This is a genomic window from Marinobacter shunpengi (assembly GCF_045449715.1).
Taxonomy (GTDB): domain Bacteria; phylum Pseudomonadota; class Gammaproteobacteria; order Pseudomonadales; family Oleiphilaceae; genus Marinobacter.
This window is the reverse complement of sequence record NZ_JBJJLA010000015.1, coordinates 171656-228288: the sequence shown is the minus strand read 5'-3', so window position 1 is coordinate 228288 and position 56633 is coordinate 171656. Positions and strand designations below refer to the sequence as shown.

57 protein-coding genes (2 of these 57 running past the window's edge) are annotated in these 56633 nt (G+C 62.6%); 33 read left to right on the top strand and 24 right to left on the bottom strand.

Annotation, left to right across the window (positions count from 1 at the left end):
- From ACJO3T_RS09075 to ACJO3T_RS09060, 4 genes are all read right to left on the bottom strand, one after another.
- Positions 1-370 carry the 5' portion of a sodium:solute symporter family protein gene (locus tag ACJO3T_RS09075; RefSeq protein WP_406964524.1) on the bottom strand. Its footprint begins 1400 nt before the window's first position, so only the first 370 of its 1770 coding nucleotides appear in the window; the start codon lies at positions 368-370; its stop codon lies off the left edge, out of view.
- Between the two features lie 4 nt (positions 371-374).
- Positions 375-641, bottom strand: coding sequence for a DUF4212 domain-containing protein (locus tag ACJO3T_RS09070; protein ID WP_406964525.1), 267 nt, complete (start codon positions 639-641; stop codon positions 375-377).
- A 320-nt stretch (positions 642-961) separates the two neighbouring features.
- Positions 962-1669: a 3'-5' exonuclease gene (locus ACJO3T_RS09065; protein ID WP_406978345.1), complete on the bottom strand. Its 708-nt coding sequence runs from the start codon at positions 1667-1669 to the stop codon at positions 962-964.
- 13 nt (positions 1670-1682) lie between these two features.
- Positions 1683-3596: a putative nucleotidyltransferase substrate binding domain-containing protein gene (locus ACJO3T_RS09060; protein WP_406978344.1), complete on the bottom strand. Its 1914-nt coding sequence runs from the start codon at positions 3594-3596 to the stop codon at positions 1683-1685.
- Positions 3597-3806: 210 nt separating this feature from the next.
- On the opposite strand from ACJO3T_RS09060, the gene smrA reads away from it, so the two are divergent.
- The 6 genes from smrA to ACJO3T_RS09030 are packed head-to-tail and all read left to right on the top strand — an operon-like array spanning position 3807 to position 7589.
- The gene (gene smrA / locus ACJO3T_RS09055; protein ID WP_406978343.1) at positions 3807-4388 is read left to right on the top strand and encodes a DNA endonuclease SmrA; all 582 of its coding nucleotides are present in this window, start codon (positions 3807-3809) and stop codon (positions 4386-4388) included.
- 26 nt (positions 4389-4414) lie between these two features.
- Positions 4415-4654, top strand: coding sequence for a lipoprotein (locus tag ACJO3T_RS09050; protein WP_406978342.1), 240 nt, complete (start codon positions 4415-4417; stop codon positions 4652-4654).
- Positions 4651-5286: a methylthioribulose 1-phosphate dehydratase gene (locus ACJO3T_RS09045; RefSeq protein WP_406978341.1), complete on the top strand. Its 636-nt coding sequence runs from the start codon at positions 4651-4653 to the stop codon at positions 5284-5286. Before ACJO3T_RS09050 ends, ACJO3T_RS09045 begins: the two co-directional genes overlap by 4 nt.
- A complete protein-coding gene (locus ACJO3T_RS09040) occupies positions 5283-5840 on the top strand; it encodes a 1,2-dihydroxy-3-keto-5-methylthiopentene dioxygenase (RefSeq protein ID WP_406964535.1) in 558 nt (185 codons plus the stop codon). The genes ACJO3T_RS09045 and ACJO3T_RS09040 overlap by 4 nt, the downstream gene beginning before the upstream one ends.
- Entirely contained in the window at positions 5840-6538 is a 699-nt protein-coding gene (gene mtnC / locus ACJO3T_RS09035) for an acireductone synthase (protein ID WP_406978438.1), read from the top strand. Before ACJO3T_RS09040 ends, mtnC begins: the two co-directional genes overlap by 1 nt.
- On the top strand, positions 6513-7589 hold the full coding sequence (locus ACJO3T_RS09030; protein ID WP_406978340.1) for a DUF3080 domain-containing protein: 1077 nt from the start codon (positions 6513-6515) through the stop codon (positions 7587-7589). The genes mtnC and ACJO3T_RS09030 overlap by 26 nt, the downstream gene beginning before the upstream one ends.
- A gap of 28 nt (positions 7590-7617) precedes the next feature.
- Here ACJO3T_RS09030 and tfpB read toward each other — a convergent pair whose 3' ends face one another.
- From tfpB to arsC, 4 genes are read right to left on the bottom strand one after another with little or no spacing between them, the layout of a single operon-like run.
- Positions 7618-9402 (bottom strand): type IV pilus assembly ATPase TfpB, encoded by a 1785-nt coding sequence (tfpB, locus tag ACJO3T_RS09025; protein WP_406978339.1) that lies wholly within the window; start codon positions 9400-9402, stop codon positions 7618-7620.
- A gap of 20 nt (positions 9403-9422) precedes the next feature.
- Positions 9423-9773: a DUF2069 domain-containing protein gene (locus tag ACJO3T_RS09020; RefSeq protein ID WP_406978338.1), complete on the bottom strand. Its 351-nt coding sequence runs from the start codon at positions 9771-9773 to the stop codon at positions 9423-9425.
- Between the two features lie 41 nt (positions 9774-9814).
- On the bottom strand, positions 9815-10429 hold the full coding sequence (gene wrbA / locus ACJO3T_RS09015; protein WP_406978337.1) for an NAD(P)H:quinone oxidoreductase: 615 nt from the start codon (positions 10427-10429) through the stop codon (positions 9815-9817).
- Positions 10430-10470: 41 nt separating this feature from the next.
- Positions 10471-10839: an arsenate reductase (glutaredoxin) gene (arsC, locus tag ACJO3T_RS09010; protein WP_406978336.1), complete on the bottom strand. Its 369-nt coding sequence runs from the start codon at positions 10837-10839 to the stop codon at positions 10471-10473.
- Positions 10840-10914: 75 nt separating this feature from the next.
- Between arsC and ACJO3T_RS09005 the strand changes: the two genes are divergently transcribed.
- The 17 genes from ACJO3T_RS09005 to ACJO3T_RS08925 all read left to right on the top strand — a co-directional run bounded on the left by ACJO3T_RS09005 (position 10915) and on the right by ACJO3T_RS08925 (position 29820).
- Positions 10915-11394: a TlpA disulfide reductase family protein gene (locus ACJO3T_RS09005; RefSeq protein WP_406964542.1), complete on the top strand. Its 480-nt coding sequence runs from the start codon at positions 10915-10917 to the stop codon at positions 11392-11394.
- 58 nt (positions 11395-11452) lie between these two features.
- The gene (gene dnaE, locus ACJO3T_RS09000) at positions 11453-14935 is read left to right on the top strand and encodes a DNA polymerase III subunit alpha (RefSeq protein ID WP_406964544.1); all 3483 of its coding nucleotides are present in this window, start codon (positions 11453-11455) and stop codon (positions 14933-14935) included.
- A 137-nt stretch (positions 14936-15072) separates the two neighbouring features.
- On the top strand, positions 15073-16026 hold the full coding sequence (gene accA / locus ACJO3T_RS08995) for an acetyl-CoA carboxylase carboxyl transferase subunit alpha (RefSeq protein WP_406964546.1): 954 nt from the start codon (positions 15073-15075) through the stop codon (positions 16024-16026).
- Positions 16010-17320 carry a tRNA lysidine(34) synthetase TilS gene (gene tilS / locus ACJO3T_RS08990; protein ID WP_406978335.1) on the top strand — a complete coding sequence of 437 codons (1311 nt, stop codon included), beginning with the start codon at positions 16010-16012 and terminating at the stop codon, positions 17318-17320. The genes accA and tilS overlap by 17 nt, the downstream gene beginning before the upstream one ends.
- Positions 17321-17457: 137 nt before the next feature.
- Complete coding sequence (pyrG, locus tag ACJO3T_RS08985; protein WP_406964550.1) at positions 17458-19083, top strand: CTP synthase; 1626 nt, start codon at positions 17458-17460, stop codon at positions 19081-19083.
- Between the two features lie 30 nt (positions 19084-19113).
- A complete protein-coding gene (gene kdsA / locus ACJO3T_RS08980) occupies positions 19114-19959 on the top strand; it encodes a 3-deoxy-8-phosphooctulonate synthase (RefSeq protein WP_406978334.1) in 846 nt (281 codons plus the stop codon).
- Positions 19960-20032: 73 nt separating this feature from the next.
- Positions 20033-21328, top strand: a complete 1296-nt coding sequence (eno, locus tag ACJO3T_RS08975) for a phosphopyruvate hydratase (protein WP_406978333.1) — start codon at positions 20033-20035, stop codon at positions 21326-21328.
- A gap of 217 nt (positions 21329-21545) precedes the next feature.
- Positions 21546-21818 carry a cell division protein FtsB gene (gene ftsB, locus ACJO3T_RS08970; RefSeq protein WP_406964554.1) on the top strand — a complete coding sequence of 91 codons (273 nt, stop codon included), beginning with the start codon at positions 21546-21548 and terminating at the stop codon, positions 21816-21818.
- 21 nt (positions 21819-21839) lie between these two features.
- Positions 21840-22550, top strand: coding sequence for a 2-C-methyl-D-erythritol 4-phosphate cytidylyltransferase (ispD, locus tag ACJO3T_RS08965; protein ID WP_406978332.1), 711 nt, complete (start codon positions 21840-21842; stop codon positions 22548-22550).
- A 27-nt stretch (positions 22551-22577) separates the two neighbouring features.
- Positions 22578-23057 carry a 2-C-methyl-D-erythritol 2,4-cyclodiphosphate synthase gene (ispF, locus tag ACJO3T_RS08960; protein WP_406978331.1) on the top strand — a complete coding sequence of 160 codons (480 nt, stop codon included), beginning with the start codon at positions 22578-22580 and terminating at the stop codon, positions 23055-23057.
- A complete protein-coding gene (truD, locus tag ACJO3T_RS08955) occupies positions 23054-24112 on the top strand; it encodes a tRNA pseudouridine(13) synthase TruD (protein ID WP_406964558.1) in 1059 nt (352 codons plus the stop codon). Before ispF ends, truD begins: the two co-directional genes overlap by 4 nt.
- Positions 24113-24241: 129 nt before the next feature.
- Entirely contained in the window at positions 24242-24991 is a 750-nt protein-coding gene (gene surE / locus ACJO3T_RS08950) for a 5'/3'-nucleotidase SurE (RefSeq protein WP_406964559.1), read from the top strand.
- The gene (locus ACJO3T_RS08945) at positions 24988-25644 is read left to right on the top strand and encodes a protein-L-isoaspartate(D-aspartate) O-methyltransferase (protein WP_406964784.1); all 657 of its coding nucleotides are present in this window, start codon (positions 24988-24990) and stop codon (positions 25642-25644) included. The genes surE and ACJO3T_RS08945 overlap by 4 nt, the downstream gene beginning before the upstream one ends.
- 5 nt (positions 25645-25649) lie before the next feature.
- The gene (locus ACJO3T_RS08940; RefSeq protein ID WP_406964785.1) at positions 25650-26588 is read left to right on the top strand and encodes a DUF368 domain-containing protein; all 939 of its coding nucleotides are present in this window, start codon (positions 25650-25652) and stop codon (positions 26586-26588) included.
- 333 nt (positions 26589-26921) lie between these two features.
- Positions 26922-27692: a peptidoglycan DD-metalloendopeptidase family protein gene (locus tag ACJO3T_RS08935; protein ID WP_406978330.1), complete on the top strand. Its 771-nt coding sequence runs from the start codon at positions 26922-26924 to the stop codon at positions 27690-27692.
- 304 nt (positions 27693-27996) lie between these two features.
- Positions 27997-29004 carry an RNA polymerase sigma factor RpoS gene (rpoS, locus tag ACJO3T_RS08930; protein ID WP_406964562.1) on the top strand — a complete coding sequence of 336 codons (1008 nt, stop codon included), beginning with the start codon at positions 27997-27999 and terminating at the stop codon, positions 29002-29004.
- Between the two features lie 243 nt (positions 29005-29247).
- Complete coding sequence (locus tag ACJO3T_RS08925; protein WP_406964564.1) at positions 29248-29820, top strand: chalcone isomerase family protein; 573 nt, start codon at positions 29248-29250, stop codon at positions 29818-29820.
- Between the two features lie 345 nt (positions 29821-30165).
- On the opposite strand, the gene nth is transcribed toward ACJO3T_RS08925, so the two are convergent.
- From nth to metG, 8 genes are read right to left on the bottom strand one after another with little or no spacing between them, the layout of a single operon-like run.
- Positions 30166-30807, bottom strand: a complete 642-nt coding sequence (nth, locus tag ACJO3T_RS08920) for an endonuclease III (protein ID WP_406964565.1) — start codon at positions 30805-30807, stop codon at positions 30166-30168.
- Positions 30808-30831: 24 nt separating this feature from the next.
- Positions 30832-31548, bottom strand: a complete 717-nt coding sequence (locus ACJO3T_RS08915; protein ID WP_406964566.1) for an electron transport complex subunit E — start codon at positions 31546-31548, stop codon at positions 30832-30834.
- 1 nt (position 31549) lies between these two features.
- The gene (rsxG, locus tag ACJO3T_RS08910) at positions 31550-32224 is read right to left on the bottom strand and encodes an electron transport complex subunit RsxG (RefSeq protein WP_406964567.1); all 675 of its coding nucleotides are present in this window, start codon (positions 32222-32224) and stop codon (positions 31550-31552) included.
- Between the two features lie 4 nt (positions 32225-32228).
- Positions 32229-33275 (bottom strand): electron transport complex subunit RsxD, encoded by a 1047-nt coding sequence (gene rsxD, locus ACJO3T_RS08905; RefSeq protein WP_406964569.1) that lies wholly within the window; start codon positions 33273-33275, stop codon positions 32229-32231.
- A complete protein-coding gene (rsxC, locus tag ACJO3T_RS08900) occupies positions 33272-35086 on the bottom strand; it encodes an electron transport complex subunit RsxC (RefSeq protein WP_406964571.1) in 1815 nt (604 codons plus the stop codon). The genes rsxD and rsxC overlap by 4 nt, the downstream gene beginning before the upstream one ends.
- Positions 35086-35664, bottom strand: coding sequence for an electron transport complex subunit RsxB (rsxB, locus tag ACJO3T_RS08895; protein WP_406964573.1), 579 nt, complete (start codon positions 35662-35664; stop codon positions 35086-35088). Before rsxB ends, rsxC begins: the two co-directional genes overlap by 1 nt.
- 13 nt (positions 35665-35677) lie before the next feature.
- Positions 35678-36259: an electron transport complex subunit RsxA gene (gene rsxA / locus ACJO3T_RS08890; RefSeq protein WP_406964574.1), complete on the bottom strand. Its 582-nt coding sequence runs from the start codon at positions 36257-36259 to the stop codon at positions 35678-35680.
- A 19-nt stretch (positions 36260-36278) separates the two neighbouring features.
- Positions 36279-38318, bottom strand: a complete 2040-nt coding sequence (metG, locus tag ACJO3T_RS08885) for a methionine--tRNA ligase (protein WP_406964576.1) — start codon at positions 38316-38318, stop codon at positions 36279-36281.
- A 179-nt stretch (positions 38319-38497) separates the two neighbouring features.
- On the opposite strand from metG, the gene apbC reads away from it, so the two are divergent.
- From apbC to ACJO3T_RS08865, 4 genes are all read left to right on the top strand, one after another.
- Positions 38498-39598 (top strand): iron-sulfur cluster carrier protein ApbC, encoded by a 1101-nt coding sequence (gene apbC, locus ACJO3T_RS08880; RefSeq protein WP_406964578.1) that lies wholly within the window; start codon positions 38498-38500, stop codon positions 39596-39598.
- A 106-nt stretch (positions 39599-39704) separates the two neighbouring features.
- Positions 39705-40271, top strand: a complete 567-nt coding sequence (gene dcd, locus ACJO3T_RS08875) for a dCTP deaminase (protein ID WP_328185485.1) — start codon at positions 39705-39707, stop codon at positions 40269-40271.
- A 119-nt stretch (positions 40272-40390) separates the two neighbouring features.
- Positions 40391-41005 (top strand): YjaG family protein, encoded by a 615-nt coding sequence (locus ACJO3T_RS08870; protein WP_406964580.1) that lies wholly within the window; start codon positions 40391-40393, stop codon positions 41003-41005.
- Positions 41006-41057: 52 nt separating this feature from the next.
- Positions 41058-42323 (top strand): valine--pyruvate transaminase, encoded by a 1266-nt coding sequence (locus ACJO3T_RS08865; RefSeq protein ID WP_406964582.1) that lies wholly within the window; start codon positions 41058-41060, stop codon positions 42321-42323.
- A gap of 19 nt (positions 42324-42342) precedes the next feature.
- Here the strand turns inward: ACJO3T_RS08865 and ACJO3T_RS08860 are convergent, their stop codons facing one another.
- The 3 genes from ACJO3T_RS08860 to purM form a co-directional block, all read right to left on the bottom strand.
- A complete protein-coding gene (locus ACJO3T_RS08860) occupies positions 42343-43110 on the bottom strand; it encodes a DUF3108 domain-containing protein (RefSeq protein ID WP_406964584.1) in 768 nt (255 codons plus the stop codon).
- A 90-nt stretch (positions 43111-43200) separates the two neighbouring features.
- The gene (gene purN / locus ACJO3T_RS08855) at positions 43201-43866 is read right to left on the bottom strand and encodes a phosphoribosylglycinamide formyltransferase (RefSeq protein WP_406964585.1); all 666 of its coding nucleotides are present in this window, start codon (positions 43864-43866) and stop codon (positions 43201-43203) included.
- Positions 43867-43871: 5 nt separating this feature from the next.
- Positions 43872-44936 (bottom strand): phosphoribosylformylglycinamidine cyclo-ligase, encoded by a 1065-nt coding sequence (gene purM, locus ACJO3T_RS08850; protein ID WP_406964587.1) that lies wholly within the window; start codon positions 44934-44936, stop codon positions 43872-43874.
- A 185-nt stretch (positions 44937-45121) separates the two neighbouring features.
- Here purM and ACJO3T_RS08845 point away from each other — a divergent pair, with 185 nt between their 5' ends.
- The 4 genes from ACJO3T_RS08845 to ACJO3T_RS08830 are packed head-to-tail and all read left to right on the top strand — an operon-like array spanning position 45122 to position 47965.
- Entirely contained in the window at positions 45122-46276 is a 1155-nt protein-coding gene (locus ACJO3T_RS08845) for a DUF8605 domain-containing protein (RefSeq protein WP_406978329.1), read from the top strand.
- A gap of 40 nt (positions 46277-46316) precedes the next feature.
- Complete coding sequence (locus tag ACJO3T_RS08840; protein ID WP_406978328.1) at positions 46317-46874, top strand: CDP-alcohol phosphatidyltransferase family protein; 558 nt, start codon at positions 46317-46319, stop codon at positions 46872-46874.
- Entirely contained in the window at positions 46871-47566 is a 696-nt protein-coding gene (hda, locus tag ACJO3T_RS08835) for a DnaA regulatory inactivator Hda (RefSeq protein WP_406978327.1), read from the top strand. Before ACJO3T_RS08840 ends, hda begins: the two co-directional genes overlap by 4 nt.
- Before the next feature lie 30 nt (positions 47567-47596).
- The gene (locus ACJO3T_RS08830) at positions 47597-47965 is read left to right on the top strand and encodes a YqcC family protein (protein WP_406978326.1); all 369 of its coding nucleotides are present in this window, start codon (positions 47597-47599) and stop codon (positions 47963-47965) included.
- A 30-nt stretch (positions 47966-47995) separates the two neighbouring features.
- Here ACJO3T_RS08830 and ACJO3T_RS08825 read toward each other — a convergent pair whose 3' ends face one another.
- Both ACJO3T_RS08825 and nadC read right to left on the bottom strand, forming a co-directional pair.
- Positions 47996-50059: a putative bifunctional diguanylate cyclase/phosphodiesterase gene (locus ACJO3T_RS08825; RefSeq protein ID WP_406964593.1), complete on the bottom strand. Its 2064-nt coding sequence runs from the start codon at positions 50057-50059 to the stop codon at positions 47996-47998.
- A 75-nt stretch (positions 50060-50134) separates the two neighbouring features.
- The gene (gene nadC, locus ACJO3T_RS08820) at positions 50135-51004 is read right to left on the bottom strand and encodes a carboxylating nicotinate-nucleotide diphosphorylase (protein ID WP_406964595.1); all 870 of its coding nucleotides are present in this window, start codon (positions 51002-51004) and stop codon (positions 50135-50137) included.
- A 295-nt stretch (positions 51005-51299) separates the two neighbouring features.
- Between nadC and ACJO3T_RS08815 the strand changes: the two genes are divergently transcribed.
- Both ACJO3T_RS08815 and ampD read left to right on the top strand, forming a co-directional pair.
- Entirely contained in the window at positions 51300-53723 is a 2424-nt protein-coding gene (locus tag ACJO3T_RS08815; RefSeq protein WP_406978325.1) for a DUF1631 domain-containing protein, read from the top strand.
- Positions 53724-53833: 110 nt separating this feature from the next.
- Positions 53834-54412 carry a 1,6-anhydro-N-acetylmuramyl-L-alanine amidase AmpD gene (gene ampD / locus ACJO3T_RS08810; RefSeq protein ID WP_406964597.1) on the top strand — a complete coding sequence of 193 codons (579 nt, stop codon included), beginning with the start codon at positions 53834-53836 and terminating at the stop codon, positions 54410-54412.
- On the opposite strand, the gene ACJO3T_RS08805 is transcribed toward ampD, so the two are convergent.
- The 3 genes in view from ACJO3T_RS08805 to ACJO3T_RS08795 are tightly spaced (at most 40 nt apart) and all read right to left on the bottom strand, a layout consistent with a single transcriptional unit that may run on beyond the window.
- Positions 54413-54970 (bottom strand): cob(I)yrinic acid a,c-diamide adenosyltransferase, encoded by a 558-nt coding sequence (locus ACJO3T_RS08805; RefSeq protein WP_406964598.1) that lies wholly within the window; start codon positions 54968-54970, stop codon positions 54413-54415. It abuts the gene before it with no gap.
- 40 nt (positions 54971-55010) lie between these two features.
- Positions 55011-55958, bottom strand: a complete 948-nt coding sequence (locus ACJO3T_RS08800) for a ketopantoate reductase family protein (RefSeq protein WP_406964599.1) — start codon at positions 55956-55958, stop codon at positions 55011-55013.
- On the bottom strand, positions 55959-56633 hold the end of the coding sequence (locus ACJO3T_RS08795) for a valine--tRNA ligase (protein WP_406964600.1). It continues 2178 nt past the right edge of the window; 675 of the gene's 2853 nt are visible here — the last part of the coding sequence; its start codon lies beyond the right edge, outside the window; the stop codon is at positions 55959-55961.

Sequence of the window (56633 nt, the reverse complement as noted above, 5' to 3'; positions counted from 1 at the left end):
GGCATACCACCGCCACCAGGCGGGCGTTACGGCTGTAGAACCGGTCGCCGATAAACTCCGGCACCGTGAACTTGCCGAACTTCCGCAGGTACGGAGCCAGCAGCATGGCCAGCAGCACGTAACCGCCGGTCCACCCCATGAGGAAGGTGGAGTTGGCGTAACCACCGGCGGCAATCAGGCCCGCCATGGAGATAAAGGATGCCGCTGACATCCAGTCCGCACCGATCGCGGCGCCGTTGGTGATCGGGTGAACACCGCCACCGGCCACGTAGAAATCGCTGGTGCTGCCAGCCTTGGCCCACACTGCGATGAGGATATACAGGAGGAACGAGCCCCCGACGAAAATGAGGTTAATCGCAAATTGACTCATCGGGTTAGTCCTCCTCGGCCAGACCGAATTGCTGATCCAGCTTGTTCATACGCCAGGCGTAGAAGAAGATCAGGGCAATAAAGGTCAGGATGGAGCCCTGCTGGGCAAACCAGAACCCGAGGTCGGTGCCGCCAACCGGAATGCCGGCGAGCACGGGGCGTAGCAGGATGGCGAAGCCGTAGGATACGAGGGCCCACACGATCAGGCATCCCAGTATCAGACGCAGGTTCGCCTTCCAGTACTGAACAGCATTGCTGCTTGCGTCAGACATAACAGGTCTCCTGTTTTGTTTTTGTAGGATTTAGACGCTTGTAGATTGGAGAAGAGAAAAAGCCAGTACGGCCAACGTCCCACCCTTTGCCGGCGGGGCCCTGACCGGACCTTTCCTTGTGATGCAACCAAGAGAGATTGTTGTTCACGGGTTATTCTCCTGCTGGTTACCATCACTGACTTTACCTGTCGGGAAGTTAATGGATATTGGCAAAAGGTCTAAGTAGGTCGCTATCGCACACAAGTCGTTGGTTGAAGGGGATTTACGGGGCTTCGGAAGAGACCGCCGGGGGCGGTTTTCAGGCGTCTGTGAGAGGCGTGTCACATCCTGTGCAGGGTCTTCAGGCGCTGGTAGTAACGCAGTCTCTGGTGGAGATCGTCCAGGGTGACCACGCCCTGGCGGCGTGCCTCGCGGAAAGCGATCAGTGACAGCTCGGCGGTGGCCAGGGCATCGGCGGCGGCGTGGTGCCGGGCGGCGATATCCAGGTTGAAGTGCTCGACCCAGTGATCCAGTCGCTTGCAGCTCTCCCGGGCCTCGGGGAAGAAGGCGGGCATGAGTTCGGCCACGTCCACCCAGGTGTGTTGCTGGGTGTACCCCAGTTGTCGGCGCAGGGCCTTTTCCAGGAACTTGCGGTCGAAAGCCGAATGGAAGGCCAGGATCGGGTTGCCATTCATCCATTCCAGCAGGTGCAGCAATGCGTCCCGGGTTTCGTGACCTTTGGTCAGTGCCTCCGGACCGATGCCATGGATCAGCACCGTCTCGCGGATATCCAGTTCCGGGCGCCGGAGGATCAGGTCAAACTGGTCGGCAAGGGGGATGGCCAACCGGTCGATGGTCACGGCACCAACAGCGATCACCCTGTCCTTCGCCGGGTTCAGGCCGGTCGTCTCCAGGTCCAGCACGATAAGCCGGAGATTCTCAAGGCGCTGGTCTCCGGCGGCCCGGGGCGCCGGCAGATGGCCCAGGTCGTGGTATTCCGCCGGCCCGGTGAGTTTGTCGTTGAGCCAGGTTTTCAGCTTGTCCAGCATGGTGACGGCGATCCTACAACTGATAGGTGACTTCCAGCTTCTGCTGGAGCCGCTGGGCCTGGCGGAAGGATTCCCGCAGGATACGCCGATCCAGGGGGTTAAGGTTGTCCGGATTGATGTAGTTGGACAGCTCCTCCCCGTTCTTCAGCTGTTCCTGGTGGGCCCGCATGCGGATGGCCTGGATCAGGCTGTAGGCCTCCTGCCAGGCGTTGGCGTCCTTGTCGTCGAAGATCCCCTTTTTCACCAGTTCCGCCATGCGCTCCAGGGTGTTGGCGGTGGCCACACCATGGGCCAGGGCAAATACCCGCACCGCTTCCACGAACGGGGCCAGGCCCTGGCGTTTCAGGTCCAGGCTGCGGCGGTCGCCATCCGGAGCATAACGGAAGCCCCGGAAGATGTTCAGTGGCGGCTTCCGTTGCAGGGCGTTACCCGCCAGCATTTTCTGGAACAGGGCGTTCTTGCGGATGCGGGTAAGCACCAGGTCCAGCAGGTCGTTCAGGGGCTCCATGGGGCCGAACACCGCCCGCATGTCCAGGAAAATGGAGGAATACACCAGGTTCTGGGGCGTGGAGGCGTCGATAAACCTCAGAAACCAGTCATCCCACTCCTCGATACTCAGGCACAGCCTGGGATTACTGGCCATGATATTGCCCTTGCACCAGGTGAATCCGCATTGTGCCAGTTCCCTGTTGACGGTCTCGGCAAAGGGCAGCAGTTTCTCCCGCACCTGGTCCGGGGTCATGCCTTCCGGTGTGGTGAAGAGAATGCCGTTGTCCTGGTCGGTCAGCAGGGTCTGTTCCTGGCGGCCCTCGCTGCCGAAGGTCAGCCAGGTGAAGGGAATGCCCGGGTCACGGGTTTTCAGGTTCAGCTCCAGTACCCGGCGCACGGTGATGTCGTTAAGGGTGGTGATGATCTTCACCACCTGCCCGGAATCGGCGCCATGGGCCAGCATGGCATCCACCAGCCTGGAGACATCGTTCCTCAGGGTTATCAGGGTCTGGAGATGGGTGGCCGTGCCGATGGCCCGGGCCAGGTGGACCGGGTCGACCCGCTGCAGGGCGAACAGGTCCCGCTCCGACACCACGCCAATCAGGCAATCCTCGTCGTCCACCACGCAGATGTGGGCAAAGTGATGCTCCGCCATGAGCATGGCCGCCTCAAAGGCATCGGCACTGGCCGGCAGCCGGTGGGGGTTGGTGGTCATCATCTGGCCGATGGGGGTGTCCAGGGTGCAGCGTTCCTCCGCCACTACCGAACGCAGATCCCTGAGCGTGAAAATGCCCTTGGGGTGGCGCTGATCGTCGGTAATGATGATGCTGCCCACGCTGTTGTCATGCATCTTCGCCACGGCCTTGCGTATAGGCAGGTCCGGCGAGCAGACAATCGGGTTGCGCAGTGCATAGCGCTCCAGGGGCGTGTCCAGGGAGTTGGAGGAGCCCAGCGATGCCATGGCGCCGGACTGGATGCGCTGGTTGACCTGGTCAAGCAGGCTGCTGACGCCCCGCAGGCAGAAGTCCCGGAAGCTCTCGCTCTCGGAGAACAGGGTGACAAAGTGCTGGTGATCCAGGGACAGGCAGAAGGTATCGCCGGAGGCACGGTGCAGGGTCTGGGTGGGGCGCTCCCCGATCAGCGCCGCCAGTGGGAAGCATTCACCCCGGCTGATCTCGAAGGTGGTTTCCGGTTCGCCGGTCTTGGTGTTGATCCGCTCGCCCCGGATACGCCCCTGCTTGACCACGTTGAAGGTCCTGACCGGTCCGTCCTCCGGCGACAGGACCGTATCGCCATCGGCAAAGAACTGAAGGCTGGCGTGTTCGGCGAACAGGGCCAGGTGACCGTCGTCCATGCCGGAGAAAGGGGCGTGTTCCCGGAGGAAGGCCATGATTGACCGGGTGTTCTGGGGTAATGTGGCTTCCTGGTCCTGGGTCATGAACTCTGCACTCTTGTTATTGTCTATAGGAACTGGTCCAGTGGCGGCTTTGGGCAGTGTAACCCAATATGTGACGTTTCAGCGTCGGCCTTTGGTCGTATTATAACCAGCCAGGGTGCTGAACCGCTTATCATCGTCCGTTGTCGCTTTATGCCCCGGAGGGCCGGTGGTAAAGTGCCGGTTGAATCGAGCTCACCCTGAACCAGTACCATGACGTCAAAAGATGAGCGACTGCTGTTCCTGGAACAGATGAAAGATGTCCGCCGTATCCGGCGGCCGAACCGGGCGGAGGTGTCCACCCCGAAGGAACTGACGCCGGGTCACCTGGAACGTCAGCGGGCCGCCGTTGATGCCCAGGTCCGGGATGCCAATCCGCTGACGGCCTCGGATGTGGACCCCCTGACCGCCCACGACATCCTGAGCTGGCAACGGCCCGGTATCCAGCATGGTGTGTTTCGCAAGCTCAGGCTGGGGCAGTACCCCATCGAGGCCCGCCTGGACCTGCACCGGATGACGGTGGAGGAGGCCCGGCGGGAGGTGTTCGGTTTCGTGAAGGATTGCGTGCGCTATGGGTTGCGTTCGGTGATCATCCTGCACGGCAAGGGCGAGCGTAATCCCGACGGCATCGCCCAGCTCAAGAGTTACCTGGCCCGATGGCTGCCGGAGCTGGACGAGGTCCTGGCCTTTCATTCGGCCCAGAAGCATCATGGTGGCACCGGTGCGGTCTACGTCATGGTGCGCAAGAGTGATCAGCAGAAACAGCGCAACCGGGAAATACACGGGGCGCGATAGTCATTGACCAATGAGGTGAGAGTGGCATGAGAAAGCTGTTTGTAGTGGTTTTGGCGGCGATTGCACTGGCCGGCTGTCAGGGCCGTGCCATCTGGAATGACAACGGCAAGGTCGAGGAGGCCACGTCCGACCGCGAGGTGTGGGATGATAACGGCGAACTGGAGGATGCCACCACCAATCGCGAGGTCTGGGACTCCAACGGCAGGATGGATACCGATGGCCGCAAGATCTGGAACGATTCCGAAGGCAATCCGGTAGTCCAGTGACCAGCGCCTTTGACCTTGCCCGCTACAGTCGGGCAGCCCGGGAAATCTGCGAGGCGGGTGCTTTCCTGTACCAGCAGGGATGGTCCCCGGCCACCAGCAGCAATTATTCCAGTCGTATCGGCGATGGCCATGTGGCCATTACGGTGTCCGGTCGCCACAAGGGCCAGTTGACCGAGGCCGATGTCATGGTGGTGGACCTGGCCGGTGCACCGGTCCAGAGCGACAGCCGGCCATCGGCGGAAACCCTGCTGCATACCGTGATCTATCGGGACCGGCCGGACATCGGCGCAGTACTGCATACTCATTCGGTGAAGGCCACGGTGCTGAGCCGGCTGGTCAGTGAGGGCGATGCCCTTATACTGAAAGACTACGAGTTGCAGAAGGCCTTCGCTGGCGTCGATACCCACGAGGGCCAGGTGGTGGTGCCGGTGTTTGCCAATACCCAGGACATTCCGGCCCTGGCGGCAGAGGCCGGGCAGTGGCTGTCGGAGAATCCCGGCCAGCCGGGTTACCTGATCCGGGGCCATGGCCTCTATACCTGGGGCCGGGACATGAACGAATGCCTGCGCCATGTGGAGGCGTTTGAATTCCTGTTTGAATGTGAACTTGAAACCATGAGGGTCCGCGGATGACGACGCTGAGCATCTTTCACCAGAACCAGCCGGACACCCCCGAGCAGGTGGTGGAGAATCCCGCTGAGATTGCCCGGCTGCTGGGCGAGCAGGGCATACGCTTCGAGCGCTGGCCGACCCGGGCATTGCCCGCCGATGCCAGCCAGGACGATATCCTCGAGGCCTATACCGACGAGGTGGAACACCTTAAGCGGGAAGGTGGGTTTGCCACCGCCGATGTGGTCAGCCTGACGGCGGACAACCCCCAGAAGGAAGCCTTCCGCCAGAAGTTCCTGGATGAACACACCCACAGCGAGGACGAGGTGCGTTTCTTCGTGCGGGGGCAGGGGCTTTTCTACCTTCACCTGGGCGACCGGGTCTATGCCGTGCTTTGCCGCAGGAACGACCTGATCAGCGTGCCCCATGGCACCCGCCACTGGTTTGATATGGGCCCCGAACCGGAATTCACCTGCATCCGGCTGTTTACCAACCCGGAAGGATGGGTGGCGGAATTTACCGGGGAAGACATTGCCAATCGTCTGCCCCGTTATGAGCGTCTTGCCGGAGCCGCATGATGATTCGCGTGATCCTGACCGACATCGAGGGCACCACCAGCTCCATTGCCTTTGTGCATGAGGTGCTGTTTCCCTACGCCCGTGAACATATGGGTGAGTTCGTCCGCGACTGGCAGCACGAGGATCCAGCCGTGGGGGAGCAGCTTGACGAGGTGGCCCGGGTGTCCGGTTGCGAGCGTGATGATATCGACGGCCTGGTCCGCACCCTGGAGCAGTGGATTGACGGGGATCGCAAGGAAACCAGCCTGAAGACCCTGCAGGGCATGCTGTGGGAGCAGGGCTACCAGCATGGCGATTTTGATGGCCATGTCTATCCGGATGCCGCCGAATACCTCCGCTTCTGGCATGACCGGGGCCTCCGCCTGTATGTGTATTCGTCCGGGTCGGTCAAGGCGCAGAAGCTGATTTTCGGGTTTTCCAACGAGGGTGACCTGACCCCCTTCTTCAGCGGCTACTTCGATACCAACGTTGGTGGCAAGAAGGAAGCGACCTCCTACCACAACATTGTTGACCAGCTGGGCGTTGAGCCGGCAACTGTGCTGTTCCTGTCTGATGTGGAGGCGGAGCTGGAAGCCGCCGAGGCCGCCGGGCTTCAGACCTGCTGGCTGGTCCGGGACGGGGACCTGCCGGAGACAGTGGCGCGCCCCGTGGCCCGGGATTTCTGTGAGGTTGATGGATTGCTGCTACCCCATCACTAGGAACCAGCAACGGTTTATCCGGAGTCTGGTTCTGCTCCTGGCCCTCCTGACACTGGCGGGCTGCAACCCGTTCGGTGCCCCGGAATCCATGATGGACGAGTACGTGGAGAGGACCGCCCGCGTACTGGACCAATCTTACGAACTCTCCCCCATTCCCGCTACCGACCCATTGCCCAGGCGCCGTGACCGGGTCCTGGACATGCCTGGGGTAGAGCTGGGCATGCTGGATTTCCTGTCCCTGTTCGGCTGTGAGCTGCAGGTGGTGGCCGGGGAGCGGGCCTCAGTGCTGGGGCGGGTCATGCAGCCCGCCAACCGCCTGCGCTATGAGGTCCGGTTCATCGAAACCGCCGGCGACTGCCTGCCGGAGATTGCCGACGACACCCTGCGGGACGAGGTGGCGCAGGCGGTGGAGAGCAAGCGGGGGTCACTGCCCATCGCGGTATGGAACGCCACCTGGGGCGTGGAGGAGGTGGAGGGCCTGTTCACCCGCACCGAAGGGCCTTATCCCCTGGCACCGGAAACCGGGATCACCAACCTGGCGACGGACCTGAAAACCCTGAACACCATGCTGATGCCCCTGCTGCAAGGTAATACCGACGTTGACCTGGAGCCGTTGGGGGCCATCCACCAGCAATGGCAGGCCCACCAGGCCGCCGGCCAGTTGATCCTCAGCGCCCGCCTGCTGACCACCCGCCTGGACGACGCCAGCGACGTCATCGAGTCCCGTCTTCAGGGGCGCCCCCTGTGCCTGGACGGCAAGCCCAACAACCAGTCGGACATTGTCCAGGGGATGTTCTTCAGCGTGTTTGTCGAGCGGGTGCAGCCCTATCTCGCGCAGGTGCGCCGGGGCCGCGATGACATCATTCGCCCATTGGCGCGCTTGGCGGAACGGCAGCAGTCGGTCATGCCGGACAGCTTCCGGCCATGGTATGAGCGCTACCTGAGGCTGGACGGTGATTCGCTATGGGCCGAGCTGGACGCCAGCCAGCAGCGGCATATTGAACTCTGGCAGCGGCAGCTGGAGCAGTGTGGGTTGCGGCCCGGGGCCTGAACGCTCGGAGGTCATTCCCGCCTGGCGATTACCGCTGACTCTCGGGCGTCACCCGCAGCACCTCCTCGATGGTGGTCTGCCCGGCGGCCACCTTCTGGGCGCCACTCAGTCGCAGTGACTTCATGCCATCCTTGTAGGCGTCCAGGCGCAGTTGCTCCAGCTCGCAGCGGTCATTGATCTGCCCGGCGATGGTACGGGACAGGCCCAGGATCTCGTAGACGCCGGCGCGGCCCAGGTAGCCGGTGTCCCGGCATTCCAGGCAACCGACGGGCTGGTAGACCTGCTTTGGCATGGGGGCCTTCCACGGGCGGGTCAGGGTGGTCCAGGCTTCGTCTTCCAGCGGTGCCGGCTTCTTGCAGTGGGGGCACAGCAGCCGGACCAGGCGCTGGGCCATGGCGCCGATGACCGTGGCGCGGATCAGGTAGGGCGGTATGCCCAGTTCCAGCAGGCGCGTAAAGGCGCTGGGAGCGTCGTTGGTGTGCAGGGTGGAAAGCACCAGGTGGCCGGTAAGGGCCGCCTGCACCGCCATTTCGGCGGTTTCCAGGTCGCGGATCTCACCGATCATGATGATGTCCGGGTCCTGGCGCAGCAGGGCCCGGACGCCGGAGGCGAAGGTCAGTTCGATATTGTGCTGTACCTGCATCTGGTTGAAGGCCGGCTCCACCATCTCGATGGGGTCCTCGATAGTGCAGATGTTCTGGTCCGGGGACGCCAGTGTCTTCAGGGTGGAGTAGAGCGTGGTGGTCTTGCCGGAGCCGGTGGGGCCGGTCACCAGTACGATGCCGTGGGGGCGGCTGGTCATCTCGTGCCAGCGTTCCCGGTCTTCGCCGGAGAAGCCCAGTTGTTCGAAGGTCTTGAGCAGCACTTCCGGGTCGAAGATCCGCAGCACCATCTTCTCGCCAAAGGCGGTGGGCATGGTGGCCAGGCGCAGTTCCACCTCGCTGTTGTCGGGCTTGCGGGTCTTGATGCGACCGTCCTGGGGCCGGCGTTTCTCTGCCACGTTCAGGCGCCCCAGGATCTTCAGGCGGCTGGTGACCGCCACGCCCACCTGTTCCGGAAACTCGTAGACATTATGCAGCACCCCGTCAATGCGGAAGCGCACCCGGGTCAGGTCCCGCCGGGGTTCGATGTGAATGTCGCTGGCCCGCTGGTCGAAGGCGTATTGCAGCAACCAGTCGACGATCTTCACCACGTGCTGGTCATTGGCGTCGTGACTGGTTCCCTGGCCAATGTCCAGCAGTTGCTCGAAGTTGTGCAGGTTGCCGGCGGCGCTACCCTGCTGGCCACCGGCCTTGCTGACGGAATTGGCCAGTTGGTAGAACTCCACCGTGTAGCGGCGGATGGATTCCGGGTTGGCCACTACCCGCTTCAGGGGGCGCTGCAAGACATGGCGGAGGTTGGCTTCCCAGTCGCTCTTGAAGGGTTCGGCGCTGGCAATGACCGCTTCCTGATCGGTGACTTCCACCGCCAGGATATGGTGGCGCTGGGCAAAGGCATAAGACATCGCCCGGGCAATGGCCGGGGTGTCAATCTTCAGGGGATCGATATGGTAGTAAGGCTGTTGTGACCACTCCGCCAGCCAGCGGGTAAGGCGTTCCAGGTCCAGGGCCCGATGATCCTTCTGGCTGGTGAGCCGGGCAATGGCGATGACCTCCAGCGGATGCCGGGCCTCGGCACTCGCGCCCAGGTTGGCTGCCAGCACCCGTTCGGCATCCTCGCGGCTGACTTCACCGGTGTCCGCCAGGGCGTTGCACAGTTCCCTCAGGGTGAGGGTGTGCTCCGGGCGGGTCTCGCGGGCCAGGGTCTCGGACATTGACTACCTCGTGTGTGCGATCAGGGCCGATTCACCTTAAGGTGAACCATGGCAACAGTAAACAGCGAAACACTGAGCACCGCCATCAGAACCGGCATTGGCTTCCCCTCGCTCAGCCAGGCGGTGACCACGGCCTGGGTGAAGTAGAAGATCAGCACGAAGCTCATCCAGATATAGCCCCGGTTGTGCCCCCGAAACACCACCAGCGCAAAAGGTAGCAATGGCAGGAGTTTGACCGACAGCATCAGTACCACCGATACGTCCTCCACCTGGTCAGGCCAGAAGGTGGTGACCACCAGCAGGGCGAGGAACAGGGTATACAGTGTGGCGGCGATGCCACGGGTTTTCTTCGCGTTTTCAGAATACAGCATGGTGTTTCCTGACAGGGTAGCAGGTGGTTGGTTCCAGCGGCTTAATCCGCGAGTTTCAGGGCCAGTCGGGCCAGTCGCTCGCCGAAGGTCTGGCAGATGGTCTTCTCATGGTCACTGACCGCATGCCGGGTGTCGGTGCCCGCCCAGTGTGACGGGCCGTAGGGCGTGCCGCCGGAGGTGGTGGCCGACAGGGCCTGTTCGCTGTAGGGCACCCCGCACAGCACCATGCCGTGGTGCAGCAGGGGCATCATCATGGTCAGCAGGGTGGACTCCTGGCCGCCGTGAAGACTGCCGGTAGACGTGAAGGCCCCGGCGGGCCGGCCGGCGAGGGTGCCACTCACCCACAGGTCACCGGTGCCATCCAGGAAATACTTGAGCGGCGCCGCCATATTGCCAAAGCGGGTGGGGCTGCCGATGGCCAGGCCCGCACAGTTGGCCAGGTCGTCGCGGGTGGCCCAGGGGGCGCCCTCGTCCGGCACTGCCGGCTGGGAGGCCTCGGTATCCGGGGACACCGGTGGCACCGCACGGATCCTTGCCTCGATACCCCCGACCCGTGCAATGCCCCGGGCGATCTGTTGGGCCAGGGTCGCGGTCTGGCCGGTGCGGCTGTAGTAGAGGACCAGCACGTAGGGCTGCTCCGGTTGTGCATTGGACATGGGAGGCTCCGGTTCCTGGCCGTCTGGTAACTGGGAAAAGGTCAGATCAGTGCCAACACGTTCTCGGGCGGCCGCCCCATGGTGGCCCTGCCATCATGGGTCACAATAGGACGCTCGATCAGTCTGGGGTTGGCGCTCAGGGCCGCCAGCAACTGGTCGTCGGAGAGGTCGGGGTTATCCAGGCCCAGTTCCTTGTATTCCTTTTCCTTTACCCGGATGATGTCCCGCACCGAGCAGCCCAGGGCCTTCACCAGGGCGGCCAGTTCCTCAGGCGAGGGCGGCGTATCCAGGTATTTCACCACCTCCGGTGCGAGGCCGTTTCCCTCCATCAGAGCCAGGGTCTGCCGGGACTTGGAGCAACGGGGGTTGTGATAGATGCGGGTATGGTCAAGTAATGTGTTATCAGCCATATCGGGTTCTGGTTCTCTGCCAATGATTACCTGGGAAGTGTACGATCAGGGCTGCCAAGTCTATCAGGAGGTGTGATGGGGAAGTACCCTGTTCTCTGTATCCTTTTGTCCGCCATGGTCCTGCTGACTGCCTGCAGTGACCCATCGACATCCGCAGACGCCGGAGATGCCAGTCCAACCCTGGCGATGGCAAGCGGGGAGTCCCTGGGCTGGGCGTCGCTGCGGGGCGACTGGGTATTGGTCAACTACTGGGCGGAGTGGTGTAAGCCCTGCCTGGAGGAAATTCCCGAACTTAACGCCGTGGACGCCCGTGAAGGCGTGACCGTGCTGGCGGTGAACTTTGATGGTGTCACCGGGGCGGAGTTGCTGGAGCTGGGCCAGCGCATGGGGATCGACTTCACCATGCTGGCCGACAACCCGGCCCCCGCCCTGGGCTGGGACATGCCCCAGGGGCTGCCTGCCACCTTCCTGGTGGACCCTGACGGTGAGCTGCGTGACACCCTGCTCGGGGCACAGACTGAGGACGGGCTGCTGGCCCGTATCGGGCGGGACTGATACCTCCCTTTGCGTTAGAATCCGATAACCAGATTGCACACCGGGAACACGAGATCTTATGAGTCAGAATTTTGTCCACCTCCGCGTCCACTCCGAGTATTCCATGGTGGACGGCCTGATCCGGGTCAAGCCACTGATCAACCGGGTGAAGGAGCTGGGCATGCCCGCGGTGGGGCTCACCGAGCAGTCCAATATGTGCTCCTTGGTGCGTTTCTACAAGGCGGCCATGGGGGCGGGGGTCAAGCCCCTTCCGGGAGCCGATCTGTGGCTGGAAAACCCGGATGAACCGGATAACCCGTTCCGTATTACGTTGCTGGCCCGTAACCAGGACGGTTACCTGAACCTGACGGAAATCATCTCCCTCGGCTACACCGAAGGTCAGCGCTACGGCAAGCCCATTATTACCCGGGCGTGGCTGGAATCGCGCCGCGAGGGGTTGATCGCCCTGTCCGGCGCCAAACTGGGTGACGTGGGCAGGGCCCTGCTGGCCGGCAAGACCGACCTGGCCCGGGATCGCCTGCGCTACTGGCTGGAACTCTATCCCGACAGTTATTACCTGGAGTTGCAGCGCACCGGTCGTGCCGGTGACGAGGACTGCCTCCACGCCAGTGTGGAACTGGCGGCGGAACTCGGTTGCCCGGTGGTGGCCACCAACGATGTCCACTTCCTGGAAGCGGAGGACTTCGAGGCCCATGAGGCCCGGGTCTGCATCGGCGAGAGTCGCACCCTGGCGGACCCGCGCCGGGAGCGCCGTTTCAGCGACCAGCAGTACCTGCGCAGTGCGGAGGAGATGGTCGAGCTGTTCGAGGACATTCCCGAAGCCATTGAGAACACCGTGGAAATCGCCCGCCGCTGCAGCGTGCCGGTGCGAATGGGTGAGTACTTCCTGCCCAACTATCCCATCCCCGATGGCATGACCATGGATGACTTCTTCCGCAAGGTGTCCGAGGAGGGCCTGGAAGAACGACTGAAAACCATCCTCAACCCGGACGACCCGGACTACGAAGAGCGGCGGGCGGCGTACTTCAAACGCCTGAACTTTGAGCTGGATATCATCATCCAGATGGGGTTCCCCGGCTACTTCCTGATCGTGATGGACTTCATCAAGTGGGCCAAGAACAACGGTGTGCCGGTAGGCCCGGGTCGGGGTTCCGGTGCCGGCTCCCTGGTGGCCTACGCCCAGCTCATCACCGACCTGGACCCGCTGCAGTACGACCTGCTGTTCGAGCGCTTCCTCAACCCGGAACGGGTCTCCATGCCCGACTTCGACGTGGACTTTTGCATGGAGGGCCGTGACCGGGTCATTGACTATGTGGCGGAGAAGTACGGTCGCGAGGCGGTGTCCCAGATCATCACCTTCGGTACCATGGCCGCCAAGGCGGTGGTGCGTGACGTGGCCCGGGTGCAGGGCAAGTCCTACGGTCTGGCGGACCGGCTCTCCAAGATGATTCCCTTCGAGCCGGGCATGACCCTGGAGAAGGCGCTGGAGCAGGAAGAGCAGTTACGGGACTTCCTAGAGCAGGACGAGGAAGCCCAGGAAATCTGGGAGATGGCCCTGAAGCTCGAAGGGGTGTGCCGGAATGCCGGCAAGCACGCCGGGGGTGTGGTGATCGCGCCCACCAAGATCACCGATTTCTCGCCGCTGTATTGTGATGACGAGGGCGGCAGCCTGGTTACCCAGTTCGACAAGGGGGACGTGGAAGATGCCGGCCTGGTGAAGTTCGACTTCCTGGGGCTGCGGACCCTGACCATCATCGACTGGGCCCTGAAGATGATCAATCCCCGCCGGCAGAAGCGGGGCGAGGCGGAGCTGGATATCAACGACATCCCGCTGGATGACGTACCCTCCTTCGACATGCTCAAGAAGGCGGAAACCACCGCCGTGTTCCAGCTGGAATCCCGGGGCATGAAGGACCTGATCCGCCGCCTGCAGCCGGACTCCCTGGAGGATATGATCGCCCTGGTGGCCCTGTTCCGTCCGGGCCCGTTGCAATCCGGCATGGTGGACGACTTCATCGACCGGAAGCACGGTCGCCAGCCCATGTCCTTCCCGCACCCCGATTACCAGTACGAGGGCCTGAAACCGGTACTTGAGCCCACCTACGGGGTCATCCTGTACCAGGAGCAGGTCATGCAGATCGCTCAGGTGATGGCCGGCTACACCCTGGGTGGCGCGGACATGCTGCGCCGGGCCATGGGCAAGAAGAAACCGGAGGAGATGGCCAAGCAGAAGGCCATCTTCCTGGAGGGCTGTGCCAATAATGGCATCGACAAGACCCTGGCGGAGAACATCTTCGACCTGGTGGAAAAGTTCGCCGGCTACGGCTTCAACAAGTCCCACTCGGCGGCCTACGCCCTGGTGTCCTACCAGACCCTGTGGCTGAAGGCCCATTACCCGGCGGAGTTCATGGCGGCGGTGCTCACCGCCGATATGCAGAACACCGACAAGGTAGTGACCCTGGTGGAGGAATGCCGGGCCATGGGGCTGGACCTGGTGCTGCCGGATGTCAGCACCTCCGAGTACACCTTCACGGTGAACGACGAGGGTCAGATCGTCTACGGTCTCGGCGCCATCAAGGGGCTGGGCGAAGGCCCCATCCAGAGCATCGTGGAGGCCCGACAGGACGGTGGCGCCTACGAGGACCTGTTCGATTTCTGCTGCCGGGTGGACCTGAAGAAGGTCAACAAGCGGGCCCTGGAAGCGCTGATCCGGGCCGGGGCCGTGGACAAGCTGGGGCCGGGCCGGGCGCAACTGATGGCCAGTATCGACAAGGCCATCCAGCAGGCAGGCCAGCAGTCGCGCAATGAATCCGTGGGTATGACTGACATGTTCGGCGATATCCTGGGCGGTGACGAGGGCGTTGATCCCTTCGCGGACGTGGCCCATGTACGGGAGTGGCCGGAGAAGGAGCGCCTGAAAGGCGAGAAGGACACCCTGGGTCTGTACCTGACCGGGCATCCGTTCGATGAATACGAGAAGGAGGTGCGTCGTTTCGTGCGCTCGTCCATCTCTGACCTGCAGCCGTCGCGGTCGCCCCAGCGGGTGGCGGGACTGATTGTCGCCCAGCGCACCATGAAGACCCGTACCGGCTCCACCATGTGCTTTGTCACCCTCGACGATCGCAGCGGTCGTATCGAGGCGACGCTGTTCTCCGAGGCCTTCAATGCCAACCGGGAGCTGCTGCAGTCGGACCAGGTGATCGTACTGGAAGGGCAGGTGAGTCACGACGACTACTCCGGCCAGATGAAGATGCGGGTCAGTTCGGTGATGGATGTGGCCACCGCCCGGCAGTCCTTCAGCCGGGGGTTGCAGCTGAAGCTGGAAGCGAAGCAGTTGCACAACGGTCTGCTCGACAAGCTGGACAATACCCTGCGGCCGTTCCGCAGCCAGGGCAGTCCGGTGTGGATCGAGTACGTGGGAGACGGCGCCAGTACCCGTATCGAGCTGGGGGAAACCTGGCGGGTACAGCCGGACGACAAGCTGCTCTACGAGCTGAAATACCTGGTGGGCGATAACCAGGTGGAACTGGTCTATGATTGATGGTGTTGATTCACATTAAGAACAATCAGACTAAGGTCCGCTTTTTTACATGGCCTTGCATTGGTATCTTTAGGCAAATCCTGAATCTCCAGCGCCTCTGATTGTTGCGCTGAACAAAGACAAGTTGATGGAACACCATGAACCCTAACTACCTGGACTTCGAACAGCCCATTGCCGACCTGGAAGCCAAGATCGAAGAATTGCGACTGGTTGGCAACGATACAGAAATCAACATTACCGACGAGATCAGCCGGCTCCGGAACAAGAGTATAAGCCTCACCGAGAGCATCTTTTCCGATCTGAAAGCCTGGGACGTTGCCCGCCTGGCCCGGCACCCCCGTCGGCCGTACACCCTCGACTACGTTGACATGGTGTTCGAGGACTTCGATGAGCTGCACGGCGACCGGGCCTATGCCGATGACCAGGCCATTGTTGGTGGTACCGCCCGGCTGGATGGCAAACCGGTAATGGTGATCGGCCACCAGAAGGGGCGTGAAGTGCGTGACAAGGTGCGTCGAAACTTCGGTATGCCGCGCCCCGAGGGCTACCGCAAGGCCCTGCGCCTGATGGAAATGGCCGAGCGCTTCCGCATGCCGGTGCTCACCTTTATCGACACGCCGGGTGCCTATCCGGGCATTGGCGCCGAGGAGCGGGGCCAGAGCGAAGCCATTGCCCGCAATCTTGCGGTGATGTCCCGGCTGAAGACCCCGATCCTCTCCACCGTGGTGGGCGAGGGCGGCTCCGGTGGCGCCCTGGCCATCGGTGTCTGCGATCACCTGTACATGCTGCAGTACTCCACCTATGCGGTTATCTCTCCCGAGGGGTGCGCCTCCATCCTCTGGAAGAGTGCGGATCACGCTTCCCAGGCCGCCGAGGCCATGGGAGTGACCGCCAATCGTCTCAAGGAACTCGGTGTGGCGGATACCGTGATCAGGGAACCCCTGGGTGGCGCTCACCGCAACCCCCAGGAAATGGCTGACAACCTCAAGGAAGAACTGCTCAAGGGGATGCATGAAATGGGCAACCTCAGCCAGGACGAGCTGGTGGCCCGGCGCTACGAGCGCCTGACCCGCTATGACACGGGGCGGTAACCCGCCCCCCGACACCTTCCTTCCGGAGTTGCTGGCACCCCTGGAGGCGCTGGCCGTCACCGGCCACGTCCGGGTCGCCCTGTCCGGCGGCCTGGACTCCGTGGTCCTGCTCCACCTCGCCCACCGGGTGTTTGAACACCACCCCGCCGGCTTTTCCGCCATCCACGTCAACCACCAGCTACAGCCGGACGCGGTTGCCTTCGAGGCCCTGTGCCAGCGGACCTGTGAGCAACTGGCCGTACCCCTGGAGGTGGTTCCTGTCCAGGTGGACGCAGGCGGGGGCAGTATCGAAACCGCTGCGCGCAACGCCCGTTACCAGGTCTTCTCGGAACGGCTGGACGCCGGTGATGTCCTGCTGATGGCCCACCATGCTGACGATCAGGTGGAGACCCTGCTGTTCCGGTTCCTGCGTGGCACCGGTGTGCACGGGCTTGCGGGTATGCCGATGAAGCGGCCCCTCGACCAGGGAATGCTGGTGCGGCCGTGGCTTCAGATGCCCCGGTCGTGGCTCAGGCAGCTGGCCCAACGGGCGGGGTGGTCCTGGGTGGAGGACCCCACCAATACCGATGAGGGGTTTGATCGCAACTTCCTGCGCCAGCGGGTGCTGCCGGACCTTCGACAGCGCTGGCCCAGTCTGGAGCGACGGCTACTGGCCACCGCCCGGGCCTGCGGGGAATCCGCCGAACTGGCGACCATGCTCGCGGAAACCCACTTCCACCAGTTGCAGGCCGGACCAGGCCGCCTCCACCTGCCGGGGTTTCGCGCCTTGCCCATGGCAGCCCGGCGCAACCTGCTGCAATGGTGGCTGGGTGAGGATCTGGACCGGTCCCTGGGCGATCATGAGATCCGCGACCTGACGGAAGCCCGGGACCATGCCCGTCCCGAGATACTGGCCGGTGAATTTGCCCTGAGACGGTTTCAGGACCATATTTACCGGGTGTCCCGGTCACCGGCGCCGCTTGCGGCAGAGCAGTCACTGGCGGCCGGTCGGACCCTACAGGACGGGGTGTTCCGGCTCTACCTGCACCCGGCGGAGGGCAGTGGGTCGATGCCGGAACTGCATCTTCGTCACCGCCGGGGCGGTGAACGCTTCAGGCCGAGGCCGGACGGGCCGACCCGGTCACTAAAGAAATGGCTCCAGGAGCAGCAGGTTCCCCCCTGGGAGCGGGACCAGCTGCCTCTGGTGTTCCGGGGAAACGACGAGTTGGTGGCTGTCGCGGACCTGTGGTGCGAGCCGGGACTGGCGGGACCGCACCCCGGGAATGGCGGGTGGCTGGAGATACGGCGGGAGTAGCGGCGCGGCCCAGGCTGTCAGGAGCAACTTTTACGGCGGGTTCGGATTGAGCGCCGGGGGGCTTTCTGGTAATCTGGCGTCCCATCTTGAGATGACAATCTCCCTCCTTTACTGAACCTGACAATCACGGAATCTGCATGACGCGTTATATTTTCGTCACCGGCGGTGTTGTGTCCTCATTGGGGAAAGGGATCGCGTCTGCCTCCCTGGCGGCCATCCTGGAAGCACGGGGCCTTAAGGTCACCATTCTCAAGCTGGACCCCTATATCAATGTGGACCCGGGCACCATGAGCCCGTTCCAGCACGGTGAGGTCTTCGTGACCGAAGACGGTGCAGAAACCGACCTGGACCTCGGCCACTACGAGCGGTTTATCCGCACTCCCATGACCCGTCGCAATAACTTCACCACCGGCCGGGTCTACGAAGAAGTGATTCGCAAGGAACGCCGGGGTGATTACCTGGGCGGTACCGTGCAGGTAATCCCGCACATTACCGACGAGATCAAGCGTCGTGTGGTGGAAGGCGCCGCCGGGGTGGATGTGGCCCTGGTGGAAATCGGCGGCACCGTGGGTGATATCGAGTCGCTGCCGTTCCTGGAGGCCTGCCGCCAGCTCAAGGTGGAAGTGGGTCCGCAGCGGGCGCTATTCATGCACCTGACCCTGGTGCCGTACATTGCCACCGCCGGCGAGATCAAGACCAAGCCCACCCAGCACTCCGTGAAGGAAATGCGCTCCATTGGCCTGCAACCGGATATCCTGCTGTGCCGTTCCGAGCACGAGGTGGATGCTGGTTCCCGCCGCAAGATTGCCCTGTTCACCAACGTCGAGGAGCGTGCGGTTATCCCGCTGGAGGACGCCCGTTCCATCTACTCCATTCCCCGCATGCTCCACGGGTTTGGTCTGGACCAACTGATCATCGAGCGCTTCAACCTCAAGGCCGGTGACGTGGACCTCAGCGAGTGGGACGCGGTGGTGGACGCCCTGACCAATCCGCAGCAGGAAGTCACCATTGCCATGGTGGGCAAGTACATGGAGCTGCTGGACGCCTACAAGTCGCTGATCGAATCGCTGCTCCACGCCGGCATCAAGACCCGCACCAAGGTCAACATCGAGTACATCGACTCCGAGGACATTGAGCGCAATGGTACCGGCGTCCTGGAGAAGGTGGACGCGATCCTGGTACCGGGCGGATTCGGCGAGCGTGGTGTGGAAGGCAAGATTACCACCGTAAAGTATGCGCGCGAGAACAAGGTGCCCTACCTGGGCATCTGTCTGGGCATGCAGGTGGCGGTGATCGAATACGCCCGTAACGTGGCCGGCCTGGAAGGAGCCCATTCCAGCGAGTTCCGCGAGAATTCCCCGGCTCCGGTGGTGGGCCTGATCACCGAATGGCTGGATGCCAGTGGCAACCGCGAGGAGCGTACCGAGGAATCCGACATTGGCGGCACCATGCGCCTGGGCGCCCAGGACTGTGTGGTCACCGAGGACTCCACCATCGGCCAGTGCTACGGCAGAAAGATCATCCGCGAGCGCCACCGGCATCGCTACGAGGTCAACAACCATTTCGTGCCGCAACTGGAACAGGCCGGCCTTCGGGTCTCGGGCCGGTCCACCGACGGCAAACTGGTGGAAGTGGTGGAAGTGCCGGACCATCCCTGGTTCGTCGCCTGTCAGTTCCACCCGGAGTTCACCTCCACCCCCCGTGACGGACACCCGCTGTTCACCGGATTCGTGGAAGCGGCTCTCAATAACACCGGACGATAACGGCCCGGGCGCACTCAAGGACACACAGCCATGGCACAGAACACCGTCTCGGTCGCCGATCTCACCATCGCCAATGACCAGCCGTTCGTACTGTTCGGCGGTATGAATGTGCTGGAGTCCCGGGACCTGGCCTTCGAGGTGGCGGAGGCCTACGTGGACATTACCCGTCGCCTCGGCATCCCTTACGTCTTCAAGGCCTCCTTCGACAAGGCCAACCGGTCCTCCATCAACTCCTTCCGTGGCCCCGGGCTTGAGCAGGGCCTGCAATGGCTGGCGGACATCAAGGCGAAATATCAGGTCCCCATTATTTCCGATGTCCATGAGCCCTGGCAGGCCGAACCCGCCGCCGAGGTGTGCGACATCATCCAGCTACCGGCCTTCCTGAGTCGCCAGACCGACCTGGTGGTGGCCATGGCGAAGACCGGCGCGGTCATCAATATCAAGAAGGGGCAGTTCCTCGCGCCCCGTGAGATGGCCCACATCATCAACAAGTGCGGGGAGGCCGGCAACGACCGGGTCATCCTCTGCGAGCGGGGCACCAGCTTCGGCTACAACAACCTGGTGGTGGACATGCTGGGGTTCGGGCAGATGAAGGAGCTGGGTGTGCCGGTATTCTTCGATGTCACCCACGCCCTGCAGATGCCCGGTGGCCGGGCGGATTCCGCTGGCGGGCGCCGCGCCCAGGTGGTGGACCTGGCTATGGCCGGTATGTCCCAAGGCCTGGCCGGCCTGTTCCTGGAAGCCCACCCGGACCCGGACAAGGCCCTGTGCGACGGCCCCTGTGCCCTGCGGCTGAGCCAGCTGGAGCCGTTCCTGAAACGTGTGAAGGCCATGGACGAGCTGGTAAAAGGTTTTGAACCCCTCGATACGGCCTGAGGTTGCCTGCGGGCAAGGCCATGATTTTCGATTTTGATACGTTGATCTGAACATTATCCGGAGAGTGAAAAGCATGACCAAAATCGCTGATATCAAGGGCCGGGAGGTCCTGGATTCCCGCGGCAATCCGACGGTGGAAGCCGACGTGATCCTTGAGGATGGAACCCTCGGACGGGCCTGTGCACCGTCAGGGGCCTCCACCGGCTCCCGGGAAGCGCTGGAACTCCGCGATCAGGATAAGGGTCGTTATCTGGGCAAGGGTGTTACCAAGGCGGTCGCCGCGGTCAAGGGTGAAATCCGTAATGCCCTGGTCGGCAAGGACGCGGCGGATCAGCGGGCGCTGGACCAGATCATGATCGACCTGGACGGTACCGACAACAAGGCCAACCTGGGCGCCAACGCTATCCTGGCGGTGTCCCTGGCGGCGGCCAAGGCGGCGGCAGCGTCCCTGGGCAAGCCCCTGTACGAGCACATTGCCGATGTGAACGGCACTGCCGGTCAGTACTCCATGCCGGTACCGATGATGAATATCCTCAATGGCGGTGAGCATGCCGACAACAACGTGGATATCCAGGAATTCATGGTGCAGCCGGTTGCCGCCAAGAGCTTTGTCGAGGCCCTGCGCGTGGGCGCCGAGATCTTCCACAGCCTGAAGAAAGTGCTGAAGAACCAGGGCCTGAACACTGCGGTTGGTGACGAGGGTGGTTTCGCCCCCAACCTGCCGTCCAACGAAGCGGCCCTGGCCGCCATCCAGGAGGCCGTCGAGGCCGCCGGTTACAAGCTGGGCACCGACGTGACCCTGGCCCTGGACTGCGCTTCCTCCGAGTTCTACCGGGATGGCCAGTACCAGCTCTCCGGCGAAGGCAAGAGTTTCGACTCCGCCGGTTTCGCGGATTACCTGGCGGGCCTGTGCGAGCGTTTCCCCATTGTCTCCATTGAAGACGGCATGGATGAGAGTGACTGGGATGGCTGGAAGGTCCTCACCGACAAGCTGGGCAGCAAGGTGCAACTGGTGGGTGATGACCTGTTCGTGACCAACACCCGCATCCTGAAGGAAGGCATCGAGAAGGGCGTTGGCAACTCCATCCTGATCAAGTTCAACCAGATCGGCAGCCTGTCCGAGACACTGGATGCCATCAAGATGGCCCAGGCCGCCGGTTATACGGCGGTGATTTCCCACCGTTCCGGTGAAACCGAGGACACCACCATCGCCGACCTGGCGGTGGCCACCTGTGCCGGCCAGATCAAGACCGGCTCCCTGTGCCGTTCCGACCGGGTTGCCAAGTACAACCAGTTGCTCCGTATTGAGGAAGCGCTGGATGGCAAGGCACCTTACCGTGGCCTGTCCGAGATCAAGGGCCAGGGCTAGTCGATCAGCCACCGGAGGCCCCGGTTAGTGCATAGCGGCGTTAATTAGGCTAGACTCTTGCTGCCGCCGGTTGTTCGCTCAGCCGGCGGTTTTGTGACTCAGGGCAGGGAAGTATCGGCAGGGAAGCGCATGTTGCTTTCCCCGCACGAAAGCCCGATGTCACACTGGCAAAGGCGTCGAGTTACGCTCCGGGCAAATGGAATAACGGAATTGTGCGATGAAGGTGCTCTGGTCCATCATGGTCATACTGATTGTCCTGCTGCAGGTGCGCCTGTGGGTGGGGGAAGGCAGTTATGCCCAGGTCTGGGGCCTGAGCGAAACCATTGCCGAGCAGCGTCAGGAAAACGCCAAGCTCGCCGCCCGTAACGAACGCCTCTACGCCGAGGTTCGCAACCTGGGCTCCGGCCAGGGCGCCGTCGAGGAACGGGCCCGCAAGGACCTGGGACTGATCCGCAATGATGAAACCTTCTTCCTGGTTGTGGAGCCCTGAATCCAGAGCTTCCCGTTGTCTATGAATACCCATCGTTTCTGGCTTGTGGTGCCGGCCGCCGGTATCGGCCAGCGCATGCAATCCTCCGTTCCCAAGCAATACCTGACAGTCTCCGGCCGATTCGTGCTGGACGTGACCCTGTCCCGCCTGCTGGAAGCCGGCCCCTGGGCGGGGTGCGTGGTGCCGCTTCACGGAGAGGACCAGTGGTGGTCCGACAGTGGGAGCGCCTCGGACCGTCGCATTGAGACCTGTTCCGGCGGCGACGAGCGGGTCGACTCGGTGATCAGTGCATTGCATCACCTCTCCGGTCGGGCGGGCGATCGTGACTGGGTGCTGGTTCATGATGTGGCGCGACCGTGCATCCACCGGGAGGACCTGGCGCGACTCAGGACGGAACTGGCGGACGACCCCGTCGGCGGTCTGCTGGCGTCGCCGGTTTCCGATACCATCAAACAGGTGGAAACGGATGCTGACCGCATCGGGAAAACCGTGGATCGGCGCCGCCTGTGGCGGGCCTTCACCCCGCAGATGTTCCGCTATGGCGACCTGTTGTCGGCACTGCAAACCGGGGTACGTGAGCATCCCGGTACTATTACCGACGAGGCGTCGGCAATGGAGCTCGCCGGCTGGCAGCCGCGGGTGGTCACCGGGCGCACCGACAATATCAAGATTACCGTTCCGGAGGACCTGGCGCTGGCGGAGTTCATACTCGCCCGCCAGGACGCCGGGTAACTCCTTTATCAGGTACAGGCAGGTGTCATGAGGATAGGTCAGGGCTTCGATGTCCACGGGTTCTGCGAAGGATCACAGGTGATCATTGGCGGTGTTCCCATCCCCCACGAGAAGGGGCTCAAGGCCCACTCCGATGGTGATGTGCTGCTCCACGCCATCGCGGATGCACTGCTTGGCGCAGCGGCCCTGGGCGACATTGGCCACCTGTTCCCGGATACCAGTGCCGAATGGGCCGGTGCCGACAGTCGCGTGCTGCTGCGGGAAGTGCGTCGCCAGGTGGCGGACCGGGGGCTGCGGGTGATCAACGTGGACAGCACCATTATCGCCCAGGCCCCGAAGATGGCTCCCCATGTGGACGCCATGCGCCAGCATATCGCCGAGGACCTGGGGGTAGCCATGGACCGTGTCAGTGTCAAGGCCACCACCACGGAGAAACTGGGCTTCACTGGTCGCGGGGAAGGTATCGCCTGTCAGGCGGTCTGCCTGCTGGACGACGAGAATTCATGAGTCGCTGGCGGCTGGACTGGCCCTGGCCTGAAGGTGCGCCGTTGGGAAGCGCCCGGCTGAAAGTCCATCCGGAGGATTTCCGGGTGACCGAACGGTTGGAGGTGGGCGGCCCGGTCCATGAACTGGACGGGCAGGATGATATTGACGTGCCGGGGCAGGGGGAGCACCTGCTGCTCTACCTGGAGAAGACCGGCGACAATACTCCCTGGGTGGCGCACCGGCTGGGAGAGCTGGCCGGATGTGGCGATCGCGGCGTTGGCTACAGTGGCCTCAAGGACCGCCACGCGGTGACCCGCCAGTGGTTCAGCGTGCAACGGCCCGGCCTTGAGGGCGGTGACCCGGCGTTTATCCGGGCACTACAGCAACACTGGCCGGTGCTGGCGGTTGCCCGCCGGGACCGCAAGCTACGGCGGGGCGAGCATCAGGCCAACCACTTCCGGATCCGCCTGCGGGAGGTGACCGGAGATCCGGCGCAACTGGCACCAAGGCTCAATACACTGGCCCGCCAGGGTTGCCCCAACTATGTCGGGTTACAGCGTTTCGGCCATGACGGCGGCAACCTGGAGCGGGCGGTGGCCCTGTCACAAAAGCCGGCCCGTCGACGGCGTCGGGGCCGCAAGGCATCCGGCAATCGCGAAGGTCTGTATTTCTCCGCCGCCCGTTCCTGGCTGTTCAACGAGGTGCTGGCGGAACGGGTGTTGCAGGGCAACTGGCGGGACTTGCTGGGCGGGGAGCCGGACCCTGCCCCCACCGGTCCGCTATGGGGCGATGGCGGCACCGTGGCGCAGGGGGCTCAGGGCGCCCTGGAACGGGAAGTCGTCGCCCGCTACCCGGAGATGGAAGCGGTGTTTGCCGATACCCGCATGGCCCCCGAGCGCCGTGCGCTGGCGTTACGGCCATCCGGGCTGGACTGGGCCTTGTCTGACGCGGAGGAGGGCCCCTGCCTGGACCTGTCGTTTACCCTGTCACCCGGACAATACGCTACAACCCTGCTGTCGTCGGTGGTGACCCTGGTGTCGTCGTCCGACGGGCAGGAACCTGCGGAATTTTCGTAACCGATTTGTCAGAATGACCCTCCCATGACACAAATGTCATCGTTTATCCGTTAGAATTCTGAGCGGCTTATTCTATTCAGGGGTGCCTTGCCGGGCATCACCGGAACATTTTCGGAGAAACTGGAAATCGTGCGTATCTTGCTGTCGAACGATGATGGGGTGCACTCCCCGGGGCTGGTGGCCCTCCATGCCGGCCTGGAAGGGCTGGCGGAACTGGAGGTCGTGGCGCCTGACCGTGATCACAGCGGGGCCAGCAATTCGCTGACCCTCAACCGTCCATTGACCGTGGAACAGCATCCCGGCGGCTTCCGCTCGGTGGACGGTACCCCCACCGACTGTGTGCACCTGGCGGTGAATGGCCTGTTCGACAGACCGTTTGACCGGGTGGTTTCCGGCATTAATACCCATGCCAACCTGGGCGACGACATCATCTATTCCGGCACCGTGGCGGCCGCCACCGAGGGCCGTCACCTGGGCCTGCCGGCCATTGCCGTGTCCCTGGTGAATGAGGGCCACTTCCACTACGAGACCGCTGCCCGGGTGGTGCGCACACTGCTGGAGCGTGAGGACTGGCCGGATCTGGGCAGCCGCTGCATCCTCAATGTGAACGTACCGGATGTCCCCTGGGACGCTATTGCCGGTTTCCGGGTGACCCGGTTGGGGCGCCGTGGCCGGGCCGAAGGGGCCGTCCCCATGACCTGCCCCAGGGGCAAGGCACGTTACTGGATCGGCGCCGCCGGCGAGGGGGCCGATGCCGGGCCCGGCACCGATTTCCACGCCATACGTGAGAACTATGTGTCCATCACTCCGGTCCATATCGACATGACCAGGCATGATGCGTTGTCATCCCTGAGGCACTGGGTGGAGGCCGGACACTGATGGTGGCTATTGACGGAATCGGAATGACCTCCCGCCGCACCCGGCTGCGGTTGATCCAGCGGCTGCGGGAAGCCGGCATCGGCGATGAACGGGTCCTGGGGGCGATGGAAGAGGTGCCCCGGCATATCTTTGTGGACGAGGCATTGTCACACCGGGCCTACGAGGACACGGCACTCCCCATCGGCAATAACCAGACCCTGTCCCAGCCCTACATTGTTGCCCGTATGACCGAGGTGCTGATGAGCGCGAGCCCGAAGAAGGTGCTGGAGCTGGGCACCGGCTCCGGCTACCAGACCGCCATCCTGGCCAGGCTGTGTGACGAGGTGTATAGCGTGGAGCGGATCAAGGCACTGCAGGACCGGGCCCGGGAGAGGATGCATCTGCTCAGACACCGCAATGTGATGCTACGGCTGGCGGATGGCCCCATGGGCTGGCCCGACCGGGGACCCTACGACGGCATTATGGTGACCGCGGCTCCCCGGGTGCTGCCGGAGGAGTTGCTGGATCAGCTTGCGGATGGCGGTGTCATGGTGGCACCGGTAGGAGAGGAACAGCAGGTGCTGGTGAAGGTGACCCGGGACGGTGACAGCTTCCATACCGAGGAAATGGAACCGGTGCGGTTCGTGCCGCTGCTGGGCGGGGTGGTTCGTTGAGTGGCATCCGGCAGACCGCGGGGATCTTTATCAGGGGTATTGCCATGGGGGCGGCGGACGTGGTTCCGGGAGTGTCCGGCGGCACCGTAGCCTTTATCACCGGCATCTACTTCCGACTGCTGGGGGCCATTGGCGCCGTGCCATCGGCCTTCCTGCACTCCCTGGTCCGGGGGCACTGGCGCCGTTTCTGGCATGAAATCGATGGTGGTTTCCTGGTCTCGCTGCTGGCCGGCATCCTCACCAGTATCGCCACGCTGGCCAACCTGATCACTTGGGGACTGGAAACCTATCCCATTGCCCTCTGGAGCTTTTTCTTCGGGCTGATTGTGGCCTCGGTCTGGCATGTTCTCGGGCAGATGAATGAGCGCCGGTGGTGGCAGGTACTTCCCATTGCGGTGGGGGCCGCGTTTGCATGGTGGGTGACGACCCTCTCCGCTGGCCAGGTCAATCCGGGGGCGACCGCCTTCTTCCTGTCCGGCGCCCTGGCCATCTGCGCCATGATCCTGCCGGGACTGTCGGGCAGTTTTATCCTTCTGATCCTGGGCATGTACGGCCCGGTGCTGACGGCGGTCCGGGAGCTGGACCTGGCGCTGGTCGGCCTGTTCATGGCGGGCTGTGTCCTGGGACTGCTGAGCTTTGCGCGATTGCTGGGCCTGGCCCTGCGCAAGGCCCACGACCTGGTGCTGGCGATACTGACCGGTTTCATGGTGGGTGCCCTGAACCGGGTATGGCCCTGGCAGGAAGTGGTGAGCTGGCGTGCTGACAGTAGTGGAAATCAGGTACCCCTGGAGCAGGTGAGCGTCTCGCCGATGCGTTATGCTGAGGTGACAGGCGAGCCGGCACAGATTACGGTAGCGGTAGTGGCCCTCCTGATGGGCCTGGCCCTGGTGTTGTTTGGCGAATGGGTCGCTGGTCGGAGATCGCAGGCGCCGTCTCCGGCCTAAGTCCCGTGATGAACTGCCGCATTTGGCGGCATCAGATTTCCAGGACTGTGCCGTGGGTCACGGTATGGGTGCGAAGGGTGTTACCTTTTCGGCGGGTCACTTGTTTCCTCAGGTAACACTTGGCGGTTCCCGGTAACCCCGACATGTTTACAAAAGATGCAAGAAATTAGTGGTTTAGGGGATCATTCGCCAAAACGTGCTAAGCTGAAAAGATAATTTTGAGATAAAAACGACATCAATATATCCGTGAATTATAGCCGCAGTCAGCGTCAGCCGGGCCCGGGTATGGGGCCGCGTTCCCGCTCCGGATGGAGACATGGCCTCCTTCTGCTGATGCTTGCGATCCTGTCATCGACGGCCCTGGTGGGGTGTAATACCTCCGCCATCTATGGTGACAGGGACTACAATCCCCCCGTTTACTGGGGGCGTCATGTGGTTGAAAAAGGTGAGACCCTGTACAGCATTGCCTGGCGGTATGGCCGCGATTACCGGGAACTGGGCAATGCCAATGGCATGGAGCCGCCCTATACCATCCACCCCGGTCAGGTCATCCGTCTGGACCTCCGTGGAAGGGCTCCCGCCGACGCGCCCAGGACCGCTTCCCGTCCCACCGGGTCCACCCGAACCCCCGCTTCCTCCCCGGCCCCGGCGCCAAAACCCGAGCCGGCTCCAACGGTTACCCGCAAGCCCGACCGCAATGTGGATTTGTCGGAACAGAGCCAGACGGTCTCTGACATAAACTGGCGCTGGCCGCACGTTGGCACTGTAATTGCAAAATTTTCAACATCCGGGAAAGTCAACAAAGGCATTGATATTGCCGGTAATTCCGGAGACCCGGTCAGGGCGGCCGCCGACGGAAGTGTGGTTTACGCCGGTAACGGCCTGCTCGGGTACGGGAACCTGATTATCATCAACCACAATGAGCACTACCTGAGTGCATATGCCCACAACAGGCGCATACTGGTAGCGGAAGGGGAAAGTGTGAAGCAGGGCCAGACCATCGCCGAACTGGGAAGTAGCGGCACGGATGGCAACAAACTCCACTTCGAGATACGGCGAAACGGTAACCCGGTGGACCCGTTACCTTATCTTCCGACGCGCTAGGGCGGATTCCGGTTGTCAATAACCCCGGATCCGTGAAGAATGACCAAGAGAAGGCAGGGAGGCATCAAAACGTCATACACGCTATCTAGTCTGTCCGTTGATGGACGCATAAAACCAATAAGAACAGGAAACTGTCACTCGTTTCATACCAGAAATGTCCTGAACCAAGAATAAGCGGAATCAACAAAAACGGGGCTCGCAACAAGAAAAAACAGCGGGCAGTCATCCGGCAGGACCCGGGGATGCATCAATTCCGGAGTAGGGCACTTGCCGACAGGATCATTTGAAAGGCGGGGCTAGAGTTATGTCTGCAGAACATGAAGAGATGATCATCGATCGTGTTGCTGATGTAGAAGACACCGAAGACGAAGCGGAGGCCCAGGAGGTCGTCGCGGAAGTTACCTCCAGTACGGATACTGCATCCGCCCCTGCGGATGAGCCGGATTTTACTCCCCACGGCCGATACTTCGGCTCCCAGAAGCAGTTGGATGCTACCCAGCTCTATCTCAATGAAATCGGTTTCTCACCATTGCTGACGCCGGAAGAGGAAGTCTATTTCGCGCGTCTGGCCCGCAAGGGCGAAGAAGCGGGGCGAAAGCGGATGATCGAGAGCAACCTTCGCCTCGTGGTGAAGATTGCCCGCCGGTACGTGAACCGCGGCCTGACCCTGCTGGACCTGATTGAGGAAGGCAACCTGGGGCTGATTCGCGCCGTCGAAAAGTTTGACCCGGAGCGCGGCTTCCGTTTCTCCACCTACGCCACCTGGTGGATTCGCCAGACCATCGAGCGGGCGATCATGAACCAGACCCGCACTATTCGTCTGCCGATCCATGTAGTGAAGGAACTGAACCTCTACCTCCGCGCTGCCCGGGAACTCACCCAGAAGCTGGACCACGAGCCCTCCGCGGAAGAGATCGCCAACATGGTGGACAAGCCGGTGAGCGATGTGGAGCGCATGCTGGGGCTTAATGAGCGTGTGGCTTCCATGGACACCCCCATTGGCACCGGCGGAGAGAAGTCGCTGCTGGATACGGTCGCTGATGAGGGGGCTCATGACCCGGCGGACATGCTGCAGGACAATAACCTGTGCACCTGTCTTGAAAACTGGATTGACCAGCTCAGCGACAAGCAGCAGGAAGTGCTGTCACGCCGCTTTGGCCTGCGGGGTTATCCCACCAGCACGCTGGAGGAAGTTGGCCGGGAGATTGGCCTGACCCGCGAACGTGTTCGGCAGATCCAGGTGGAGGCCCTGCGTCGGTTGCGGGAAATTCTCGAGAAGGAGGGCTTGTCCAGCACCCTGCTGTTCAAGTAATTCCCATACCTGTGAGCGAAGAAACCGGCCATGGTCATGGCCGGTTTTTTTGTGGTGATATTTTGTGATGTGCATTACGCCCGACAGGCTCCGAACGTTTGAATTCTCGGTTACCATACACCGGCTATCCCGACAGGTGGGATACCCCCGGCTTTCGAGGCCGGGAGTCTTTTACGGCATGGTTTTTCGCCGTGGGGGCGCCCGGGCCGTCAGCCTTCCAATAACGAATAACAGGAGTTAACTATGGTTTCACGCTTGATGGCGGTTCTCTGCGGATTGTGTCTGAGCGCCCTGGCGGCATCCGGTGCCGCCGCCGTGGAAGTGGAAGGTGTCAACGTTGCGGAGTCAAAGACCGTGGACGGTACCAGTCTTGTGCTGAATGGCGTTGGTGTCCGCTCCAAGTTCTTTATCGACCTGTATGTCGCGGCCCTGTACCTTCCGTCGAAAACCTCCGATGACGCCGCCATTCTCAAGGCGGATGAAACCCAGGCCATGGTCCTGCATGTGGTCTCCGGCCGCATCAACAGCGATAACATGACCGAGGCCACCCTGGAAGGGTTCGAAAACTCCACCGGGGGCAATATGGTGCCGATCGAGCAGGAGGTGGACGAACTACTGACAGTCTTCGCCGACGAGATCAGTGAGGGGGACACCTTCGAGCTTGTGTATGTACCGGGTGACGGCGTTCGTGTGATCAAGAATGGCCAGGTGGGCAAGACCATCGGTGATCGTGCCTTTAAGGAAGCCCTGTTCGGCATCTGGCTGGGTAACGAGCCGGCCCAGGGCAGTCTGAAGGACGATATGCTGGGCGAGTGACATATCCCAGGGCGGCTTTGGCCGCCCGAGCCATACAGGTCCGGAGCGTTTCCCTGAGGTTGTGAGTTGCCTGCGTCTGACGTGCCTGATTGTTTGGGTGCGTGGCCCGGAGCCTGAGGCTTGGGGGGAGGCCGAGGGGTGGGGGTACTTTTCTTCCGGAAAACGTCAAACTCGCTTCGCTCAGACAACGTTTCCCTGCAGAAAAGCACCCCCACCCCTCGACCCCGGGCAATAAGCAAGTCTCCATGTTGATTGTAGAGGGTTGCACAGGTTTCGGAGGCATAGGGCTCATGTCCTTGACGGGGTGGCACTCCCGACAGACCCACTACACGCCAGATCGGATGGCTACTCCATATAATCCCGCTTGTACCGGAACTCACAAAGATCCTCGATAATGCAGGCGCCGCACCTGGGCTTGCGGGCGGTGCAGGTGTAGCGGCCGTGGAGGATCAGCCAGTGGTGGGCATCCAGCAGGAATTCCTTCGGCACCAGGCGCATCAGCCGTTTTTCCACCTCCAGCACGTTCTTGCCGGGGGCGATACCGGTGCGATTGGAAACCCGGAAGATATGGGTATCCACGGCCATGGCCGGCTGGCCGAAGGCGGTATTGAGCACCACATTGGCGGTCTTCCGACCGACTCCCGGCAGGGCTTCCAGTTCCTCGCGGGTGCTGGGGACTTCGCTGTTGTGCTTTTCGATCAGTGCACGGCAGGTTTTGATGACGTTCTCCGCCTTGCTGTTGAACAGGCCAATGGTCTTGATGTACTCCTTCAGCCCGTCCACGCCCAGGGCCAGGATGGCTTCGGGGGTGTTGGCCACCGGATAGAGTTTGGCCGTCGCCTTGTTCACACCCACATCCGTGGCCTGGGCGGAGAGGATCACCGCAATCAGCAGTTCAAACGGCGTGCTGTAGTTCAGCTCCGTGGTGGGGCTGGGGTTGGCGTCCCGCAGCCGGGTGAAAATCTCGATGCGTTTCTGTTTGTTCATAGGGCCTGATCGGTACGTCGGTGGTCAGGAAATATGGCCGGTTACCCGGACCCGTTTGCTGCCGGCGGCCACGGTATCGGTGGCGCGGGCCTTGCGCCGCTGCTCCAGTTTCGTGTCGATGCCGTTCTTGAGGGCAATCAGCAGGCCCAGGCCGACGAACGCCCCGGGGGGCAGGACCATGAACAGCATGTCCGGGTAATCCCGGAATACATGGACGGTCCAGTCTGCGGCTATTGGCCCCAGCAGCAGGTGCATATCGGTAAACAGGGTGCCCTGGCCAATCAACTCCCGCAGCCCCCCCAGGACGATCAGCACCGCCAGGAAGCCCAGCCCCATCATGGCGCCGTCGAGCAGGGCGGGCGCCGGGGAGACCTTGGAGGCAAAGGCATCGGCCCGGCCCAGGATCGCGCAGTTGGTGACAATCAGCGGAATAAAGATACCGAGGATCTGGTAGAGCTCGTAGGTATAGGCCTGCATCAGCAGCTCCGCGCAGGTCACGAAGGATGCAATAATCATCACGAAGGCCGGCAGGCGGACCGAGTCGCTGATGAAATTGCGGATCAGCGATACCGCCAGGTTGGAGCCCATCAGCACCAGCAGGGTGGCGATGCCCAGGCCGATGGCGTTCACCACCGTGCTGGTGACGGCCAGCAGGGGGCACAGCCCCAGCACCTGCACCAGGGCCGGATTGTTGGTCCAGAGGCCGTCGCGGATGATCTCGGCGCTGGTCTTGTTGCTCATGTCAGCCGTCCTCCCTGTCCGGTTGTGGCTGGCCATCGGCGGGGGTGTCGGCGCCCATGGCGACAAGGATGGCATCCCGGTGCTCCCGGAAGTACATCAGTGTGTGCTGGACCGCCTTGACCACCGCCCTCGGCGTGATAGTGGCGCCGGTAAACTGGTCGAACACGCCACCGTTCTTCTTGACGTTCCAGTTCCGGGGTTCCGGATTGTCCAGGGAGCGTCCCTCGAAGGACAGCACCCAGTTGGATTTCCTGAGTTCCACACGGTCCCCCAGGCCCGGCGTTTCCCGGTGACTGGTGACCCGCACCCCAAGCACCTCACCCTTAAGGTTGATGCCTACCAGCAGGTGGATATCGCCGGAATAGCCATCCGGGGCCACCGCCGGCAGGATCAGCCCCACCGGTTCGCCGTCCCGTCTGGCCACCCAGCCGTTGAGGGCTCCGTCAATGGCCAGACGGTCTCCCGGCGGCAGGGTGACAGTGTCCTGCAGCAGGTCGTTGTCATGCTCCGACTCCGGAATGATCTCGTAGAGGGCGGCGGCTTCCCCCCTCGCCACCTGCTCCTGTATCCGATCCCTGGTGAGCTGCTGGGTGAGGGCAATGGTCCCACCGGTGATGATGGCGAACAGGCCCAGACCGATAGCGCTGCGACGGATGGATTGCGCGAGAGCTGCCATACCGTTACCCCGTCTTGCCCGGAATGCCCCGGCGCGGCTTGTGATGGCCGTAGGTGCGCGGTGGCGTGTAGTGGTCGATGAAGGGCACCGCGAAGTTCATCAGCAGCACGCTGAAAGCCACGGCATCCGGGTAGTTCCCCCAGGCGCGGATGATGTAGATCAGCATCCCGATACAGGCGCCATAGATGAGCTTGCCCTGGTGGCTGGTGGCGGCGGAGACCGGGTCGGTGGCGATAAAGAACGCGCCCAGCATGGTGCCTCCCGCCAGCAGGTGCATGGACAGTGGGGCATACTGGTCCTCGTTGGCGCCAAAGGCCAGGCTCATCAGCGCCAGGACGGCCAGCAGGCTGACCGGGATATGCCAGGTGATAATGCGCAGCGCCACCAGGGCCAGGCCTCCCAGCAGGAAGGCGCCATTGACCCACTCCCAGCCCCGGGCCACGCCGGCACCAAAGGTGGGGTGTTGCAACACCTCCACGGCGGTATGGGTGGCAATCTTGTGCTTGTACTCATCCAGGGGCGTGGCCATGGTGTAGGCGTCCACCGTGGTCTGTTGCCCGGTGAAGATAATGTTCAGGGTCTCGCCGAACCCGGGGGCGTTGGTCAGCATGCCTGCCTCGGCCCAGTTGGTGGTCATGGCCACCGGGAAGGACACCAGCACCAGAGCGTAACCCACCATGGCGGGGTTGAAAGGGTTGGTGCCCAGGCCACCGTAGAGCTGCTTGGCCAGCACAATGGCGGAGACAACAGCCACCGCCGATACCCACCAGGGGGCAAACTGGGGCAGGGAGAGGCCCAGCAGCAGGCCGGTGACGGCGGCGGTATTGTCTCGCAGGAAGAAGCTCACCGGCTTGCCCCGCAGCATCAGCATGGCGGCTTCCGCCCCCAGGGCCAGCAGCACGCACCAGACCACGTTGATCAGGTTGCCCCAGCCGAAGAACAGGGTCTGGGCCAGCAATCCCGGCAATGTTGCCAGGATAACGATCAGCATCACCTGGGAGGTGGGCCGTGCCCGGCGGGCATGGGGGGAGGACTGCTGCACCAGGCTCATTCGCCGGTCTCCGTTTCCAGTTGCCGGCGGGCGTCGGCCAGGGCGTCTTTGGCCCGCTGCACCCGGTCCACGTTCTTGGCCACCGCCCGTTCCAGTTTTTCCACGTTGTCGGCGCCACCGGCCTTGGCTTCTTCCAGCATGCCCTCCATGGTTTCCAGCTTGCCACGGGCCTGCTCAAGCTGCTTTTCCAGGGCGCCGATATCCGGTTTTTCGGCGGTGGGTTCGGGCGTACCGGATACCGTGGCAGCAGCGGCCGGCGCGGCCTTCTTGCGTGCCAGGGCCTGCTGGACCATGGCGGCCCTGGCGGAGCGTTCGTCGGTGGCGTCGCCCTCGGCTACGGCCTGCTCGGCCTCGGCTTTTTTCTTCTCCTGGGCTTCGGCGGCGGCACGGGCCCGTTCCCTGCGGCGCTGTTCCTTTTCTTCCTGCTCCCGTTCCAGTCGCGCCTGGCGGGCCTCGAACCGTTCCCGGGCGCGGTCGGCCTTGATCTGTTCCGCCTGCTGGGTGCGAATCTCGCCCTTGGCGTAGCGGTAGTACTGCACCAGGGGAATGGAACTGGGGCAGACGTAGGAGCAGGCGCCGCACTCAATGCAGTCGAACAGGTTCAGGTGCTCGGCGCGGTCGAAATCCTGGGCCTTGGCGTGCCAGAACAGTTGCTGGGGCAGCAGGTCCATGGGGCACACCTCGGCGCACATGCCGCAACGGATACAGGGCTGTTCCGGCGGCGGTGCGGGCAACTCGGCCTCAGTGGCGGCGATCACGCAGTTGGTGGTCTTGACCACGGGGACGGTGGTGTCCTCCAGGGTATAACCCATCATGGGGCCGCCGAGGATCAGCCGGTTGATCCGCCCCGGGTCAAGGCCCGCCCCGTCCAGCAGGTGCTGGATCGGGGTACCGATCAGGGCGTCTACATTACCCGGGTCCGAGACGCCGTCACCGGTGATGGTGGTAATGCGGGATATCAGCGGTTCGCCCCGGAATACCGCCCGGTACACGGCAATGGCGGTGCCCACGTTCTGGCACATGACGCCGATATCCGCGGGAATGCCGCCACTGGGCACCTCCATGCCGGTGAGGATCTGGATAAGCTGCTTCTCGCCACCGGAGGGGTACTTGGTGGGAATCACCACCACCTCGGTCTGGGTGCCTTCGGCGGCCTTGCGCACGGCGTTAATGGCTTCGGGCTTGTTGTCCTCGATGGCGATGACCACGCGTTCCGGGCGCAATATCCAGGCCATCACCTTCAGGCCCTGCTGGATCTCGTGGGCCCGTTCCCGCATGGCCATGTCGTCGGCGGTGATATAGGGCTCGCATTCCGCACCGTTGAGGATCAGGGTGCCCACCTTGCGATCCCGGGGCGGGCGCAGCTTGATGTTGGTGGGGAAGCCGGCGCCGCCCATGCCGCTGATACCGGAATCCCGGATTCGCTCCAGCACCGCTTCCCGGTCCATCTGGTGGTAGTCGTCGATGGGGGTGAGTTCGCACCAGGTGTCGTGGCCGTCCGGCTCCAGCACGATGCACCAGTCCGCCATACCGGAGGGGTGGGGCACCGGTAGCCGCTCGATAGCGGCAATGACGCCCGAGGTGGGGGCGTGTACAGGCACACCAATACCGGCGGTGACGTCGGCAATCTTCTGCCCCTTGAGGACCTGGTCACCCGGTTGCACCACCGGCTCCGCCGGTTCGCCGATATGCTGCTGCAGGGGCAGCACGAGCCGTGATGGCAGGCCTGCGGGCCGGATGGGGCTGGCGGTGGATTGGTGCTTGTTCTCCGCCGGGTGAATGCCCCCGGGGAAACTCCACAACTGCGTCATCAGGCGCTCACTCCCTGGCGATCAGTGGCGATGATTGCCGGTTTGGGTGGTTGCCAGGTCCAGGTCCGGATGTCCTCGTCCACGGTGACCATGTCGATACAGTCCACGGGGCAGGGTTCCACGCACAGGTCGCAGCCGGTGCATTCACTCTCGATCACCGTGTGCATGTGTTTGGCGGCCCCCAGGATGGCGTCCACCGGACAGGCCTGGATACACTTGGTGCAGCCGATGCATTCGTCCTCGCGGATGACCGCCACCCGCTTTTCCTGCTCCACGCCATGCTCCGCATCCAGTGGCTGGGGTTCCACGTCCAGCAGGTCCGCCAGGGCCTTGATGGTGGCTTCGCCGCCGGGGGGGCACTTGTTGATGTCGTCACCGTCGGCAATGGATTCGGCGTAGGGTCGGCAGCCCGGGAAACCACACTGGCCGCACTGGGTCTGGGGCAGCAGGGCGTCGATCTGCTCGACGATGGGGTTGCCCTCCACCCGGAAGCGTTCGGCGGCGTAGCCCAGCAAAGCGCCGAAGACCACGGCCAGGGCCAGCAATACCGCAACGGCTATCAGGATACCGGTCCACATGACATTGACTCCGTCAGACGCTCACCAGGCCGGTAAAGCCCAGGAAAGCCAGGGACATGAGCCCGGCGGTGACCATGCCGATGGCGGCGCCCCGAAAGGCCACCGGCACATCGGCCACGGCGATCCGCTCTCGCATGGCGGCGAACAGCACCAGGACCAGGGAGAATCCGGCGGCGGCGCCAAAACCGTAGAGCACGGACTCGACAAAGTTGTTCTGCCGGTTGATGTTGAGCAGCGCCACGCCCAGCACCGCGCAGTTGGTGGTGATCAGCGGCAGGAAGATACCCAGCACCCGGTACAGCAGGGGGCTGGTCTTGCGCACCACCATCTCGGTGAACTGCACCACTACTGCGATCACCAGGATAAAGGTGATGGTGCGCAGGAACATCAGGTCCAGCGGGGCCAGCAGGTAGGTGTAGGCCAGGTAGCTGCACACCGAGGCCAGGGTCAGCACGAAGGTGGTGGCCAGGGACATGCCCATGGCGGTCTCCAGCTTCCCGGACACCCCCATGAAGGGGCACAGCCCCAGGAACTGTACCAGCACGAAGTTGTTCACCAGTATGGTGCTGACCAGGATCAGCAGGTATTCGCTCATCCGCCCGGTGCTCCGATGGTTACATGACCCGCATGCCGGGGGTAGCGCCGGAATCGGGTGACAGAATGAAAATGTCCTTGCCTCCCGGCCCCGCCGCCAGGACCATGCCTTCCGACAGGCCGAACTTCATCTTGCGGGGCTTGAGGTTGGCTACCATGACCGTCATCCGGCCTTCCAGTTCCTCCGGCTGGTAGGCGGATTTGATGCCGGCGAACACGTTACGCTCGCCATGGCCGATATCCAGGGTCAGGCGCAGCAGCTTGTCGGCGCCTTCCACATGCTCGGCCTTGACGATTTTCGCCACCCTCAGGTCCACCTTGGCGAAATCCGGGAACTCGATCTCGTCCGCCACCGGCTCCAGGTTGCTGTCGGTGGCCTGTTTGTCGGGCTGACCGGTGGCGGCGGCCAGTTCCTCTTTGGAAGCCTCGATCATTTTCTCGATCTGCGCCATATCCACCCGATTCATCAGCGGCTTGAACTTGTCGATGGGGTGATCTTCCAGCAGGTCGCCCCGGTTGTTCCAGTCCAGCCGGGCGTTGAGGAAGCTCTCGGCGCCATCGGCGGTCTTCGGCAGGACCGGTGCCAGATAGGTCATCAGCAGGCGGAACATGTTGATGGCGTTGGTGCAGATGGCCTGCAGATTGTCGTCCTGCCCCTCCTGCTTGGCAATCACCCAGGGCTGCTCGTCGTTGACGTACTGGTTGGCAATGTCCGCCAGTTCCATGATACGACGCATGGCGCGGCCGAATTCCCGGGCCTCGTAGAAATCGGCGATTTCCTCGCCAGCCTGGATGAAGGTGTCCAGTTTCGCGCCCTCGGTGATCCTGCCCAGGCGGCCATCAAAGCGCTTGGTGATGAAGCCGGCACTGCGGCTGGCGATATTCACCACCTTGCCCACCAGGTCCGAGTTCACCCGCGCCGCGAAGTCCTCCAGGTTCAGGTCCATATCGTCGACGCCGGAGGTCAGCTTGGCGGCGAAATAGTAGCGCAGGTACTCCGGATTCAGGTGGTCCAGGTAGGTGCGGGCCATGATGAAGGTGCCCCGGGATTTGGACATCTTCTTGCCGTTAACGGTCACGAAGCCGTGGGCCCAGACCGCGGTGGGCGTGCGCAGACCGGCGTCGTGAAGCATGGCGGGCCAGAACAGGGCGTGGAAGTTGATGATGTCCTTGCCGATGAAGTGGTAGACCTCGGCTTCGGAGTCCGCCTTCCAGAAGTGTTCGAAATCGATATCTTCACGGTTGCACAGGTTCTTGAAACTGGCCAGGTAGCCGATGGGGGCGTCCAGCCAGACATAGAAGAACTTGCCCGGGGCATCCGGGATCTCGAAGCCGAAGTAAGGCTTGTCACGGCTGATGTCCCATTCCTGCAGGCCGGCGTCCAGCCATTCGGCCAGCTTGTTGGCCACCTGTTCCTGCAGGGTGCCGCTGCGGGTCCACTTGCGCAGGAAATCCTCGAAGTCCGGCAGCTTGAAGAAATAGTGCTCGGACTGCTTCTCCACCGGGGTGGCGCCGGAGACGGCAGAGCGCGGGTTTATCAGTTCCGCCGGCGTGTAGGTGGCGCCACAGGCTTCGCAGTTATCGCCATACTGGTCATCGGTCTTGCACTTGGGGCAGGTGCCCTTGATGAACCGGTCCGCCAGGAACATTTCCTTCTCCGGATCGAAGAACTGGGTGATCTGGCGGGTGGCGATATGGTCGTTTTCCTTGAGTTTGTGGTAGATGTACTCGGAAAACTGACGGTTCTCGTCCGAATGGGTGGAGTAATAGTTGTCGAAGCGGATGTTGAAACCCGAAAAATCCTCCTGATGCTCCTCCCGGATACGGTCGATCAGCTGTTCGGGGCTGATGCCCTCACGCTCGGCCCGCAGCATGATGGCGGTGCCGTGGGCATCGTCGGCGCAAACGTAGTAGCAGTTGTGGCCACGCATCTTCTGGTAGCGCACCCAGATATCGGTCTGAATGTATTCCAGCAGGTGACCCAGGTGGATCGGCCCGTTGGCATAGGGCAGGGCACTGGTAACCAGGATATCGCGCTGTTTGGCACTCGCTTGCGTCATGGTGATGTCCGAACCTTGGTGATCTTTGTGAGAAAGCCGCCGGAAGCCCCTGGGGCGTCTCCGGAAAGCTCCGTATGGTCAGAAACGGGCACAAATGATACCTTCCATGCCATTACTTTTCATCTTCCCGGGCACGGTTTTCCCCGTTGTGCCCGGAACCCTGATCCACGGAGCACACCATGGCCGAGATTTCCCGCACAGCCCTCGAGGCCGCGGTTCGTGAATACCGCGACCCGTACCTGGACAAGGACCTCTACGAACTCGACGCCGTCAGGGCCCTGGAGGTGGAGGACTCGGGTCAGGTCACGCTCAGGGTGCAGTTGCCCTATGCCAGCGAAGGCATTGCCGGCGGTTTGCGGCAGATCGTCACCAACAGCCTGGAAAACGTGACCGGGGTCACCGGTGCCGAGGTGCAGGTCAGCCAGAAGATCCATGCCCACAAGGCCCAGCGGGACTTGGAATCCATCGGCGGCGTGAAGAACATTATTGCTGTGGCCTCCGGCAAGGGCGGTGTTGGCAAGTCCACCACGGCGGTCAACCTGGCCCTGGCCCTGGCGGCGGAGGGCGCCGCCGTGGGCATTCTGGATGCGGATATCTACGGCCCCAGTGTGGGCATGATGATGGGCATTCCGGAAGGTCGCCGCCCGAAAACCGAGGGCAACAAGTATTTCCTGCCGGTGGAGGCCCATGGCGTCCAGACCATGTCCATGGCGTTCCTGGTGACCGACAAGACTCCCATGGTCTGGCGTGGGCCCATGGTCAGCGGGGCCGTACAGCAACTGCTGACCCAGACCCTGTGGAAGGAACTGGACTACCTGGTGGTGGACATGCCGCCGGGCACCGGTGATATCCAACTGACCCTGGCCCAGAAGGTGCCGGTAACCGGCGCCGTGGTGGTGACCACGCCCCAGGATATTGCTTTGCTGGACTGCAAAAAGGGTATCGAGATGTTCCGTAAGGTGGATATCCCGGTGCTGGGCGTGGTGGAGAACATGAGCATCCACATCTGCAGCAACTGCGGTCATGAGGAGCCCCTGTTCGGTGAAGGTGGTGGCGAGCGGGTTGCCAACGATTACCAGACGGAACTGCTGGGCCAGTTACCCCTGCACCTGACCATCCGCGAGCAGACCGACGGCGGTAATCCGAGTGTGGTGGCGGAGCCGGATTCGGAAGTGTCCCGCCGTTACCGGGACATTGCCCGTCGACTGTCAGCCAACCTGTCGACCCGTGCCCGGAACCAGAGCGGCCCCATTCCCAGTATCTCCATCAGCGACGATTGAGGCGGGGAGGACTTTTTGCCGCCGGGCATTCATACGGGTAAACTATGCCGCCCCGTTTACAGGGCTGACCACGTACCAGCGCAGCGACAGGAAAGAGACCGCATCAATGAGCATCAAAGCCGACAAGTGGATTCGCCGCATGGCGGAAGAAGAGGGTATGATCGAGCCCTTCGAGCCTGGCCAGGTACGGGAAACCTCCCGCGGACGGGTGATCTCCTACGGTACTTCCAGCTATGGCTACGACGTACGCTGCAGCAATGAATTCAAGATCTTCACCAATGTGCACTCCGCCACGGTGGACCCGAAGAATTTCGACGACAACAGCTTCGTCAACTACACCGGTGATGTGTGTGTTATCCCGCCCAACTCCTTCGCACTGGCGCGTACGGTGGAGTACTTCCGCATTCCCCGCCGGGTGCTCACCATCTGCCTGGGCAAGTCCACCTACGCCCGTTGCGGTATCATCGTCAACGTGACACCGCTGGAGCCGGAGTGGGAAGGACAGGTGACCCTGGAATTCTCCAACACCACCAACCTGCCGGCGAAGATCTACGCCAATGAGGGTGTCGCCCAGATGCTGTTCTTCGAGTCCGACGAGGAGTGCGAGACCAGCTATAAGGACCGGGGCGGCAAGTATCTGGGGCAGACTGGCGTTACCCTGCCCAAGACCTGACCGGGACACTGGTCCGGCCATGGCGGGTCTCTGGAGGCCCGCTTTTTCGTTGTGGAGCGGCGTGATTCGCCGTTTCCCGGGGTCATGGTCTTAAATGATAGTAGTAACGGGAGCCATACGTGAACGCAAACCAGTTTCTGAAGGCGGTGGAGCAGCTCCAGGGCTGGCGCCAGACGGCGTTCCTGCTGGCCCTGGCGGAGCGGGCCTTCCCTAACTATGCGCTGTTCAGCGAGGCCATCGGGACCAAGGCCGGGGGCAAAATGCGTCAATTGCTGGATGCCGGCTGGGATCTATTCGACAACAAGGCCGCCGAGAACCTGATTCCCCAGTTACTGGCCAAGCTGGAGAGCCTGAGCCCCGAGGTGGAAGCCTACGACGCTTATGGCGTCTACCCGGCCTTCGATTTCTGCCGGTTGCTTGAAGAGGCGCTGCTGAGCCGGCTGAACCCGTCGAAACACCGGGCCACCGAGGCCTCCCAGGTGGCCACCGGCACGGTGATGAACTTTATCACCTTCTCGGAAGGGGAAGACCTGGACGAGAGTGAGCTGGTGCGTCTGCTGGATGATCACCCGCTGATGAAGGAAGACAAGATGTTCCAGCGGGACCTGATCCTCAGTCTGAAACGTCAGCGGGTGCCGAAGGAACGCTATATTGAGGAACTGAAGGAACTGGCGGCCAATGAGGGCGTCAGTAACCTCGGTATTACCCTGGCGGATGACGAGCCGGAGCGCTGAGGCCTCAGGTAAACCGGGATACTAGCCCCCTGAAGAACCAAGTGATGTTGTGATGAAACTCTCTGCTTTTGGTCGCAAGTTTACCGCCGACTCGGGTATCACCTCCCTGATGGACGATCTGGGCAATGCCCTGGCGTCCGGTGACGACATGATCATGATGGGCGGTGGCAACCCGGGCCAGGTGCCGGAGATACAGCAGCGTTTGACAGACATCCTCTCGAACATGACTCGGGATCCGGAGGCCATGAAGCGCCTGGTGGGCATCTACGATCCGCCCCAGGGGGAAAAGCGGTTTATCGCCTCGCTGGTGGAGCTGCTGAACCGGGAGTACGGTTGGGGTCTGACGGAAGACAACATCGCCCTGACCAACGGCAGCCAGGCGGCCTTCTTCATGCTGTTCAACATGTTTGGCGGCGACTTTGGCGACGGTGACCACAGGCATATCCTGCTGCCCCTGGCACCGGAATACATCGGCTATGCCGATGCCGGTATCGCCCCGGAGCTGTTCCGGGCCGTGGAGCCGGAGATCAGCTTTACCGGCGCTCATGAGTTCAAGTACCGGGTGGATTTCGACGCCGTGGAGGTCACTGCGGAGACCGGCGCCATCTGCGTCTCCCGGCCCACCAACCCCACCGGCAACGTGGTCACCGACGAGGAGCTGGAGCGCCTGGAAGTTCTGGCCCGCAGCCACGACATACCATTGATCGTGGACGGTGCCTATGGAACGCCATTCCCGAACCTGCTGTATGTGGAGGCGCAGCCGCGCTGGAACGAGCAGGTGATCCTTTGCCTGAGCCTGTCCAAGCTGGGGCTGCCGGCGGCCCGTACCGGGATCGTGATCGCGGCGCCCGGGATCATCAAGGCCCTGTCCGGGATCAATGCCATCATGAACCTCGCCACGGGCAGTTTTGGTGCCATGCTGGCGGAGCCGTTGGTGAGCAGTGGTGAGATCCTGTCACTGAGTCGTGAGGTGGTGTGTCCGTTCTATCACGCCAAGATGGAGCGGGCGGTGCGGGCGTTCACCGAGGCCATGGGGGATGACTGCCGCTGGTATGTGCACAAGCCCGAGGGGGCCATGTTCCTCTGGTTCTGGTTCCCGGACCTTCCGGTATCCAGCCTTGAGCTGTACCAGCGGCTCAAGGCCCGTGGTGTGCTGGTGGTGTCGGGCCACTATTTCTTCCCCGGCCTGCCGGAGAACGACTGGCGTCACCGGCACGAATGCATCCGGGTGACCTATTCCCAGGATGATGAACAGGTGGCCGAAGGACTGCGGCGGATCGCGGATGAGGTAAAGTCAATCTGGTCGGAGCTGGGGTAATCACCTGCCGTGGCCGCTGCTAGGGTGCGGCGAGATCGGCGTCTTTCAGGTTCACTTCATAGCGGCTGCCGTCCGGTTCCACCTGCACCAGCCTCACCAGGAGGTAGTCCAGTTCCGGGGCGAACCACATCAGGGTCGATCGCTTGCTGTCCGCGTCACGGACCTTCTCGACCTTGACGGTTCTCTGTTCCCCGAAGGGCGTGTCCTGGGTTTCCTCCCCGATAACGGCAAACCGGTCCTCGTCAAAATCGCCGTCGTCGGCCACGGCGTAGGTGACGTCCTTTTTGCCCGCTTTCAGGTCCTGCTGCAACTGTAGCTGGAATCCCAGGGGGTCGAGGGCGCCCTCCATCAGGGGCATGTTGAAACTCTCGCCCTCATAGCTGCCGCTGACCGTATTGGCGGTGTGGTTGAAGTTCAGGGCCCGGCTGCGGTTCCGTATCATCAGTCCCTTCAGGGCATAGCGATACTTCAAGGGCTGGATGTGGCCGTTTTTCCAGTTGAAGGTCACCGATTCGGTAATATCGGCGATGAAGGAATTTACATCGAAACGGTAGAGCCAGCTACCGTCCGGCTGCTGTTCCAGGGTGCGGGTGGCAGAGCCGTTAATGGATAGCCCCTTGTCCATGGTGGCGCCATAGGTGGCGGAGATGGGTGTCAGGGCAGGGAGGTGGTCGGAGGCTTCCGGAGGCTCATCCATTGCCAGGATCGGGGCGCTTGCGACAAGCAGTAACACCAGGGCAATGGTGGTACGAACAACCGGGCGGGATTGACGATGGTGTCCTGTCACAGGGTGCTCCCTCATACAGCGTGAACTACCCCAGTGTAGCGGGCGCGCCGGGGCCTGCGAGTGACGATTTTGTTATACGCGGCGCGCCCGTCAGCCGGCTGATAGTGTCAGCACCTGATCCAGCGGTTCCCCGTCAAACCGGATCTGGTCATTGCCGGCCAGTTGCAGGCGGCCCTCGCAGAACCAGCGGATGACGATGGGGTAGAGTATATGCTCCCGGGCCTGTACCCGTTCAGCCAGGGTTTCGGCGGTATCGTCCGGCTCCACGGGGAGTTCGGCCCGGGCGATGACCGGCCCGCCATCCAGGTCCTCGGTGACGAAGTGGATGGACACGCCATGCACCTGGTCACCGGCGTCGATGGCCCGTTGGTGGGTGTTAAGGCCACGGTACTTGGGCAGCAGCGAGGGGTGCACGTTGAGCATGCGTCCCTGGAACGCCCGTACCAGCTCGGGCGTCAGGATGCGCATGAAGCCTGCCAGCACCACCAGGTCCGGCTGGCGACGCTCCATCTCAAGGCGCAGGGCGGCATCAAACGCTTCACGGGAATCGTAATGGGTGTGGTCGACGGTAAAGGTTTCAATGCCTGCCTGGGCCGCCCGCTCCAGGGCAAACGCCTGGGGGCGGTTGCTGCCCACCGCCACGATGTCCCCCGGGAAGTCACGTTCCCGTGAGGCGTCGATCAGGGCCTGGAGATTGGTGCCGCTGCCCGACGCCAGTACCAGGATACGAGGTCTGTCCACGGGATCTGCCTGCATACCGCTCATCCCCGGACCAGTCCCGGCGCGTAGCGCACCTGGGCGGGCTGGGATAGGTCGTCCTGGCTTTCAATGGTGCCGATCTGCCAGGCGTTTTCGCCCAGGGCGGTCAGGGTATCCAGGGCCAGGGCCTTCTGCTCCTCCGGTACGCAGACGATCATGCCCACGCCGCAGTTGAAGGTGCGGTACATCTCGGTATCTTCCACGCCGCCCTGGTCCTGCAGCCACTGGAACACCGCAGGCAACTGCCAGCTTTCGGTATCGATGGCGGCAGTGGTGCCGTCGGGCAGCACCCGGGGGATGTTCTCCGGAAGCCCGCCGCCGGTGATATGGGACATGGCACGAACATCAACGGTTTTAATCAGTTGCAGAAGATTCTTGACGTAGATTCTGGTCGGGGCCATCAGGCTTGAGGCCAGGGTGCCGTCGGCCATGGGCTGTTCCAGGTCGGCCTCTGTAACTTCCAGGATTTTGCGGATCAGGGAGTAGCCGTTGGAGTGAGGGCCCGATGACGCCAGGGCGATCAGGGCATCCCCCGGCTGTACCCGGGTGCCGTCGATGACGCCGTCACGTTCCACCACGCCCACGCAAAAGCCCGCCAGGTCGTAGTCATCACCTTCGTACATGCCGGGCATCTCTGCGGTTTCGCCGCCCACCAGGGCGCAGCCAGCCAGTTCACATCCCTTGCCGATACCCTCCACCACAGTGGCGGCCACGTCCACGTTCAGTTTGCCGGTGGCGTAGTAGTCGAGGAAGAACAGGGGTTCGGCGCCCCCCACCACCAGATCATTGACGCACATGGCTACCAGGTCGATGCCAATGGTGTCGTGGTTCTGGAGTTGCATTGCCAGGCGCAGTTTCGTGCCGACGCCATCCGTTCCCGACACCAGCACCGGTTCACGGTACCCCGTGGGCAGGGAGACCATGGCGCCAAAACCGCCGAGCCCTCCGAGCACTTCCGGACGACGGGTACGCTTTGCGGTGTCCTTGATACGGTCCACCAGTTCGTTGCCGGCATCAATGTCCACGCCGGCATCACGGTAGGTGAGGGAGGGCTTCTGTTCGCTCATGTCTGGGTCAGCCATGTTGGTCGGTGATGTGAGCGCGGGATTTTACCAGTTGCGGTAATGGGCTCCAACTATGATTGGCGGGATGTCCGCACTTTCCCGGACCCGCTCCCCGGGCGTGGTTGCTACTCAGGGTCTGGGCCATCGTGTATCCTATGCCCCCGTGTACCAGTAACGCAGGGTGAATCATGGCAGTCGAGCATCAAAAGTACCGTCAGCTCCGGGGAATCGTCGTCCTGATGACCCTGCTGTGGTTACTGGTATCAGCCACCTTCGCCCATGGCGTGGTGGTTGACGGGCTTTACCAGGCCGAGGTGCCTGTCTCCGGTGAGGAGGATGCCCAGCTCCAGGAGGGCTACCGGGCCGGCCTGGAGCAGGTGCTGGTGCGTGTCTCCGGTGACCGGAACGTCATGGATCGTGAGGGTGTGGCGTCGCGGATGGAGAACATTGAACCGCTGGTGGAAAGCTGGCAGGTGGAGCCGGGATCGTCCGGTGAGGACCAGTTGCAGATGGTGTTTTCGGCCCAGGGGGTAAATCGTCTGCTGGCGGATGCCGGTGCCAGGGTATGGGGCGCGAATCGTCCGAAAACCCTGGCCTGGATCGCGGTGCAGGACGGGGGCGACCGGGGGCTGCTGGTGGAGACTGGTGACCGGTCCGGACAGGGGTGGTCGGCCCTGATCCATGACAACGCGGAGCAGCGGGGCCTGCCCCTGGTACTGCCGCCGGCGGACCGCGCATCCGATCGCAGCCTGCTGTCGGAGGTCTGGGGGCAGTTTATGGGACAGATTTCCCGGGCGTCTTCCGGTATCGAGCATGACCTGCTGGCCGTGGTGCGTGTCCGGCAAAGCGATGGTCGCTGGCAGGCCAGTTGGCTATACCAGGGCCGGGGCATCGAACAGTCCCGCTCGGTGTCCGCCGATAGCCCCGAAGCCCTGGCCAGCGCCATGGTGGATGCCTGGGCAGGTGAACTGGCGTCGCGGTTTGCGGTGGCCGGTGATCGTATCGAGACTGATCCCTATGTCAATCTGGTTGTCGAGGGTATTGGTTCGCCGTCGGACTATGCCGCCATCAAGCAGGCACTTTCCCGCCTCAATCCGGTGGAATCCGTGGGCGCCACCAGCGTGTCCCGTGATCGTATCGTATTCCGGGTGGAGCATGCTGGCGGGGTGGCTCAGCTCCAGCAGAATATTGCCCTGGATGACCGCTTCCGGGCACTGACCGGTGGCGGTGATGACGACGGCGGCGGCGAGTCCGGAAGAACCGACTCCGGGGCAATCGGGCAGATGCTGTTCTACCGCTGGCAGGACAATGTGGTCGCTCCGTCGGAGGCGGAAGACCAATAACCGGTTTCAGGACCAAGGACCTGACGTTGCTAAGGACCCGATGTTGCTAAAGTGGCGATGGATACCCAACGGGCTGACCTTTTTCCGGATACTGCTGGTGATTCCGTTCGTCTGGACGCTGGCAAGCGATCAATATCGTCCTGCCCTGGCACTGTTTGTCCTGGCGGCGGTCACCGACGGACTGGACGGCTTCCTGGCCAGGGTCTGCGACTGGAAGACACGGTTGGGGGCCATCGCCGACCCCCTGGCCGACAAGTTTCTGATGATCACCGCCTTTCTGGTGTTGAGTGTTACCGACGTGCTGCCCCTGTGGCTGTTCGGGCTGGTGCTGGGGCGGGACCTGGTGATTGTCGGGGGTGGTTTGCTGTTCCATCGCCTGGTCGGCCCATTTGATATACAGCCGAGCCTGTTCGGCAAACTTAATACCCTGGTGCAGATCCTGGCCGTGCTGGCGGTGATGATGGCGGAGGCCGGTTTCAGCATGCCTGCCACTACCCATAAGTTGGCCATAGCGTCAGTGGCCTTCATGGCCGTGGTGAGTGGGGCCCATTATGTTGGTCTGTGGGGAATACGGGCCGTTCGGGGGGAGTCATCATGAGCGGTGCGCAACTGACCCTGGGAGTACTGCTGCGGGATGCTGCCCGCTGGGCCAACTTCCATGGCGAGCGCAACGCCACGGCGGTGTCGCTGATCCGGGGGGCCTGTGGCAGTGACGGGCATCCTCTGGTGGTGATCTGTGGCGACGAGGACACCGGCAAGAGTCACCTGTTGCAGGCGGCCTGCCACGATTACGAACAGTCTGGCCGCAGTGCGGTGTGTTTCAGTCTGGCGGAGCTGGAAGAGCTGGGCCCCCAGGCGCTGTCCGGGGTCGAAGCCATGGACCTGATCGCCCTGGATGATGTGCACCTGGTGATTGGTCAGCCGGACTGGGAGGAAGCCCTGTTTCACCTGTACAACCGGGCCCGGGACCTGGGGCACCAGGTTATGATCACCCTGGATAATACCCCATCGTCCCAGACCTTTGTGCTGGCGGATCTGCGCTCACGCTTTCAGGAGGGGCTGCTGGTGCAGTTGGGCACCTATCGTGACGACGACCGGATCACCATATTGCAGGCCCGTGCTGAACAGCGGGGGCTGGTGCTGAGTGATGAGGTGGCCGGATTCATCATGCGCCGCTCGTCCCGCCGACTGGGGGCGCTCCTGTCTGTCCTGGATCAGCTCGATGAGAACTCGCTGCGGGCCCAGAGGCGGCTGACCATTCCCTTCGTGAAGTCTGTCATGGGGTGGTAAGATAGCGGGTTTTCACCCGAGGCGGACGCAATGCGCTCCGCTCTCTCCGAAGAGGATTTCCCCATGAGCGTGTCCCACGAGCTGTTGTCCGAAGTGGCTGACCGTCTTCTGGGCATTGAAGTCGAAATGCGCCGGATTGAGGTATGGTCCAGCGAGCCCCCTTCCGATGAAGCCCTGTCCAGTACCCAGCCGTTCTGCATCGACACCCTGGAATTCACTGAGTGGCTACAATTCGTATTCCTGGCGCGCATGCGGGTTATCGTGGAGCGGGGGCATGGTCTGCCGAATGTCTCCGGTATTGCGCCCATGGCGGAGGAATACTTCCGGGCCCGCCCCGAGCCCGGCGATGGCCTGGTGCGCGAGCTGGAAGCGATAGACGAGCTGCTCAGCGAGTCCTAGTGGACCGTTTGGTCAATTCGCTGACGCGGGTTACTGGCTGTCCGACAGCGCCGGCATCAGTTGACGGCCCTCCCGCACCTGTGCGAACAGGCTGGCCAGTTCCTGGCTGGATACCGGCGGGCAGAACCGGTGTCCCTGTACCATGTGGCATCCCGACTGGCGCAGGAACCGGTCCTGGTCCTCGCTTTCAACTCCGGCGGCGACCACCCTCAGCGACAACCGCCGGGCCAGACTGATCAGGGTATGGGTAATGGCGGCGGTATTCTCGTCATCAGGCGACCGCTGAAGCAGGCTTGGATCAATCTTGACCTGGTCGAAGGGCAACTCCCTCAGCAGGGTGAGGGATGACAGGCCGCTGCCAAACCGGTCCAGGGTGAGGCTGATACCGATTTCCTTGAGCCTGTGCAGCACCGCTGCGGTCTCCTCCAGTCGATCCGACAGGATGCGTTCGTCAATTTCCACCATCAGCAGGGCCGGGTCCAGCCGGGTGGCTTCAATGGTGCGTTGCAGCTCCTCCGCCAGGTGAGGGTGATTGTACTGGCGGGATGACAGGTTGATGCTGATTCGCACCGGTGAGCCGCTCATGGCCTGGATGGCCCGGGCCTGCAGGCAGGCATTGCTGCAGATCCATTCGCCAATGGCATGGAGCTGACCACTCTGTTCCGCCACCTCCAGGAAATCCGCCGGCGACAGCATGCCCCGGCCCGGGTGGTTCCAGCGCAGCAGGCTTTCCAGGGCCACGATCTGACCACTGCGGGCGTCCAGCACGGGCTGGTAGTGGAGATCCAGTTCACCGGCCCGGATGCCGGCGCGCAATTCCTGTTCCAGGGACATCTGCCGCTGCATTTCGTGGTTCATGTCCTCGCTGAAGAACTGGATATTGTTGCGACCGGCCTTCTTGGCCCGGTACATGGCCATATCGGCGTTTTTCAGTAGCTGTTCGTAGCTGAAACCGTCATCCGGGGCCACTGTTATCCCGATGCTGGAGGTGATCACCAGTTCGCCTCCGGGCACCTTCACCGGCTCGGTGATGGCCTCCAGGATGCCCCGGGCCACCTTTTCGCAGCCTTCCGCGCCGCTGACATGGTGTAATAGCACCGCGAATTCGTCGCCACCGAGCCGGGCAATGGTGTCTTCCTCCCGTATGGTATTCCTGAGCCGTTGTGACAACGTCTTGAGCAGGGCGTCGCCGGCGTCGTGGCCCAGGGTATCGTTGATGCGCTTGAAGTGGTCGATATCGAGGCCGATCAGCGCGCAGTTGTGGCCATGGCGGCTGGCGCTGGCCAGGGCCCGGCGACAGCGATCCTCGAACAGCCGGCGGTTGGCGGTACCGGTTAGCACATCGAAATGGGCCAGGTAATGGAGCTGGTCCTGGGTTTTGCGGATCTCCGAAATGTTCTGGCCGATAAGGATAAGCTGCTGGCGGTCTTCTTCCTCGTCCTGGAGCAGGTTCAGGTTCCAGAGGATGATGTGGTCGGTGCCATCGTAGCTCTGGATGCCGGTTTCCAGAATCTCCTGGGTATGACCGGTGCCCAGGGTCTTGAGGATCTTCCAGCTCATTTCGTCCCGGTATTCCTCGGGTATGAAGGTTTCCACCAGGTTGCGGCCCACGGCTTCATCACGGCTGTAGCCGAACAGGGCTTCCGCGGAGGCGTTCCACTGGCGGATCCGGAAGGTGGAGTCGATCAGCATGATCGGGGTGGCCGCGGTATCGAACAGTGCCCGGAAATGCCGGGAGGAGCGCCGGAAGGACCGTTCCGCCTGCTGCCGTACGAACACCTCGTCACGAAGTTCCTGGTTGATGGCCTGCAGCTCCCGGGTACGTTCCTCCACCACTTCCTCAAGGTGGGATTCGATCCGGCGTCGTTCCCGCAGCAGCGCCCGTACGTAGACAAAGGTTCCCGCCAGCACCAGCATGGCGGGGCCCGCCGACCACATGAAACGGATCAGCGTCTCCTGCTCGAGGGGCACCTTGGGGGCGGTGAGCAACACAAGGGGGCTCAGGGCCAGCACCAGTATTACCAGGCTGACCAGACTGTCCGCCAGTATTGGCAGCCAGCGCTCCCGAATTTGATGGGTCCTGGTTTCTTCCATGTATCCCTACCTGTATCCGGCCCGGGAGTCCGCGCGGGTTCTCCGCGCATTCCTGGTGTCCGATTGTCTCTGGTGTCAGCCCGGGTCGGGGCTGCCCTCGACGTGAAGCCTCATGGATAGATCGACGGCTTCCACATCCTTGGTCAGTGTCCCTATGGATATATAGTCGACACCGGTTTCCGCAACGGGTACCAGGGTATCCCGATTGATGCCGCCCGACGCTTCCAGGCGGCAGGCGCCTGCGACCATGGTGACCGCGGTTTTCATCTCGTCCAGCGAGAACTCGTCCAGCATGACGATATCGGCGCCGGCGTCCAGGGCCTCATGCAGTTCGGCCATGTTCTCGGTTTCCACTTCCACCGGCCGGCCCGGTGCAATCTGTCGTGCCTGGCGGATCGCGTTGGCGATGGAGCCACAGGCGGCAATGTGGTTCTCCTTGATCAGGAACGCATCCCACAAACCGATACGATGGTTATAGCAGCCTCCACAGGTCACTGCGTACTTTTCTGCCAGCCGCAGCCCTGGCAGGGTCTTGCGCGTATCCAGCAGCCGTACCCCGGTATGGGCCACCTCGTCGGCGAATTCGCGGCAGCGGGTGGCTACCCCGGACAGGGTCTGCAGCCAGTTCAGGGCCGAGCGTTCACCGGTCAGCAGGCTTCGGGCAGGACCCTCGCAGGTGAACAGTGTCTGGTCCGGGGCCACCCGGTCACCATCCGCCACCGCCCAGGTCACGGTTACTGACGGATCTATCTGACGGAACACCTCATCCACCCAGGCTCGCCCGGCAATCACCGCCGGCACCCGGGTGATTACCCGAGCCCTTGCCCGTTGCCGCTCCGGGATCAGGGCAGCGGTTATATCGCCACTGCCGATATCTTCTCTCAGGCTGAGGGCAACGGACTCAGTACGGCTCTGGCGTAACAGCTCTTCGGACATGGGTGTCATGGTCGCTCTATTCCGGTCGGTCAATCGGGGCCGCTGATTGTATCGGCAGGTGCCTGTGACTGGAAATGCCCCGTGTATCGATCCATGGATCATTGGGTGACGTTTTACGTCAGTTTTTGCGAAAAGGCGACCGGTAGCATCCACCGGAGTGCCGAAAATTGGAGCTGGTATCACGAAATTGTGATGCTGTTCCTCTGTTCACAAATGGTGACAAAAACTGACACATATTGACGAAGTAAGCGCCTATGATACCCGATACAAGAGTGTCAATCATTGTAAAACAGGGCCTGAAACCATGGCACAGGAAAGCAAGGTAGTCAGTCTCAGAGACGCGCCAGGGGCGCGTACGGAGTTACCCGCTGCCCTAATACGCCTGAGGGATGCCTCTGCACGATCCCTGACCAGGGTCATGTCGGAGTTTTTCGATAGCGCCGACGATGTATTGTTCAGCATGGCGGACCGGGCGGGGTCCAACCAGGACCAGATTGCCTATTTTGACGCCATGCGGGAACTGCGTCTGCGGCGCAAGACCATGACCAATACCATGCTCCAGTGGGTGGCCCGGGCCTTCAACGAGATTGGCCGGTTTGATCCCATGCCCCGGAGTCGTGGTCTGGAGGATGTGGATCAGGACTCACTGACACTCCTCGATGACAACGAGCTGGAACAGAAAGTTGCCATCGAAAGCCTGATCAACAAGCTTGCCAACCGTTATGCCGAACCGGTGCGCCTGCTGAGTGCCCGTATTGCCCATGTTTCCGGCTACCATGAGCTGGCCGACCGCCAGATGCCCCTGAGCCCGGAAGTGATCTGTACCGGTCTGGGGGAGGCCAGTGGCGAACTGGATATTGATATTCGTGCCCGGCTGGTGGTCCTCAAACTCTTCGACCGGCTGTTACTGGACCGCCTGAGTTCGCTCTACCAGGATACCAACCGGATGCTGGTGGCCGAGGGTGTGCTGCCGGATCTCAAGCGTCCGTCGGCGGCAACCCCCGCGAAAGACGAGGCTCCACGTCGTCCGGTGCCGCCACCCGCAAAGCGTGCGTCCGCAGATACCGAACGACCGCAAGGCGACAGCAGTGACGAGGCCGAATCTTCGGTGACCTTCTCCGAACTCACGGCGCTGCTGCATCGTAGTGAAGGTGCCCAGCAAGGCCTGTCCGGTGGTGTGGCTGCCGGTTCCGGCACAGCACCGCAACTGGATACCCGCACCCTGATGAAGCAGCTGGGTGGCATCCAGGGGTCGGCCATAACCAGTGAAAACGGTGAAGTGCTGCCTCTGTCGGAGCTGCTTGGCCGGGTACTGGAACGTGGCGCCGGGCAGGGTGGCCAGGGCCTGCCGGTCAACCAGGTGGACGGTGATGTGATCAACCTGGTGGCCATGCTGTTCGAGTTTATCCTGGACGACCGCCAGTTACCGTCGGTCATGAAGATGCTGATCGGCCGCCTGCAGATTCCGGTGCTCAAGGTGGCGCTGCTGGACCGCAGTTTCTTCAATCGCGGTGGTCATCCGGCCCGCAAGCTGCTGAACGAACTGGCCCTGGCGGGCATTGGCTGGTCCCCGCGGGGGGATAACCAGCGTGACCCGCTGAGGGAAAAGATTGAAGGCATTGTCGACCGGTTGCTGAACGAGTTTACGGACAACGTCGGACTGTTCGATGAATTGCTGGTTGATTTCCAGCACTTCATGGACCTGGACCGTCGCCGCCGTGAGCTGGTGGAACAGCGCCTGCGGGATGCAGAAGAGGGCAGGGCCAGGCATGAGCTGGCCCGTGAACGGGTGGGTAAGCTACTGGCCGGTGTGCTGGATACCTACCGACTGCCGGACAGGGCGCTGGCCATTGTCCAGGAACCCTGGCGGAAGTACCTGGAGTGGCTGTTCCTGCGGGAAGGGGATAAATCCGGAGCCTGGCAGGAAGCCACCGACCTGACTATCAGGCTGGCCTGGAGTCTGGATCCTCAACCCGTGGAGGAAACCACCCGGGATGACCTGCTCAAGGCTATTCCCGGCATCACCGATGCCCTGCGCAGGGGGCTCCACGAGATTTCCTGGGATCCGTTCGCCATTGACGCGGCCATCCGTGATCTGGAACTGGCCCATGTGGATGTCCTGCAGGGACTGGTGACCCATCCCCGCAAGCCGGAAGCCGAGGAAGAGCTTCCCAGCGGCCCGGCGGATGAGCTGGTCGCCGAGCCGGCGCCCGAAGCCAGGCAGACAGTGCCCGAGCCGGCACCTGAACAGCGGACACCGGAGCCTGGGGCAAAAGCGGATGACGTCCCTGTCCTGAAAGTGGCAGAAGACGAGCCGGCCCGGGCAGAGCCCGAGGCCCGCAAGGCCGTCAAGGCACCGGAACCCACCGTGACACAGGAAAAGGCGCCGACGCCCACCCCGGAAGACAAGGCCGGCACCAGGGCGGAGACCCCGACCCCGGACGTGGATCCTGTCTGGATGGAAAAAGCCGCTGGCCTGCGGGTTGGTTGCTGGGTGGAGATGCCCCGGGACAATGGCCGCCTGCGTTGCAAGCTGGCGGCAATCATCCGCGCTACCGGCAAGTACATCTTCGTTAACCGCAATGGCGCCAAGGTGGCGGAATACCTGCAGGATGAGCTTGCCATGGCTCTTTCCACGGGCAGCATCACCATGCTGGATGACGGCCTGATCTTCGACCGGGCGCTGGAGTCCATTATCGACAACCTGCGTCACAACCGTCGGGACTGAGGGAACCCATCCCGGGAGTCTGCCGGATAACGTCCGCGCGGACTCCTCGCCCTGGCCGGGGCTTTATGATTCAATTCGGGATCTGACATTTGCCAACTAGCAGGAAAGCCGTGTCCGATCCCGAATTCTCCTACCTTGCCTCTGAACTGCGAACGTCCGGTCGTCTGCCGTCCGCCCGCTGGTGCCCCTCACCCAACTTCGGTCCCCGCCCGGACGAGGACGATATCTCGCTGCTGGTGGTCCACAACATCAGCCTGCCGCCGGAACAGTTTGGTGGCCCCTATATCGAGGACTTCTTCCGCAACCGTCTGGATACATCCGCCCACCCCTATTTCCGGGAAATCGGCGAAATGAAGGTGTCGTCGCACCTGCTGATTCGCCGGGACGGGGAAGTGCTGCAGTTTGTCAGCCTGCGGAGCCGGGCCTGGCATGCCGGGCGGTCGGCGTTCTGCGGTCGGGAGGAATGTAACGACTATTCCATTGGTATTGAGCTGGAGGGGGCGGACCATATCCCCTACACGAAAAAGCAGTACCGGACCCTGGTGGAGGTAACCCGGCAGATCATGGCGGGCTGGCCGGCGATTACCGAAGACCGGATAACCGGCCATAGTGATATCGCCCCGGGCCGTAAGACGGACCCCGGCCCGGCCTTCGACTGGAACTATTTCCGCCGGTTGCTGGCTGGCTGATCAGATGCGGGAGCGGTGTTGCTCCCAGAGCACTTCCTCGCCGCCATCCCGTCTTGCCAGTACCCTGGCCACAACGAACAGCAGGTCTGATAATCGGTTGAGGTAGTGGCGGGCGTCCGGGTTGATGGAGTCCTCGTGCCCGAGGGCCACCACGACCCGCTCGGCACGACGGCAGACGGCACGGGCCAGGTGGCACTGGGCGGCGGCCACCGATCCCCCGGGCAGGATAAAGTTCTTCAGGGGCGGCAGGTCGGTGTTGTAATGATCCAGGGTGTCCTCCAGCCAGCGGATATGCTGTTCGCCGATCACCTCGCTGCCGGGAATGGCAAACTCTCCGCCCAGGTCGAACAGGTGGTGCTGGATACGGCGCATGGTTCCGACCATCTCCCCGTCGGGTGCCAGTTGTTCGATCAACAGGCCGATATGGCAGTTGAGTTCGTCGGCGGTGCCCATGGCCTCGACCCGCTGGGCGTTCTTGGCAATCCGGTTACCGTCCGCCAGGCCGGTGGAACCATCATCGCCGGTGCGGGTGTAGATCTTCGACAGTCGGTTACCCATGTCGGGAACTCCGTTCTGGATTGGGGGGGGGTCTGGTGATTTACGACACTAACGCTTTTACCCGGTCGGTCAGCATCTGGTTCACCGGTGCATTCAGGCCCAGCTCCCGGGAGCGGTTTGCCACGTAACCGTTGATATAGTCGATCTCGGTGGCGCGACCGCTCTGGAAATCGCCCCGCATGGAGGATGTGTTGGCGGCCGTGTTCCTGGCAACCCGTTCGATATCATCCCGCAGTTCCCTGGGAGTATGGGCTGGCAGGCCCTCGGCGGTTATCAGGTTGGCGAGTTCCTGGCAGAGCCCGTCGATATGGTCCAGAAACAACGGTGAGTCCAGTATATCGCCATTACGGCAGTCGAGGATGGCGGTAAAGGGATTGATGCCGGCGTTTACGGCGAGCTTGCCCCAGAGCCGTTCCAGGATGCGGCTTTCCCCCCGCACTTCCAGGCCAGACCGGGATAGCTGTCGGATGACTCCCGGGGTGAGGCCGGCGGCCTGGTCTGTCAGGGCGCCAACCCAGGTATGCCCCCGGGCGGCGTGAACCACCCGGTCCGGTGTGGGGCGATTGGCCGCTTCCGTGGTGCTGGCGGCCAGCACCGGGCGATGGGGCCAGCGTTGGGCCACGGCCTGCTGGCTGCCAAGGCCATTCTGGAACAGCACGATCGGACAGGATTCGGGCAGGCGGTTGACGATGTCCGTCAGTGCCGCGAGGGTATCGCCCGCCTTGGTGGTCACCAGCAGCAGGGTGGTGGCGGACAGGTCGGTCAGCCAGCGACGAACGATGGCGTGTTCACGCCCTTCGGCGTCCTGGAAGTGGTAGTTAAGCCTGAACGAGGACAGCGCAGACGCGTTGCGGGGAACGAATCCGGTGCTCGCAGGTGGCAGGTAAGCGGCCCACAGCCCTCCCAGTGCACCGGCGCCGAGGATGGCGATGCTCTCATCCTCGACACCGGACTGGGAGGGATTGCTGGACGTCCGCGGGGAGGGCACTTACATGGCCTCTATGTCGGACCGCTGGTCACTCAGGCGCTTCTGGCTGCCCTGGGCGTCGCGGAGCTTGTCTTTCTCTTTCTCTACCACTTCGGGCGGGGCCTTGGCCGTGAACTTTTCGTTGTTCAGCTTGCCCTCCAGGCGCCCGATCTCCTTCTGCAGGCGTTCCAGCTCTTTGTCCAGGCGCTTGAGTTCCGCCTCCTTGTCAATCAGGCCGGCCATGGGCACCAGTACTTCCATGTCACCGACCAGTTGGGTCGCGGACATGGGGGCCTTGCCGTCCCCGAGCCATTCCAGCTTTTCCAGCTTGGCCAGTGAAATCAGGAACTGGCGATAGTCGTCCATGCGGCGCTGGTCGTCGGCACTGGTCCCCTTGAGCAGCACAGGGATCTGCTTCGCCGGGGAGATGTTCATCTCACCGCGAATGTTGCGCACGGCGACGATCACGCCCTTGAGCCATTCGATATCGCCGGCCACCTCGGGGTCGCGCTTGCTGTCGTCCGGCTGCGGGAAGGGCTGCAGCATGACGCTGTCACCGGTCTTGCCGGCCAGGGGCGCGATGCGCTGCCAGATTTCCTCGGTGATGAAGGGCATTATCGGGTGGGCCAGCCGCAGAACGGCCTCCAGCACCCGAACCAGGGTGCGGCGGGTGCCGCGCTTGGCTTCGGCGCTGGC

Coding starts and splice junctions, on each gene's coding strand:
- ACJO3T_RS09070 (WP_406964525.1), bottom strand. CDS start 641: ATGTCTGACGCAAGCAGCAATGCTGTTCAGTACTGGAAGGCGAACCTG.
- ACJO3T_RS09065 (WP_406978345.1), bottom strand. CDS start 1,669: ATGCTGGACAAGCTGAAAACCTGGCTCAACGACAAACTCACCGGGCCG.
- ACJO3T_RS09060 (WP_406978344.1), bottom strand. CDS start 3,596: ATGACCCAGGACCAGGAAGCCACATTACCCCAGAACACCCGGTCAATC.
- smrA (WP_406978343.1), top strand. CDS start 3,807: ATGACGTCAAAAGATGAGCGACTGCTGTTCCTGGAACAGATGAAAGAT.
- ACJO3T_RS09050 (WP_406978342.1), top strand. CDS start 4,415: ATGAGAAAGCTGTTTGTAGTGGTTTTGGCGGCGATTGCACTGGCCGGC.
- ACJO3T_RS09040 (WP_406964535.1), top strand. CDS start 5,283: ATGACGACGCTGAGCATCTTTCACCAGAACCAGCCGGACACCCCCGAG.
- mtnC (WP_406978438.1), top strand. CDS start 5,840: ATGATTCGCGTGATCCTGACCGACATCGAGGGCACCACCAGCTCCATT.
- ACJO3T_RS09030 (WP_406978340.1), top strand. CDS start 6,513: ATGGATTGCTGCTACCCCATCACTAGGAACCAGCAACGGTTTATCCGG.
- tfpB (WP_406978339.1), bottom strand. CDS start 9,402: ATGTCCGAGACCCTGGCCCGCGAGACCCGCCCGGAGCACACCCTCACC.
- ACJO3T_RS09020 (WP_406978338.1), bottom strand. CDS start 9,773: ATGCTGTATTCTGAAAACGCGAAGAAAACCCGTGGCATCGCCGCCACA.
- wrbA (WP_406978337.1), bottom strand. CDS start 10,429: ATGTCCAATGCACAACCGGAGCAGCCCTACGTGCTGGTCCTCTACTAC.
- arsC (WP_406978336.1), bottom strand. CDS start 10,839: ATGGCTGATAACACATTACTTGACCATACCCGCATCTATCACAACCCC.
- ACJO3T_RS09005 (WP_406964542.1), top strand. CDS start 10,915: ATGGGGAAGTACCCTGTTCTCTGTATCCTTTTGTCCGCCATGGTCCTG.
- dnaE (WP_406964544.1), top strand. CDS start 11,453: ATGAGTCAGAATTTTGTCCACCTCCGCGTCCACTCCGAGTATTCCATG.
- accA (WP_406964546.1), top strand. CDS start 15,073: ATGAACCCTAACTACCTGGACTTCGAACAGCCCATTGCCGACCTGGAA.
- tilS (WP_406978335.1), top strand. CDS start 16,010: ATGACACGGGGCGGTAACCCGCCCCCCGACACCTTCCTTCCGGAGTTG.
- pyrG (WP_406964550.1), top strand. CDS start 17,458: ATGACGCGTTATATTTTCGTCACCGGCGGTGTTGTGTCCTCATTGGGG.
- kdsA (WP_406978334.1), top strand. CDS start 19,114: ATGGCACAGAACACCGTCTCGGTCGCCGATCTCACCATCGCCAATGAC.
- eno (WP_406978333.1), top strand. CDS start 20,033: ATGACCAAAATCGCTGATATCAAGGGCCGGGAGGTCCTGGATTCCCGC.
- ftsB (WP_406964554.1), top strand. CDS start 21,546: ATGAAGGTGCTCTGGTCCATCATGGTCATACTGATTGTCCTGCTGCAG.
- ispD (WP_406978332.1), top strand. CDS start 21,840: ATGAATACCCATCGTTTCTGGCTTGTGGTGCCGGCCGCCGGTATCGGC.
- ispF (WP_406978331.1), top strand. CDS start 22,578: ATGAGGATAGGTCAGGGCTTCGATGTCCACGGGTTCTGCGAAGGATCA.
- truD (WP_406964558.1), top strand. CDS start 23,054: ATGAGTCGCTGGCGGCTGGACTGGCCCTGGCCTGAAGGTGCGCCGTTG.
- ACJO3T_RS08935 (WP_406978330.1), top strand. CDS start 26,922: ATGCTTGCGATCCTGTCATCGACGGCCCTGGTGGGGTGTAATACCTCC.
- rpoS (WP_406964562.1), top strand. CDS start 27,997: ATGTCTGCAGAACATGAAGAGATGATCATCGATCGTGTTGCTGATGTA.
- ACJO3T_RS08925 (WP_406964564.1), top strand. CDS start 29,248: ATGGTTTCACGCTTGATGGCGGTTCTCTGCGGATTGTGTCTGAGCGCC.
- nth (WP_406964565.1), bottom strand. CDS start 30,807: ATGAACAAACAGAAACGCATCGAGATTTTCACCCGGCTGCGGGACGCC.
- ACJO3T_RS08915 (WP_406964566.1), bottom strand. CDS start 31,548: ATGAGCAACAAGACCAGCGCCGAGATCATCCGCGACGGCCTCTGGACC.
- rsxG (WP_406964567.1), bottom strand. CDS start 32,224: ATGGCAGCTCTCGCGCAATCCATCCGTCGCAGCGCTATCGGTCTGGGC.
- rsxD (WP_406964569.1), bottom strand. CDS start 33,275: ATGAGCCTGGTGCAGCAGTCCTCCCCCCATGCCCGCCGGGCACGGCCC.
- rsxC (WP_406964571.1), bottom strand. CDS start 35,086: ATGACGCAGTTGTGGAGTTTCCCCGGGGGCATTCACCCGGCGGAGAAC.
- rsxB (WP_406964573.1), bottom strand. CDS start 35,664: ATGTGGACCGGTATCCTGATAGCCGTTGCGGTATTGCTGGCCCTGGCC.
- rsxA (WP_406964574.1), bottom strand. CDS start 36,259: ATGAGCGAATACCTGCTGATCCTGGTCAGCACCATACTGGTGAACAAC.
- metG (WP_406964576.1), bottom strand. CDS start 38,318: ATGACGCAAGCGAGTGCCAAACAGCGCGATATCCTGGTTACCAGTGCC.
- apbC (WP_406964578.1), top strand. CDS start 38,498: ATGGCCGAGATTTCCCGCACAGCCCTCGAGGCCGCGGTTCGTGAATAC.
- dcd (WP_328185485.1), top strand. CDS start 39,705: ATGAGCATCAAAGCCGACAAGTGGATTCGCCGCATGGCGGAAGAAGAG.
- ACJO3T_RS08865 (WP_406964582.1), top strand. CDS start 41,058: ATGAAACTCTCTGCTTTTGGTCGCAAGTTTACCGCCGACTCGGGTATC.
- purN (WP_406964585.1), bottom strand. CDS start 43,866: ATGCAGGCAGATCCCGTGGACAGACCTCGTATCCTGGTACTGGCGTCG.
- purM (WP_406964587.1), bottom strand. CDS start 44,936: ATGAGCGAACAGAAGCCCTCCCTCACCTACCGTGATGCCGGCGTGGAC.
- ACJO3T_RS08845 (WP_406978329.1), top strand. CDS start 45,122: ATGGCAGTCGAGCATCAAAAGTACCGTCAGCTCCGGGGAATCGTCGTC.
- ACJO3T_RS08840 (WP_406978328.1), top strand. CDS start 46,317: ATGTTGCTAAAGTGGCGATGGATACCCAACGGGCTGACCTTTTTCCGG.
- hda (WP_406978327.1), top strand. CDS start 46,871: ATGAGCGGTGCGCAACTGACCCTGGGAGTACTGCTGCGGGATGCTGCC.
- ACJO3T_RS08830 (WP_406978326.1), top strand. CDS start 47,597: ATGCGCTCCGCTCTCTCCGAAGAGGATTTCCCCATGAGCGTGTCCCAC.
- ACJO3T_RS08825 (WP_406964593.1), bottom strand. CDS start 50,059: ATGGAAGAAACCAGGACCCATCAAATTCGGGAGCGCTGGCTGCCAATA.
- nadC (WP_406964595.1), bottom strand. CDS start 51,004: ATGACACCCATGTCCGAAGAGCTGTTACGCCAGAGCCGTACTGAGTCC.
- ACJO3T_RS08815 (WP_406978325.1), top strand. CDS start 51,300: ATGGCACAGGAAAGCAAGGTAGTCAGTCTCAGAGACGCGCCAGGGGCG.
- ACJO3T_RS08805 (WP_406964598.1), bottom strand. CDS start 54,970: ATGGGTAACCGACTGTCGAAGATCTACACCCGCACCGGCGATGATGGT.